Genomic DNA, 55,956 nt, shown 5'->3' with positions numbered 1-55,956 from the left:
GCTGATCTGGCGGGCGAAATAATCGCCCGGCTTGCCATAATCGCCCAGGCCGATGGCGGTGTAATCCACCTTATGCAAAGCGGCTATCGTGCGGTTCATGGCATCGAAGATGCCGGCGCGTTCCTCGCGGTTCATGCCGGGCAGGCGCTGGTCCCAGAAGATGCGGCCCTCGACGCAGTCCATCACATAGAAGGCCGTGCCGATCACACTGTCGTCTTCGCACAGGCCGTAGGTCTTGGCGACCGGCACTTCGGTCTGGCCCAGCGCGGTGATCACCCGGTATTCGCGGTCGACGGCATGGGCCGATGGCAGCAGCTTGCCCGGCGGTTTGCGCCGCAGCACGTATTTGCGATCGGGAGTGACCAGCATGAAGGTTGGGTTCGACTGGCCGCCCTTGAACTGCTGGACGGTCAGCGGGCCGCGGTAATCTGCAACATTCTGCTTGAGCCAGTGTTCCAGCGCGGCTTCATCGAATTTATGGCGCTCCTGCACCGGCATGGTGCCAACGAAGCGGTCCTGGTCGCTCATGCTATCGTTTCCTCGTCTCATTGGGACGCGGCAACTGAGCGTCCGGGGCTACGATAGCCATGCGGCAGCACCCGGCGCAACCGCCGATCCGCGATCCAGCCTTTCGTCCTATGGCCGCGGGGCCGATGCCCTTGTTATTGTTGGTCTGCGATCAGTTTTCTGTTCGCGGGCCCGGGACTCACGCGCAATGGCCCGCCAGCCCCATTATTGCTGTTCGCGGGCGATAGCCCGCCAGCCAATGTCGCGACGGCAGAAGCCCTCGGGCCAGCGGATCTTGTCCACAGCCGCATAGGCACGGGCCTGTGCCGCGCCGATGGTCTTGCCCAGACCGCAGACGCCCAGCACGCGGCCGCCATTGGCCAGGATCGCGCCATCAGGGCCTGCCTGGGTGCCGGCATGGAACACAATCGTATCAGGCTCGGCCGCAGCGGCATCAAGGCCTTCGATCCGCGTGCCCTTGCGCGGTTCGCCGGGATAGCCCTCGCCAGCCATCACGACGCAGAGTGCTGCCTCGTCCTTCCAGCGCAGGTCGAAATCCTTCAGCACGCCATCGCGCGCTGCCATCAGCGCCGGCAGCAGGTCGGATTTCAGACGCAGCATCAGCACCTGACACTCCGGATCCCCGAAGCGGACATTGTACTCGTAGAGTTTGGGGCCGGACTTGGTCAGCATAATGCCGGCGAACAGGACACCCTTAAACGGCATGCCTTCAGTAACCATGGCATCCACGGTGGGCTGGATGATGGTATCGACGATCGCACGCTCCAGCGCTGGGCTGAGTGCCGGCACCGGCGAATAAGTGCCCATGCCGCCAGTGTTCGGCCCGATATCGCCATCGCCCACGCGCTTGTGATCCTGCGCGGCGGCCAGCGGCAGGATGTGCTTGCCGTCGACCAGAGCGAAATAACTGACCTCCTCGCCTTCGAGAAATTCCTCAATCACCACTTCGGCGCCTGCTTCGGTGAACAGTGCGGCATTGGCGGCCAATGCTTCATCCAGTGTCATCGCCACGGTGACGCCCTTGCCGGCGGCCAGGCCGTCGGCCTTCACCACGATGGGGGCGCCCTGCTGGCGGATATAAGCGTCGGAGCTGGCCTTGTCTTTAAAGCGGCCATAGGCGCCGGTTGGGATGCCGTATTTGGTGGCGAGGTCTTTCACAAAACCCTTGGAACCTTCCAACTGCGCGGCCACCTTGGTCGGGCCGAAGCAGGCAAAGCCGGCCGCTTCCAGATGGTCAACCAGGCCAGCCACCAGCGGTACTTCCGGGCCAACCACGACAAAATCGATATGCTCGTCACGGCACAGCTTGAGTATGCCGTCAAAGTCGAGCGGATCGACCGGCGCCAGTTTGGCCACCTGGGCGATGCCGACATTGCCCGGTGCACAGACCAGCTTGTTGACCAGCGGCGAGGCGCTCAGCGCCCAGCACAGGGCATGCTCGCGCCCGCCCGATCCGATGACGAGAAGATTCATGTCTGCTGACCCGTTTCAGGATTGGCGACTGGAGGAATGGCGGCAATGTTTGTATCATGGGCCCAGCAGACGCAAGGCTTCCCGAATGAGCGATTTCGAGCCCTCCGCAGGCCCCCAAGGCGCCCCCCCGGCCGCCCCGGGAAACGTGCCGGAATATACGGTTACCGAGCTTTCCCTGCGCCTGAAACGCAGCATCGAGGAGAGCTTCGGCTGGGTGCGGGTGCGGGGCGAGATTTCCGGCTTCAAGCGGGCCGCCTCGGGCCATCTGTATTTCTCCCTGAAGGACGCCGATTCGGTGCTGGATGGCGTGTGCTGGAAGGGCAGTGCCGCCCGCCTGGGCGTGAAGCCCGAGGACGGCATGGAGGTGATCTGCTCGGGCAAGCTGACCAGCTATCCCGGCCGCTCCAAGTATCAGATGGTGGTCGAGCGCATGGAGCTGGCGGGCCTTGGCGCCCTGATGGCCCTGCTGGAACAGCGCAAGCAGAAACTGGCCGCCGAAGGCCTGTTCGCACCTGAGCGCAAGCGTCCGCTGCCCTATCTGCCGCGCGTGATCGGCGTGGTGACCTCGCCCACGGGTGCGGTGATCCGCGACATCCTGCATCGTCTGGCCGACCGTTTCCCCACCCATGTGCTGGTCTGGCCGGTGCTGGTGCAGGGCGAGGGTGCGGCCGAGCAGGTGGCCAAGGCGATCCGTGGCTTCAATGCGCTTCCCGAGGATGGCGCGGTGCCGCGGCCCGATCTGCTGATCGTGGCGCGTGGCGGCGGCAGCCTGGAAGATCTGATGGCCTTCAATGAGGAGGTGGTGGTGCGCGCCGCCGCCGCGTCCGATATTCCGCTGATCTCTGCGGTGGGCCATGAAACCGATACCACGCTGATCGATTTCGCCTCCGACCGCCGCGCGCCGACGCCGACGGCGGCAGCCGAAATGGCCGTGCCGGTGCGGCTCGATCTGGTCACCGATGTGGCCGGCCTGGACGAGCGCCTGCGTCGCGGCATGACGCGTCTGGCGCAGGAAAAGCGCCGCCATCTCGACAGCCTGGGGCGTGGTCTGCGCGGTCCGCGTGAGCAGCTCGACATGGCACGCCAGCGGTTTGACGATCTGTCCGATCGCCTGCGGCATGCCCTGCGGGTTGGCGTATCGGCACAGCGCGCCCGTATGGAAACCGCCATGGCCAAGCTGCGGCCGGCCTTGCTGAAACGCGAGGTGGCCGACTATGGCCGCCGCCTGAAGGATGCCGATGCGCGGCTGCTGCGGGCGATCCGCCAGCGCCAGGCCGATGCGATGCAGCGCCTGACCCAACCGGCCAAGCTGCTGGAGAGCCTGTCCTATCGCAATGTACTGGCCCGCGGTTTCGCCGTGGTCTATGGCGCCGATGGTCGTGCGCTGAATTCTGCCGCGGCCATGGCGCCGGGCGCGATGGTTGCCATCGAGATGCAGGATGGCCGTCGCGATGCGCAGATTGTCGGCGGCACAACACCGTCGCCAAAGCGGCCCGCCCCGGCGGCGGCTAAACCGGTCAAGCAGGAAAGTCTGTTCTGATGCAAAGCCCGCCGCTGCCGCGCGAGATCGAGGCCCGGGTGCATTACCGGCATGGCACTTTTGACATCGTTTTTCCCGGCTCCTATGTCACCTGCTCGGTGACCGGCGTGCGCATCCCGCTTGAGCGGCTGCGTTACTGGAGCGTGGACCGCCAGGAGGCCTATGCCGATGCAGTGGTGGCGACGCGCGGTATGGTCAGCGATCCGGTGAAGCGCGCATGATGCGCTGGCTGGCTGTTTTACTGATGCTGTTGAGCGGCGCGGCGCTCGCGCAGTCCAATCAGCCGCCAGCCGGCGTGAACTGGCAGGGTGATTTCAGCCAGGGCGGCCTGGTGATCGGCATGGCGCAGCCGGGCATCACGCTGAAACTGGGCGAGCGCCCTGTGCCGGTGGCCAAAGATGGCCGTTTCGTCTTCGGCTTCGGCCGCGACGAGCCGGCAACCGTGACATTGGCGGTCAGTCACAGCGGTGGCCAGAGCGAGGCGCGCGTGCTGCAGATCGCGCCGCAGAAATATGACATCCAGCGCATCGATGGCCTGCCGCCGGCGCAGGTGACGCCGCCGCCTGCCGTGCTGGAGCGTATCAAGCGCGAGAATGCGCAGATCGCCGCCGCGCGCCAGCGCAACACGCCGCGCCAGGATTTCCTGCAGACCTGGATCTGGCCGGCAAAAGGCCCGGTCTCGGGTGTCTATGGCAGCCAGCGGATCCTGAATGGCGAGCCGCGCACGCCGCATTTTGGCCTCGATATCGCAGCCCCTACTGGCAGCCCGGTGGTGGCGCCGGTGGATGGCGAGGTGACGCTGGCCGAGAAGGATATCTATTTCACCGGCGGCACCATCATCATCGACCATGGTATGGGCATCAATTCGGCCTACTCGCATCTGCACAGCGTGAGCGTGAAGGTGGGGCAGCGCGTGAAACAGGGCGAGCAGATCGGTACTGTGGGCGCCACCGGGCGCGCCACCGGCCCGCATCTGGACTGGCGGCTCAACTGGTTCGACGTGCGGCTCGACCCGCAGCGCCTGCTGCCCAAAGAATAAAGCTCAGTCTTTCGGCCAGCGCCTGTGGACCCAGAACCAGTGGTCGGGGCGGGCGCGGATCCAGCCTTCAATCGTCTGGTTGATGCGCAGCATGGCATTGTAGACATCGCGCTCGCGCTCGCCGGTATCTTCCAGCCGGATCGCTGCTTGGACGGTGACGCGGAAACGCGCGCCATTCAGGCGTTCGACATAGGCCGGCACCACCAGGCAGCCGGCGCGCAGCGCCAGTTCGGCGATGGCCGGTGCCGTCATGGCATCGCGACCGAAAAACGGCACGGCGATGCCGGTGCTGAGCTTCTGGTCGACCAGCATGGCCAGTGATTCATTCTGTTTCAGCGCCTTGATCAGTTCGCGCGCCGCCTGCATGCCCTTGGGCACCAGCCGGCCGCCCACGGCGCTGCGCAGGCCCTGCAGCAATTCTTCGGTCAGGGGATTGTTGGCTGCACGATAGACCTGCACCAGCGGCAGGCCATAGCGGGTTGCGACAAGGCCAAGCAGCTCCCAGTTTCCGTAATGGGCGGAGAAAAAGATTGTTGGCCGGCCGGCGGCCAGGATGGCATCCACATGTTCGGTGCCGATCACCTCGACACGGTCAGTGCGGGCTGCAATCTCGGCGCCGAGATCATCGAGATGGGCGTATTCTGCCATTACCCGGCCGAGATTGTCCCACATGCCGTTCAGCACGGCTTGCTGCTGTGCGGGTGTCAGGTCCGGCAGGGCACGGGCGAGATTGCGGGCCGCGTGCTTGTGTACGCCCAGCCGCGGACCCAGCCTGCGCGCGAGCCAGCCGCCAACAGCGGAGGCCTGATCCAGCGACAGGGCGCTGAACAGCGCCAGCGCCAGCCGGGCACCCCAGGCGGCAACATACTCATGTGGCTCGGCACGCGGGAACAGGATTTTACGCACGGGGATGAGCCTGCTTCTGCACCGGTGGCAGCTGTTTCTGCAGATAGGTATCGAAGGCCTGCGGCTCGGCAAAGGCCAGCGATACGCGCAGCACATCGACCATGGCATGGGCATTGGCCGGCAGCCGCACCTGGTCCTTCGCGGTGGTCACCGGAATGGCATTCAGGCTATGGGCAGTTTCAACAAGCCGCATCACGGTATCGGGGGTATAGGGCGCGTGGTCGGGGAAGGTGGCGGTCTGCACCACCGTCGCACCCAGCTGTTGCAGGGATGTGAAAAACTTCTCCGGGCGGCCAATGCCGGCAAAGGCCAGCACGCGGCGACCGCGCAGGCGTACCGCATCGGCAGCATTGGGTTCCAGGGTGGCATTGAACACCGGGCGACGGCCGAAATCGGGCAGTGTCACGCTGCGCGGGCCGATTACCACCAGGGCATTGCAGCGCGCCAGGCCATCCTCGACCGACTCGCGCAGTGGCCCCGCCGGCAGTTGCAGCCCGTTGCCGAAGCCATAGCCGCCATCGACCACCAGCAGGTTAAGTCGGCGTGCGAGGGCGTAGGTCTGGTGCGCATCGTCGGCAATGATGCAATCGGCGCCGGCAGCCACGGCGGCACGGGCAGCGGCCGGGCGGTTACTGCCGATCCAGGTGGGGGCGGCCAGTGCCAGCAGCAGGGCCTCGTCGCCCACATCGGCAGCATGATGGCGGTTCAGGTCTACCCGCACCGGGCTGCTCAGGCGACCGCCATAGCCGCGGCTGACGATGTGCGGATGGCGGCCAAGCGCGACCAGCCGCTGGGCAATGGCGATGGCTGTGGGCGTCTTGCCAGCGCCACCAGCCACCAGATTGCCGACCGATAGCACCGGTACCCCGATGTCCTGGGCGGCGGTCATGCGCTGGTTCAGGCGATTGCCAAGGCTGTAGACAGCTGCCAGGGGACGCAACAGGCCCGGCAGCCGGGACGCCGTGCCAGCCTGCCAGAAGCGCGGCGCGGCCCTAGGCATGGCTCCCAGAGGGTGCGGGCGAGGAGGCCGGCTGGTCGGCTGGCGGAATCGGGGTATGGCCGCACAGCCGGTCGGCCTGTTCGCACAGGGCATTCATGGCGATTTCGACGCGCAAGGCCGCCTGCTCCAAGCTTTCGGTAGTATCGGTAAACACATCGATCGGCTCGCCCCAGATGAAAACCCCCCGGTTGAACGGCCAGGGCAGGATGAAGCGGTCCCATGAGTTTATCACACGGCGGCGCACTACGGCATAGGTCGCCGGCACGATCGGCACCCGGCCCAGGCGGGCGGCAGCCACAATGCCGGGGCCGGCCCGCATGCGCGGTCCGCGTGGACCATCCGGGGTGAAGGTGACGTATTCGCCTTGTCGCAGGGCTTCAAGAATGCTGCGCAGGGCGGCACGGCCGCCCTTGTCCTTCTTGCCGGCCTTGGCGGATGACCCCCGGATGGTACCGATACCGAAGGGGTCCATGGTACGGGCGATCATTTCGCCATCGCGATGCTGCGAGATCAGAACATGCATGGGTTTCTTGACGGTCCATGCCGGCGGCATCAGCAGCAGGCGCCCGTGCCAGAAGGCAGCGATGAAGGGTTGCTCGGCATTCCAGAATTGCCTGGGATGTTCGAGTCCGAGCGTCTGCCAGCGCGAGGTGGCATGGACCAACCGGATATAGAGGGCAATGGTATTTGACACGACCCGCACGAAGGGCGCGCTCCGCAGCAGCCGCTTGACCGACGGATGCATGCTCAGGCGGGGGTCTCGACGGCGAACTGGGTCGCATATAGCCGGGCATAGGCGCCGTTGCGCGCCAGCAGCTCGGCATGGCTGCCCTGTTCGACCAGTTGGCCATGATCGAGCACGAAGATCACATCGGCATCGATCACGGTTGACAGGCGATGCGCGATCACCAGCGTGGTACGACCGCGCATCAGTTCGCTCAACGCCGTCTGGATCAGGCGTTCGGATTCAGAGTCTAGTGCGCTGGTTGCTTCATCCAGCAGCAAGATCGGCGCATCGCGCAGCATGGCGCGCGCAATCGCGACGCGCTGGCGCTGGCCACCCGACAGTTTCACGCCATTCTCGCCTACCGCTGTGTCGTAGCCCTGTGGCAGCTCCATGATGAAGTCATGAGCTGCGGCATGGCGCGCGGCGGCTTCGATCTCGGCCTGACTCGCTTCGGGCCGGCCGTAGGCGATGTTGGCGCGAATGGTGTCGTCGAACAGCGTCAGTTCCTGGCTGACCAGCGCGACATTGCGGCGCAACGATGCAAGTGTCACGTCGCGCACATCCTGGCCATCGATCAGCACGCTGCCTGCGCTGGCATCGTAAAAACGGGGCACCAGATTGAGCAGGGTGGACTTTCCTGCTCCCGAGGCCCCGACCAGGGCGGCTTTCTTGCCAGGCGGGACCAGCAGACTGACATTGCTCAGTGCGGTCTTATCGGCAGCATAGCGGAAACTGACATTGTCCAGGCGGATTTCGCCACCGGCGACCTGCAGCGGTTTGGCACCGCCACGTTCCGCGATGGTCGGCTTGATGTCGAGAATGGTGAAGATGCGGTCGGCGGCGGCCAGGCCTTCCTGCATCGCGGTCTGGAAATTGGCCAGGGATTTGAGTGGCTGGTAAGCCGTGAGCGCGGCATAAATGAAGGCGGTGAGCGTACCGAGCGTCAGTGTTTCGCTATTGCCGCCGATATAGATGACCACGGCCACCGCGACGCCGCCGAGTGCCTCGGTAGTTGGGCTGGCAGCGGCGCGGGCACGCACCACTTTCATCAGATGGCTCAGGCGCGTATCGACTGAAGCGCGGGCACGATCGATTTCGCGCTGCTCCATGCCATAGGCTTTGACCATGCGCGCACCTTCAAAGGTTTCGCTCAAGATCGTCGTCAATTTGCCGGTTTCCTGCTGGCCGCGTGCGGAGTTCTTGCGGGCCCTCTTGCCCAGGCGGCGCGTGCTCAGGCCGACGAAGGGGAAAATCACGCAGACGATCAGCGCGAATTGCCAGTTCATGCTGAACATCACGCCGGTCAGAAAAACCAGGCTTAAGGAATCCTTGACCATGCCGGTCAGCGCCTTGGTGACGGCTTCGCGCAGCAGCGTGGCGTCGAACAGAAAGCTGGAAATCAGCTTGCCAGAATGCATGTTGTGCAGCCAGGCAAGGTCGGCATGGATCAGGTGGCTATAGAGCCGGATCTGAGTGTCGGCGATGACCTTTTCGCCGAAACTGGTCATCAGCGTGCCTTCGAAATAGGTTGCTACACCCTTCACCACCACCACGATCACCACGGCGATCGGGATCATCAGCGTCCAGTAGGGGTCACGCTGGGTGAAGACCTGGTCGATGGCAGGTTTGAGCAGCCAGGCAGTGGCGGCCGTCATGGCAGCCACCACGATCATGGCGGTTAGTGCCAGGGTGAGAGAGCCCAGATGCGGTCGCACCTGCTCTGCCAGCAAACGTCGCAGCAGTTTGGTGCTGCTGGCATGGGCTGGCTGGCGGTCCTCGGAAGAGGCAGGTGAAGTCACCGGAAATCCGTCCCGATCAAGGAGTTACGCCGGCTGCTATAGCATGCAGCCACTGCTCCGGCCAATATGGCCGGGTAGGAAAACGCTGCTGCTGCGCCTTTCTGGCGTTAAAGACGCTGTTTGGCGGCTGCGGCCACGGCTTCCGGGGTGATGCCGAAATGCTTGTAGAGCTGCTCATAGGGGCCCGAGGCCCCAAAGCTGCTCATGCCGACGAAACCGCCTTTGATACCCAGATAGCGGTCCCAGCCCTGGCGCACGCCAGCCTCGACGGCGATGCGCACCGTGCCCGGGCCAAGCGTCTTTTCCTGATAGGCCTCGTCCTGGCCGTTGAACAGTTCAAAGCTCGGCATCGAGACCACCCGGGTCGGCACGCCGTCCTTCTGCAGCAGATCGCGGGCTGTCACCGCGATGGCAATTTCCGAGCCGGTGGCCAGCAGCGTCACCTTGGCGGCGCCACCTTCGGCAGCCAGCAGTTCGTAGCCGCCCTTGGCGACCAGATTTTCTTCTGTATGCGTGACGCGCACCGCCGGCAGATCCTGGCGGGTAAGGGCCAGCACGCTGGGGCGATGGCTCTGGGTCAGGGCCACCTGCCAGGCTTCTGCGGTTTCCACCGCATCGGCCGGGCGCAGCACCAGCAGATTGGGGATGGAGCGCAGCGCGGCCAGATGCTCGACCGGCTGATGCGTCGGGCCGTCTTCGCCCAGGCCGATCGAGTCATGCGTCATCACGTAGATGACGCGCTGTTCCATCAGCGCAGAGAGGCGGATCGAGGGCCGGCAGTAGTCGGTGAAGACCAGGAAGGTGCCGCCATAAGGGATCAGGCCGCCATGCAGGGCGATACCGTTCATGGCAGCCGCCATGCCGTGTTCACGTACGCCATAATAAATGTAGCGACCGCTGTAGTCGCCGGGCTTCACCGGATTGAGGCCGGCAGTTTTGGTGTTGTTCGAGCCGGTGAGATCGGCCGAACCGCCGAGGGTTTCCGGCACCACCGGGTTGATGATTTCCAGCGCCATCTGCGACGACTTGCGGGTCGCCCATTTCGGCTTGTCGGCGGCGAGTTTCTGCTTGTAGGCAGAGATCGTCTTGGCGAAATCGGCCGGCAGGTCGCCCTTGATGCGGCGGCCCCATTCGGCGCGCTGGGCGGCCGGCAGGGCGTCGTGCAGCTTGCTCCAGGCGGCCGACTTGGCAGCACCGGCGGCGCCGACATCGCGCCAGGCCTTCAGGATCGCATCGGGAATCTCGAAGGGGGCGTGCGGCCAGCCGAGTTTTTCACGCGTGCCCTTGATTTCTTCCGCGCCGAGCGGCGAGCCATGGGTGGCCGAGGTGCCGGCCTTGGTTGGCGCGCCATAGCCGATCACGGTGCGGCAGGCGATCAGGCTCGGCTTGTCGCTCTTCTGGGCGGCGGCAATCGCGCCGGCAACCGCTTCCGCGTCATGGCCATCGACGGCGATGGTGGCCCAGCCGCTGGCCTGGAAGCGCTTCAGCTGGTCGTCTGACACCGACAGGCTGGTCGGGCCGTCGATGGAAATCTGGTTGTCGTCCCACAGCACGATCAGCTTGTTCAGCTTCAAATGGCCGGCCATCGAGATGGCTTCATGGCTGATGCCTTCCATCAGGCAGCCGTCGCCCGCAATCACATAGGTGTAGTGGTCAACCAGCTTGCCGTCGAACTGCGCCGCCATGGCGCGTTCGGCCAGCGCCATGCCCACCGCCGTGGCGATGCCCTGGCCGAGCGGGCCGGTGGTGGTTTCGATGCCGCCGGCATGGCCGAATTCCGGATGGCCGGCAGTGCGCGCGCCGATCTGGCGGAAGCGCTTCAACTCGTCCAGCGTCATATCCTTGTACCCGGTCAGGTACAGCAGCGCATAGATCAGCATCGAGCCATGGCCGGCCGACAGCACGAAACGGTCACGGTCGGGCCAGGTCGGGCTCTGCGGATCGAATTTCAGGAAACGGCTGAACAGCACGGTGGCGACATCGGCCATGCCCATCGGCATGCCGGGATGGCCGGAATTGGCGGCCTGGACCGCGTCCATGGCGAGCGCCCGGATGGCATTGGCCATATCGGCATGGCTGACCGGGGCGGAATGGCGAGGGGCGGCGGCAGGCTGCAGCATTGGGGGAATCCGGCATCAGAGGCGGCAAAAGCGGGCGGACCTTGCCGGGCAAAGCGGGGTCCGTCAACCCATGCTGGCCTGCAGCCGGAAGTCATTGAAAAGGGTGCACGATTCCCGCTCGCCTGCCGTCTGCCAGGCGCGGCGGACGGGCGGGGTGAAACGCAGCCTCAGAGTCGGTCCGGACCGCGGCGGGTCCGGGGGCTTTCTAGAGTTTGAAGAAGCCGACCAGGCCGGCCAGTTCGTTGGCCTGTCCGGCCAGGCTTTGCGCGGCGGCGGTGGTCTCCTCCACCAGGGCGGCATTGCGCTGGGTCATCTCGTCCATGCTGCCGACGGCGGTATTGATCTGCTCCAGACCGGTGGCCTGCTCGCGGCTGGCGGCGGCGATCTCGGCCACGATATCCGACACCTTCTTGATGGCGCCGACGATCTCGGTGAGCGAGCCGCCGGTCTGGTTCACCAGGGTCGCGCCGGTTTTCACCTGCGCATTGGATTCCGCGATCAGCGCCTTGATGTCCTTCGAGGCATTGGCCGAGCGCTGGGCCAGCGCACGCACCTCCTGCGCCACCACGGCAAAGCCCTTGCCGGCTTCGCCCGCGCGGGCAGCTTCCACGCTGGCATTCAGCGCCAGCAGGTTGGTCTGGAAGGCGATCTCGTCGATCAGGCCGACGATGTCGGAAATCTTCTGTGCGCTCGCCTCGATCTTGGTGACGGCGGTAACGGCATCGCTGACCACCGCGCCGCCCTTCTGCGCCGTATCGCGCGCCGCCACCGCTAGTTGGTTGGCGGCCTGCGCATTGTCGGCATTCTGCTTCACCGTTGCGGTGATCTCGTGCATCGAGGCGGCAGTTTCCTCAATCGAAGCGGCCTGGCTTTCCGTGCGGCTGGCCAGATCCTGGCTGCCGGTGGAGATTTCATCGGAGGCCACCTTCACCGATTGCGCCGTCATGGTCAGGCGCCCGGCGAAATCGCGCATGCGTTCAGACATGCCGTTGACGCCGCCCTTGATCTGCCCGAAGACGCCCTGATAGTCACCGCGCACGATCTTGCTGAGATCGCCGCCGGCCATGGCATTCATGGCGGTGGCCAGTTCTTCGGTCATCGCCTGCAGCGTGGCGGCCAGGCGGTTCAGTTCCTGGCTGGTGGAGAGGAAGAAGCCGCTCTTGCCGGCCTCGTCGATGCGGGTGGAGAGATCGCCCTGTGCCACCTTGTTGACCAGCGCGGCGATTTCCTCGCCGGCGGCTTTCTCGCGCTCTTCGCGTTCCTGGCGCCGGCTTTCCGATTCCTCGCGCTGCCGCGCGACATCCTCTTCAGCCTGCTCGCGGGCGATCATGCTGTCCTTGAACACCTGTACGGCCTGTGCCATCTGGCCGATCTCGGCGCCGCGATCGACAAAGGGAATCTCGACCTGGAGGTCGCGATTGGCCAGGCGTTGCATGGCCGTGGTCATACGCTGGATCGGGCCGCTGACACGCCATTGCACGATCAGGAAGCCGAAGGCGGTGAAACCGATGGCTGCGAGCAGCACTGCGCCGCTGATGATCACGCTTTGCTGCGTCTGGGCCATCTGCGTATTGGCTCGCTTGATCAGCTCGTCCAGCGCCGTGTTGGCGATGGCGTTCAGCATGTTGAGGCTCTCGGTCACGGTCGGCTGGTATTTCGACTGTTCGATCGGCGAGGGCTGCCCCGCGCTGAAGGCCTTGACGATGGCTTGGCGTTCCGTGCCGAGAGGGCCGGTGAAGAAGCTCTTGGCGGTATTGACCACCTCGCGCAGGGCGGGAGGGGTCTCGCTACGGGAGGCGATATCGGAGACGATGCCCCAGGCGGTGGCAACGCGACCATCATCCTCCGCATGCGCCATCGCTTCGGCAACAGTCCAGCTCTGGCCGGCAGACATCGTCGACAGGATGCGCAGCACCAGCGAACCGACATAATTGCGCATCGTCCAGGCATTCTGTTTCACGCTCAGCAACTGATCGACACCGGGGTCAACCAGTTGCAGCGACACTTCCAGGAAATCTGACGCTTCCTGCACGGCGTTAAGATAGCCCTGGGTGACTCGCGGCCAGTCCTGCATGACCTGCGCGTCGCGCTGGGCCCTGGGCTGGCCGATCAGGGTCATTGCCCTGGGGCGCATGGCATTGACCGCATCATGCGCTGTTTTCAGCTTGGCCAGCACCGGCGCCGACCCGGGCAGGTCGGTGAGCGCGGCAAGGCTGGCATACCCGGCATTGAAGCCTTCAATCGCGCCGTCGCGCTGGGTGGTGATGCTGTCCACGGTGTCTTTCACCGCGGGCGCCTCGGCGCGGAACACGATCATGATATTGCCACGTTCCAGGCGATGCTGCTGCAGACTGCGGAAGAAGGACTGGCTGATCGGGGCCAGCGTCGCCACCTTCTGCGCGGCGCGATTGTGCTGGATCGCCTCATTCAGCGAGATGACGCTGAGTGCGACCAGCATGATACCCAGAACGCCAATGACCAGGCCCAGCGTGGTGCGGATCGAAAAGCTCGGCATGAGAAATATCCCCCAAAGCGCGCTGCAATTTTTGCAACGCTGTCAGCCACGCAAGGTTAGCTGGACTTTGGGGGTGGGCGCTGCCGTAAAAGTCTTACGTTATCAATATTTAACCCCAGAGCGGGTAAGGCGGCGTTAGCGAGTCGCGCCTAAAATCCTTGCAAATGCAAATCTACAACTAGGATGCGATGGCCACCGTGGATTGCTCCTGCTGATCCGCGATTTGCTGCATCTGCTCCGCGGTGCTCTGGTTGACCAGGCGGTCGAGATCCAGGATCGACACCATGCGCTCCTCGCGTGCCACCAGCGCACTGAGGAACTGGTGCTCGTCTGCCATGCCGGTATTCGGCACGGTCTGCAGGTCGCGCTGGTCGATGGACAGGATGTCAGACACGGAATCGACCAGCAGGCCGAAGGTGCCGTTTGCCGCGACCACGACAATGACGACATGCATGCGGGTCGGTGTGGTACGACCGCCGCCGAAGCGCACACGCAGATCATAGATCGGCACAATGGTGCCGCGCAGGTTAATGATGCCGCGCACGAAGTCTGGCGTGTTCGGCAGGTTGGTCACCTCGGTCCAGGCGCGAATCTCGCGCACACTGAGAATGTCGATGCCGTATTGCTGGCTGTCGATAGCGAAGGTGAGATACTCGTTGCTGCTCAAGAGATCGGCTCCCTGGGTCGTGGGTAGTTGAGCCATGACAACCTCCTTGCCGCTGAAGTTCCGATCCGGTCGGAACGGTCTGTTCCTATTCGGCGTTTTTAGCACAGATACCCCTTGTGCCGCCGCGTTTTATTGATTGTTGTATCTCCGTCCGTCTAAGGATTTTAGGGGAGGAAGGCCAAATCATGCAATTGCCCGCCAATATGTTCAAGCGCGCGCTCAAGGAGCGGCGGCCGCAGATCGGACTGTGGTGCTCACTGTGCAGCAATATTGTCGCCGAGATTTTGGCCACGGCCGGCTTCGACTGGATCGTGCTGGACACCGAACATTCTCCGAACGAACTGCCGATGGTGATGCAGCAACTGCAGGCCATGCAGATCGATGCGAATACCGCCAGCCCTGTCGTGCGTCCGCCGTGGAATGACGCGGTGATGATCAAGCGTTTCCTTGATATCGGCACGCCCAACCTGCTGCTGCCGTTTGTGCAGAATGTGGAAGAAGCCAGGAAGGCCGTGGCTGCAACGCGCTATCCGCCCAAAGGCATCCGCGGTGTTTCCGGCAACCAGCGCGCCAACCGCTATGGTCTGGTGGCCGACTATCATGCCAAAGCAGACACTGAGATCGGTGTGATCCTGCAGGCCGAGACCCGGGATGCGGTCGATCGCATCCCGCAGATGGCGGCTGTAGAGGGCGTGGACGGCATCTTCATCGGTCCTGCCGACCTGTCGGCCAGCATCGGCCATCTTGGCAATGCCGCCCATCCCGAGGCGCAGGCCGAGATCATGCGGGCGCTGAAGCTGTGCAGGGAGGCCAACATGCCGGCCGGCATTCTGGCGCCGGATGAGGATGATGCACGGCGTTATCTCGATGCCGGCTTCACCTTCGTCGCCGTCGGTGTCGATCAGGGGCTGCTCACCAAGTCCACCCGCGACCTGGCCAAGCGTTTCCGTGCCCATATCGGGCGTAGCTGATCGACAGCACTGCGGTCAGGCCTTGTGCCTGACCCAGAAGCGGTAGCAGTTGCTGAACAGGCCCGGATTCTCCAGTTCCACCGTCGCCCAGTTGTCAAGATTGGCGGCGGTGAGATCCTGGGGGAACCGGGCCCGATAGCCGGTCAGCGGCTTCGGCGAGTTGAATTCAAAGCCCAGAAACTCCAGGCCCGCCTCGTCGATCAGCAGGCGCAGCTGGGCGGGGGTATAGCGATGCTCCTGGCGATGGAACACCAGGTCGCGCAGGTCGCTCAGCGTGTGGAAGGCGCTGGACTGCATCAGGCGCATGGCCAGATCGGGCGCCAGCCGCAGCACATCGTGGCGGAAGCGCCGCACATCATCGGGACTGTCGCTGTAGCCGTGTTTGGCGATCAGTTCGCGTGCCGCCACCACATCGCGGCGGCCGATCTCGCTATACAGCCCCAGCATCATATAGCCGTCAGGCCTGAGCAGTTTCACCAGCTGCGCCAGGCCGGCAGCCGGATCGCGCAGATGGTGCAGCACGCCAAAGCTTTCGATCACATCGAAGCGGCGGTCGATGGCGCCGATCTGCAGGATATCGGCCTGGGCGAATTCCACATTGGCCACGCCGATCTCATCGGCCTTGCGTTTGGCATAGGCGAGGCTGGTGCGGCTGAGGTCGATGGCCAGGACTTTGGCATCGAGATAGCTGGTGGCGGCCAGAATGGCATGCAGCCCGGTGCCGCAACCGGCCACCAGCACATCAGGCTTGGCGACGCGACTGGCGGGAATGGTCTGCATCGGCAGAGCGGTGCGCAGGCGCACCGGCACACTGAGCGGTGTGCCCAGGATGGGCTGATGCCAGCGTGGGAAGGGACTTTCCTCGTACATTTCCTGCACGAAGCGGCTGGTCGCATCCTCGATCGGCATCAGTGCCGGCATGCTGGCCGCGATCTGGCGCTCAGCCAGAGGCTCATCGAGCTGGCTGCGCTTGAGATCGGCATAGTCGAACGGCCAGGTGATGGCGACCAGACGTTCGGCATCGCTGCGCCGGTATAGCGGCTGATAGATGGCAAAGACGGCAAACCGGTCGGCGGCGGCATCGGCTTCCAGAGTCGCCAATGCGGCATCAAGTTGCTGCAGCAAGGCCTGCTCGTCTGGCGCAACACGATCGATATATTCCGACTGGAAGGCCCGGATCGCCAGCAGGGCGATGAAGCGTCGGTGGCGTTCAAGCTGATACGGTTGATGCACGGCCAGATGCAGCAGGCCGCGCCGCAGGGCCATCAGGCGATTGGCGATTCCCGGATGGCTGACCAGGCCATGGGCCAGCCAGGCCGCCAGGGGCTCGATGGCGGCCAGATCCGGTGCATCGGGCCTGGACAGCACAGCAGCCACGGCTGCGGGCGGCAGGGGATCGACAGCGGACAGGGCGATGAACATCGGGTCCAGGCGGATGGCACTTTCGATCAGCGGTTCGAGGTCGCGCGGTTCGATGCCCGGGCTGCCAAGCAGCGGCAGGGCCATGGCGATCAGGCCGGGATCGGGCTTCTTCAGCCGCAGGTCGCGCAGCGAACGCGCGAAACCCACCTTGTAACGCACCACATCAGGTGCGGCCTGCAGCGCGCGGCCGAAATACATCATCGCGTTCTTGGCATCGCCCTTGGCCATCAGGGCAAAGCCGAGCATGTAGTTCACTTCCGGATGCTTCTGGTTGCCCAGCGGGCGCGCGGTTTGCAGCGCGCCGATCGCCGCATCCAGCGCACCCTCGCCGATGAACAGATGCGCCAGTCCGATATAGGGATCTGGCATCTTCTGGTTCAGCACGATGGCGCTGCCGAAACTGGTCTGAGCCGCCTGGCGGTCGCCGGCAGCGAGCAGGATATGGCCGAGCGTGAGGTGATAGTTCTCGAAGTGGAAATCGATGGCGATGGCGCGCTCGACCAGGCTGCGGGCCAGATCGAGGTTGCCGCGCTGGAGCGCGATATAGCCTTTCAGGTGGATGGCATCGGCGAAGTCGGGTTCCTGCTGCAGCAGGCTGTCCAGGAAGCCCTCGGCCTGCTCGAATTGCCCGCCCTCGATAGCACGCATCGCAGCCCGCAGAATGGGCAGCAGATGGGCTTTTTCGGCGATGGCTTTGGAATCGGGAAGCGACATTTCGCTTTGCAGCAGGGGACGGAAGGTGATTACTCTAGCAGATTAGTAGGGGAAGCGCCCAGTTGGAGCAAAAAGAATGAAGACGACGTCCGTCACCGCGGCCGATCTGGCCGCATCCGTGTTCGCCGTGCCCCCGCTGGCACGCTATTCCGACCTGACCCTGAATGAAGACGCGAATCGCCAGCTGATCGGCTATCTCGAGGCCGGCGGCGTGCGCAGCCTGATGTATGGCGGCAACGCCAATTTCTACAATATTGCCGTCGGTGAATATGCCGAGGTACTGGATTTCCTGGTCGACGCGGCCGGTCCCGACACCTGGTTGATTCCCTCCTTCGGCCCCGATTACGGCAAGTTGATCGACCAGGCCCGCATCCTGCGCGGTTCCAAGGTGCCGACCGCCATGGCGCTGCCGATGACCTTCCCCGCCACCTCGGAGGGAATCGAGACCGGCCTGCGCCGGGCCGCCGTGACCATGGGCAAGCCGATCATCCTGTATATCAAGTCCGACAACTATATCGCGCCGGAGGCCGCTGGCCGGCTGGTGACCGAGGGCATGGTCTGTGCCGTCAAATACGGCACCGTCCGCCCCGACCCGGCCCAGGACGACTATCTGAAAAAACTGCTCGACCATGTCGATGCCAAGCTGGTGATCAGCGGCATCGGCGAGCGGCCGGCGATCACGCATCTGCGCCAGTTTGGCCTGGGCGGTTTCACCTCGGGCTCGGTCTGCGTGGCGCCGCGCGGTTCGATGGCCCTGCTGCAGGCGATCAAGCGCGGCGACTGGGCCGCGGCTGAACGGTTGCGTGAGGCCTATCTGCCGCTGGAGGACCTGCGCGATGGCATCAGCCCGATCCGCACCCTGCATGATGCCGTGACGCTGGCCGGCATTGCCGATATGGGGCCGATGCTGCCGCTGATGACCGGGCTGAATGCGGCCGAGCGCCAGCGGGTCGCGCCGACGGCGCAGGCGCTGAGAGCCTGGGATGCCGGCCTCGCGGATGCGCGGGCGGCCGAGTAGGGCGGTCAGGTGATGTAAAAAAAGCCCCGGCATGCCGGGGCTTTTCCTTTCTCCGATGTGGCCGGCTCAGCCGCCGCCGCCGGCCTTCTTCTTTTCTTCCTCGACCAGTTCCTTCTTCGACAGTTTGCCGATCAGGGTCTTGGGCAGCGCGTCGCGGAATTCGATGGCCGCCGGCATTTCATGCTTGCCCAGCTTGTCGCTCAGGAAGGCTTTCGCTTCTTCGTAGGTGAAGGGTTTGGCATCGGGCTTCAGCTTGATGAAGGCCTTGGCCGACTGGCCGCGATACTGGTCCGGGATGCCGATCACGGTGCATTCCTCGACGCTGGGATGCTCGTAGATCGCTTCCTCGATATTGCGCGGATAGACGTTGAAGCCGCCCGACAGGATCATGTCCTTCTTGCGGTCGACAATGAAGATATAACCATCCTCGTCGATATAGCCGACATCGCCGGTGTGGAAACGGCCGCCGGCAAAGGCTTCTGCCGTGGCTTCCGGCTTGTTCCAGTAGCCCTTCATAACGTTGGGCCCGGTGATGCAGATCTCGCCGGTTTCGTTGATGCCCTTCACCTTCAGTGGGTCATCCACATCGACGATCTCGATGGTCACGCCCGGCAGCGGCAGGCCGCAGGAGCCGCGCTTGCGCTTGCCGCCATAGACGGTTTGTGTGCCGGCCGGCGAGGTCTCGGTCATGCCCCAGCCTTCAATCATCTTGTGGCCGGTCACCTGCTCGAACTTGTCCTGCACTTCCACCGGCAGCGGCGCGCCGCCCGAGGCGCAGAATTTCAGCGCCGAAAGATCGTAATCCTTCAGGTTGGGCAGGTTGACGATGGCGGCATACATGGTCGGCACACCGGGGAAGATGCTGATCTTCTTCTTGTGCAGGTCTTCCACCACGGCCTTCAGCTCGAAGCGGGGATGCAGGAAGAACTGCGCGCCGATGGTCAGCATGCGCAGCAGCACGGCACTCAGGCCATAGATGTGGAACATCGGCAGCACCATGAGCACGCGCTCTTTGCCGTCGTCCAGGTTGAGCAGCTGGTTGCCTTCGGTCCAGCTGCCATACATATGGACGGCGGCGGTGATGTTGCCATGCGTCAGCATGGCGCCCTTGGGCTGGCCGGTGGTGCCGCCGGTATATTGCAGGATCGCCACTTCCTCGGCGGGGTCCTTCACCGGATGCGGCGTGTAGCGGCCGTCATTGGCGATCAGGTCGGCAAATCGGATATGCTTGTCGTCCGTGGGGACGGCGGCGATTTCCTTGCCCTTGGCCAGCGGGAACAGCAGGTTCTTGGGGAAAGGCAACACATCGGGCAGGCGGCAGACCACCACCTTTTTCAGGCGCGTGGTGCCGATCATCTTGGCGATATTGGGATACAGCGCCTTGAGATCGAGGGTGACGATGATGTCGGTCTGGCTATCCTCGATCTTGTAGCGCAGCTCGCGTTCGGCATCGAGCGGGCTGTAATTCACCACCCGGCCGCCGGCCTTGAGGATGGCGAAGAAGCAGATCACGTAATGCGGCGTGTTGGGCAGGAACAGGCCGACATGCACGCCGGGACCGACGCCGAGCTGCTGGAAGCCCTTGGCGGCGCGATCGACCAGATCGGAGACCGCGGCATAGGTGTAGCCCTTGCCCATGAAATCGAGACAGGGGTTCGGCGCGAAGCGGGCCACCGCATCGTCGAGCAGGGTCCAGATCGGTTTTGCCTGGAAATTCTGCGCCCAGGTCACACCGGCCGGATAGGATTTTTCCCAGAACGGAGCGGTCATTATTTATCCCCCTAGACTTAGTCAGGGTCCGGCCGGCTGCACCGGCCCGGACCGGCCCATTCTAGGAACCGGCCGGCATCAAAGCAACGTGGCGCAGCGTCAAGCCAATTCGGCTCATCCGGGCGGCGGCAGACCCTGTGTATAACCCGGGCGCCGGGTTGCGCCGTCCGGCGGCGGCTGGCACACTCCGGGCCGAATTTTCATGTTTCCACACGAGGCCAGAATGGGCGCCAAGGATATGCGGGCGGAGCGCGACCGTTTTGTCGCCTTCGCCTTCTCCGCGGCCGACCTGATGCTGGAAGTATCCGGCGAGGGCCTGATCACTTTCGCCTCCGGCGCTGCCCGGCTGATTGCCGGCGCCGAGGCCGAAGCGCTGCTTGGCAGCAAATTCGCCGAACTGATCGACGACGCTGACCGCCATTTCGTGCTCAACCTGCTGGCCGGCCTGCCGGTCGGTGGCCGGATCGAGCCGGTCACCGTGCGCCTGCTGCAGGCGGATGGCAGCCCCGGCGCCATCTGCGTGCTGGGTGGCTGTTGCCTGCCGCGGCAGGACGGCCGCTATTACCTGACGCTGTCCAATGCCCGGCTGCCGCAGGCGGAAACCGCGCTGCTCAACAAGCGGGATTACCAGACCGGCCTGCTCGGCTCTGACGATTTCGAGGCCCTGGCCGGCGACCGACTGAAGCTGGCGCGCGAGCTGGGCTCGGAAGTGAAGCTGACCCTGATCGAGATCGTCGGCCTGAAGGAACTGGTCGAATCGCTGCGGCCCGATGAAAGCCAGAGCCTGATGGGCGATGTCGGCGCGCTGATCCGCGCCAAGTCGATTGGCGGCGACACGGCGGGCCAGATCGATTCCGAGAAATACAGCATCCTGCATGCCAGCACGATCGACCAGGACGCGGTGGCCGAACAGGTGCGCAGCCTGATCAAGAAGAGCGGCGGCGCCGCCGTTGCCGAGGTGGTGGAGACGCTGGGCGTGCGCGGCGCCACGCTGGACCTGCATCTGAAGGCGATGAGCGACGAGGATGCCGCCAGTGCCATGGCCTTCGCCGTTGACCGGTTTGCCAGCGAAGGTGCCGCTGCCTTTGCCCTGCATTCCACCGAAGAGAGCCTGAAGGCCCTGCTGCAGAAGACGGTGTCGCGCGTGCGCGCGCTGCGCTCTGCGGTGGCCAGCCGGCAGTTCCAACTGGTGTTCCAGCCGATCGTGCGGCTGGATACCCGCACGCTGCATCATTACGAGGCGCTGTCGCGTTTCGAGGATGGCGGTTCGCCGTTCGAGACCATCCGGCTGGCTGAAGGCGTGCACATGATCGGCGAATTCGATCTCGCCGTGGTGCATCGCGTGGTTGAGATGCTGGCTGAGCGGCGCCGCCAGGGCGAGATCATCGATGTCGCCGTCAACCTGTCGGGCCACAGCCTGGAAAGTGCGGTCTTCATGGCCGCCCTGCGCGAGATCATGGCCGACGATCCGGGCCTGCGCCGGCAGCTGATCTTTGAAATCACGGAATCGACCCAGATCACCAACCTGGTGCATGCCGCCAATGCGGTGCGCCAGCTGCGCGAGGACGGCCATTCCGTCTGTCTCGACGACTTCGGCGCCGGCGCGGCCTCTTTCCCCTATCTGCAGGCGCTGGAGGTCGATTACGTCAAGATCGACGGTGCCTATGTGAAGGCGTTGCAGACCCAGGGCCAGATGCGCGACCAGGCCATCCTCAAGGGCATGGTCTGGCTGTGCAAGGAGCTGAAGATCGGCACCGTGGCCGAGATGGTGGAGACCGAGGACCAGGCCCGCCTGCTGCTCGATTTCGGCATCGATTACGGCCAGGGCTATCTGTTTGGTTATCCCGAAGCCGTGCCGCAGATGGAGCCGCTGCGGCTGGATGATGCACCCGGCAACCACCGCAGCCCCAACGAGTTCAAACTGAACCGGCGCTAGCCGCGCAGCTCCACCCGCCCGTGATCCAGCACCACCACGTCGCGCTCCACCGCCCGGGCGCGGAATGACACGATATTCTCATCGCGCCAAAGCTCTGTGTGGATGGTCTCGCCGGGAAACACCGGCGCGGTGAAGCGCGCGTTGATATCGGCGATCCTGGACGGATCGTGGCCGCAGGCCGCTTTCACCACGGCGCGCACGGCAATGCCATAGGTGCACAGGCCATGCAGGATCGGCCGCGGGAAACCGGCCGCCGTGGCAAAGGCCGGCTCGGCATGCAGCGGATTGCGGTCGCCGCATAAACGATAGAACAGCGCCTGGTTGGGCTGCGTCTTCAGCGTCACGCCCGCATCGGCGGCGCGGTCGGGGATGACATGCGGCTTGGGCGGCAGCTCTTCAGGCTTGCGCAGCGGGCCGCCGAAACCGCCGTCTCCTCTGGCAAAGGTGGTGGACAGCAGCGTGACCAGCGTGTCGCCGCTGGTGGCATCGCTGATGGTGTTTTCCACCAGCATGATGGCGCCCTTGCCGGCGCCCTTATCGAACACGTCCTTGATGCGGATTTTCGACTTCACCCGGCCGGTGGCTGGCATCGGCTTGTGAAGGGTGATGCGCTGTTCGCCATGCACCACCATCACGTAGTTGATGCCGGTGCGCGGTGTCCAGCTGTCGTCCCAGCAGATCACGGTGGACAGGCTGGGCAGGGCCATCAGGTTTTTCTCGAACACGAAGGGCAGTTCGTCGAGGTCCATCGGGTCCTGGCCCATGCCGACGCTCAGGGCGTAGAGCATGGTTTCGCGGTCGGTGTAGCTCACCTCGCGGGCCGGGATATCGAGCGCGATCAGTTCGTCATAGACAATCGCCATGGTTCCTCCCTTAATTCGTCCTGTATTCTTTTCGCGACTCTAGCGGCGCAGACCGCCGGTCGCCAGCCTTGACGTAGCGTCAGGGTGACGTGTGGAGGAAGCCATGACCTACAAGACCTTCGATTTCAGCATCGCCGATCATGTGGCGCAGATCGTATTCAATCGCCCGGACAAGGCGAATGCGATGATCCTGCCGTTCTGGCAGGAGATGGCCGATGTCTTTGCCGAGATCGAGGACCGCCCCGAGATTCGCGCCGTGGTGATCTCCTCCACCGGCAAGCATTTCACCGGCGGCCTCGATCTTTCGGCCTTTGCCAATATTGCCGGTGACATGATGGGCGGCGACCGCGGCCGCGCCGGCGAACAGATGCGCCGCGCCGTGGCCGAGATGCAGGAAAGCTTCGCTGTCATCGACCGCTGCCGCGTGCCGGTGCTGGTGGCGATTCAGGGCGGCTGTGTCGGTGGCGGCGTCGACCTGATCTCGGCCTGCGACATGCGTTACTGTACGGCGGATGCCTGGTTCTGCATCCAGGAAATCAACATCGGCATGACCGCCGATGTCGGCACGCTGCAGCGCCTTCCGCATCTGATGCCCGAAGGACTGGTGCGTGAACTGGCCTATACCGGCCGCCGCATGCCGGCCGCTGAGGCCTTTCGTGCCGGTCTGGTCAACCAGGTGTTCGACAGCCAGGACGACATGCTGGCTTTCGCGCAGGATGTTGCCCGCACGGTTGCGTCGAAATCGCCGCTGGCCATCCATGGCACCAAGGAAATGCTGAACTACACCCGCGACCACAGTGTGGCTGATGCGCTGAATTACATGCAGGTCTGGCAGGCCGGCATGTTCCTGACCGGCGACCTGATGGAAGCCATGCAGGCCAACCAGGAAAAGCGCCCGGCGAAATTCCCGGATCTGCTGCCGGCCAAGAAGCTGGTGCAGAGACGTCGCTGACTAGCTGACACCCAGCACCTTCCAGATGCCTTCCGAGGTCAGCACCGGCTTGTCGCCCACAGTGGCGGTGCCATGGATGAAGATCAGGCTGCGGGTCTGGCGCACGATGCGGCCGCGCATCTCCAGGAAATCGCCCGGCTTCACGGCGGCGATGAACTGGTTGTTCAGCGAAACGGTGGCGCAGGCGGCCCGCTCCACGGCATCCCAGACCATCCAGCCCAGCACATGGTCGGCCAGCGTCATCAGCATGCCGCCATGCACCACGCCGCGCGAATTGGTATGGCGCTCTTCCGCCAGCAGGCCATAGGCAGAACCGGCCGGGCCTTCGGCTTCGCGCCTGACCCAGATCGGGCCGACCTGCTGGGTGAAGGGGCCCTGGCCGGAACGTTGCTTCCAGCCGGCTGACATTGGGTCGAAAGTCATCAGATTGTCCTTAGGTTACAGATCGAATTGAGCAACTGAATCGCCCCAATGCAAGGCCTTCCGCAGCGTCACGCGCTTGCCTGTCGCAGCCGGGAGACTTAACCTTCCCGCAGTTACAGGGAGAAACGCCATGGATCTCGAATTCACGGCCGAGGAACGCGCCTTCCGCGACGAGGTACGCGCATTCATCCGCGGCAACCTGCCGCCGGCACTGGCCGAGAAAACGCGGCAGCGTATCCATCTCGACAAGGCCGACTTCGTCGCCTGGCACAAGATTTTGCATGCGCGCGGCTGGGGTGCGCCGAACTGGCCGAAACAGTATGGCGGTCCGGGCTGGAGCCCGGTGCAGCGCTATATCTTCGATGAGGAATGCGCCACCGCCGATGCGCCGCCGCTGGTGCCCTTCGGCATCAGCATGGTGGGCCCGGTGATCTACACCTTCGGCACCGACGCGCAGAAGGCGAAATACCTGCCGCGCATTGTCAGCATGGAAGACTGGTGGTGCCAGGGTTATTCCGAGCCCGGCTCCGGCTCCGATCTCGCCTCGCTGCGGACGCGGGCCGAGAGTGACGGCGATCATTACCTGGTCAACGGCCACAAGATCTGGACCACCCAGGCGCAGCACGCGAACATGATGTTCTGCCTGGTGCGCACGGATCCGGCCGCCAAGCCGCAGGAGGGCATTTCCTTCCTGCTGATCGACATGACCGATCCCGGCATCCAGGTGCGGCCGATCATCTCGATCGACGAGGGCCACAGCGTCAACGAGGTGTTCCTCGACAATGTCCGCGTCCCCAAGGCCAATCTCATAGGGCAAGAGGGCAAGGGCTGGACCTATGCCAAATTCCTGCTTGGCAACGAACGCACCGGCATCGCCGAGGTCGCCACCTCCAAGCAGCGTCTCAAGCGCCTGAAGCAGATCGCCCGTGCCGAACAGTCCTGCGGCCGGCCGCTGCTGCAGGATCCCGACTTCCGCGCCAAGGTGGCGGCCATCGAAATCGACCTGCTGGCGCTGGAATACACCAACCTGCGCATGCTGGCGGCCGAGAATGCCGGCAAGGGTGTGGGACCGGAAGCCAGCATGCTGAAAATCCGTGGTTCGGAAATCCAGCAGAACCTGACCGAACTGGCCTGCGAGGCGCTGGGCTATTACGCCGCGCCCTACGAGCATCGCCCCGATGGCTCCAACCAGCCGCCGGTCGGCCCTGACTATGCCCAGGGTCGCATGGAATCGTATCTGTATTACCGCGCCACCACGATCTATGGCGGCTCGAATGAAATTCAGCGCAACATCATCGCCAAGATGGTGCTGGGCCTCTGAACACTGCGACACGCAAGACAGGAAAGAGCGAGAGATGGATTTCCAATTGTCTGAGGAACAGACCCTGCTGGCCGACAGCGTCGAAAGCTGGCTGCAGGACAAGTATGATTTCGATCGCTGGCGCAAGCTGGTGAAGACCGACCTCGGCTATGCGCAGGAAAACTGGAAGACCATGGCCGAACTGGGCTGGCTGGGTATCTCGCTGCCCGAAGAGGCCGGCGGGCTGGGCGGTTCTGCGGTCGATACCATGCTGCTGGCCGAGCGCTTTGGCCGCCACATGGTGGCTGAACCGTATTTCTCCACCGTGATCCTGGGCGGCGGGCTGATCCAGGCTGCCGGCGATGCCAAGCAGCAGGCCGAATGGCTGCCGGCGATTGCCGAAGGCAAGGCGAAATGGGCCTTCGCCCATGCCGAGCATGGATCGCGTTTTGCCCTGAACGAAACCCGCACTAAGGCGACGAAAAACGGCGCCGGCGGCTGGACGCTGAGCGGCAAGAAGATCGTGGTCTGGGATGCGGCCAGCGCCGACCGGCTGATCGTGCTGGCGCGCTCGGCGGGCAACGACACCGACGAGACAGGCCTTGGTCTTTTCGTGGTCGATGCTGCCGGTGCCGGTGTGGTGCGGCAGGACTACCGCACGGTGGACAACCGCCGCGCCAGCGACATCCAGTTCAACGATGCACCGGTGCTGGCCGTTCTGGGCGATCCGGCCCATGCACTGCCGGCGGTGGAGACCGTGGTGGATCAGGCGATTGCTTTTATGGCCTCTGAAGCCGTGGGCGCCATGGCGGCCCTGCATGAAACCACGCTGGCCTATGCCAAGACGCGCAAGCAGTTCGGTCGTGCCATCGGTGAGTTCCAGGTGATCCAGCATCGCCTGGTCGACATGATGATGCAGGTGGAGCAGGCGCGCTCGCTGGCGCTGCTCGCCAGCCTCAAGGCGTCAGCCGAGCCGAAGGAGCGCGCCAAGGCGGCGGCGGCGGCCAAGGTGCAGATCGGCCGTTCGGGGCGCTTCGTCGGCCAGCAGGCGGTGCAGGTGCATGGCGGCATGGGCATGACGGATGAGCTGAATGTCGGTCATTACATGAAGCGCCTGATGATGATCGACACCACCTTCGGCAATGCCGATCACCATCAGCGGCGGTTTGCCGCGCTCAGCGACTAGAGAGGCGGAGGCCCGGCATGGAAAAGATGGTCGTCAAGGATGTCAGCCAGTATTTCCGTGCCGAGCTTGCCCGCAAATACCGCTCTACCGCCGGCAGCCAGGACCGGGTCGATCCAGCCCTGGTCGATGCCCTGATGGCAGAGATCGAGCGCGACGGCTATGTGATCCTGGAGAACCTGTTCTCGGCGGAGGAGGCCGCAGCCATGCGTGCCACGCTGGCGCCGCATTACCACGACCATCTCGGCCGCAACAGTTTCGAGGGATTCGGCACCAAGCGGCTGTATGCCGTGATCGAGAAGACGCTGGCCTGCAATCCGCTGGTTGAGCACCCGGTGATCCTGGCGCTGCTGGATCGCATCTTCGAGCCGAACTACCTGCTGTCGCAACTGCAGGCCATCGACATCCTGCCCGGTGAGGCGGCGCAGCCGCTGCATCACGACGATGCCTTCTATCCGGTGCCGCGGCCGCGTGCGGCATTGGGTGCCGCCACCATCATGGCGATTGACGACTTCACCGCCGAGAATGGCGCCACGGTGCTGATTCCCGGCAGCCACAAATGGGACGGCCGCATGCCGACGGCGGAAGATGCCGCCCGCGCGGTACCGGCAGTGATGCCCAGCGGTTCTGTGCTGTTTTTCATCGGTACGCTTTGGCATGGCGGCGGCGCCAATGTCAGCAACCGAAGCCGGCTCTGCGTCACCGCCCAGTATTGTGCGCCCTGGTGCCGCCAGCAGGAGAATTTCAGCCTGTCGGTCTCGCGCGAGCGGGTGAAGCAATGCAGCGAGCATGTGCGCCGCATGCTGGGCTACAGCATCCATCCGCCCTTCATGGGCTTTGTGAACGGCCTGCACCCCAAGCGGCTGCTGGAAGACTGACTTTGGCCACTTGGCCCGGCTATACTGGCCGGGCATGCTGATCGCGCAGATTTCCGATCCCCATATCCGGCCGCAGGGCCAGCTCTATCAGGACGTTGTCGATTCCAACGCGATGTTCGCTGCCGCCGTGCAGCATCTGAACGGCCTCGATCCGCGTCCCGAGCTGGTGCTGCTGACCGGCGATATCGTCGATCATGGCGATCCGGCCGAATATGCCATGGCCCGCGCTCTGCTGGCCGAGCTTCAGCTTCCCTATCTGGTGATCCCCGGCAATCACGACGAGCGCGCGGCCTTCCGTGCGGCCTTTGCCGACCAGCCCTATCTGCCGCGCGCCGACGGTCCGCTGCATTATGTGGTCGATGATCGTGGCCCGGTGCGGATTGTCGCGCTCGATGTCACCATTCCTGGCAAGCACCATGGCCTGGTCGATGCGGCTGCGCTGGCTTGGCTGGACGCCGCCCTCTCAGCCGCGCCGGAGCAGCCGACCCTGCTGATGCTGCACCAGCCGCCGTTTGCCACCGGCATTCCCTATATGGATCCCTACTGGTGCGAGGGCGGCGAGGGGCTGGCCGCAGTGCTGCGCCGCCACAGCCAGGTCGAGCGCATCACCTGCGGGCATGTGCATCGCTTCATGCAGCTGCGTTTCGGCGGCACCAGCCTGTGCACCGCGCCCAGCACCACCACCACGATTGCACTGCAGCTGCAGCCCGATGCGAAACCGGCGTCGTATATCGAGCCGCCGGCCTTCCTGCTGCATCACTGGCTGGCCGGGACCGGCCTGATCACGCATCTCTGCCCGATCGGCCAGTTCCCGGGGCCCTATCCGTTCGCTTAGGCGCTCACCAGCGTCTTGAACCCGCCATAGCACATGCGCTTCACATCGAAGGGCATGTCCTTGGGGTCCGGGCACATCGCCTGGATACGCGGATCTTTCATCACCTTGGCATTCACGGTGTCGCGATGCTTGCGCGACTTGAACATGATCCAGGAGAATACCGGCACCTCGCCTTTCTTCAGCTTCATCAGTTTCGGGTAAGGCATCCCGAAAGCGGTCTTCATGTCATCGGCGACACATTCGCGATAATCCAGCGCACCATGTTCACGCCAGATCTTGCCGGCCTTGGCCGCCATTTTCTTGTAGGCGGCGAGGTTCTTCTTCGGCACCGGCAGCAGGAAGCCATCCACATAACTCATCGCAGTCTTTCCTTCTCTCTGATTGATTTTTCTCTCTGGTTAATCCTGGCAACAGCTTGCCGCAGCATGCGGCGCCCCGTCGTATTTGTCATGATGGCGCAGCCAGAAGTCCTTGCTCTTGGGCCAGCCGGCTGGCGAGTCCTCCCACTCTTCCTGACGGCCATAGGGTGTCAGGTCGAGGATATTATAGGTGTTGAGCAGCCCATCCAGGCCGCGGCCGAAGGTGGAATAGCTGTGATAAATCTTCTCGCCGTCGCGCAGGAACACGCTGAGGCCCGGCAGTTCGCCCTGCACATGCTCCAGCCGCCCTTTGGCCTGCAGCGTCGCGGCATCCTGGTAGTTGTAGTGCGGCGGCGCGACGGCGGGGTCGATGGTGACGTCGAAATCGTAGTTGAAGTCGCTGCCATGGGACGACACCCAGGGCAGGGTCCAGCCCATGCGCCGCTTGAACGGCATGATCTTGGCCAGCGGGGCGCGTGACACCAGCACCAGCGAGGTATCGCGCGCATGCAGATGCGCCAGATGCGGCATGTTGTCGGCCACATGCGAACAGCCGGGGCAGCCTTCGCTGTAGGGATGGGTCCGGCCCGGCGGCGGATCGTCGGGATCGAACATGAAGTGATAGACCACCAGCTGGTGCCGGTCTTCGAACAGCGCGAGCAGGCTTCTGCGGCCCTCCGGCGTCTCGAAGCTGTAGTCCTTGTCGATGGCGACCATCGGCAGGCGGCGGCGTTCGGCGGCCAGGGCGTCGCGCTGTCGGGTCAGCGCCTTTTCCTTCAGCAGCAGGGCGCGGCGGGCGGCAAGCCATGTGCTGCGCGATACGATGTCTGGCTGGGCGGTCATCGGATGCTCCTTCAGATCAGTCGACCTGCATGCCGCAGGTCAGGTTGACGATGGCACCGGTGATGGCGCCAGCGCGGTCAGAGGCGAGGAAGGCGGCGGTCTCGGCGATCTGCTCCAGCGTCGGCAGGCAACCCAGCAGCGTGGACTGCGCCGCGCCGCTCAGCATGCTGTCGACATCGGTGCCCATGCCTGCTGCCACCGCAGCGAAGACCCCGGCGCTGTGTGAGCCGGCTTTCGCAGCCTCGGGAATCGCGTGGCTTTTCAGGCACAGCACGCGGATGCCGCTGCTGCCCAGTTCGCCGGCCAGATGCCGTGTCATACCCTCGATGGCGGCGCAGGCGGAGTTATGCCCCATGAAGCCGGGACCAGGCATCTGCGCCGCAGGGGTGGCAAGCAGAAACATTGCGCCGCCGCGCCGCATGTGGCGTGCGGTTGCCTTGGCGGTGATGAAGTTGGTGCGGGTATAGACCGAGACCGGAAGGAAATAGTCCTCCAGTTTCAGTTCGGCGAGCGGCACGCCCTGCACATGCGCGACCCCGACAGCGTTCATCGTGATGTCGATGCCGCCCGTGCGCGCGGCTACATCATTCGCATGAGCGGTCACGGCGGTTTCGTCCAAGGCATCCACCTCTGCGGCTTCCGCCGTGCCGCCGGTACGATGGATATCAGTGACCACGGCTGTCAGCTTTGCCGGGTTGCGGCCGGCGAGAAAAATCTGTGCGCCCTGTCGGGCGAAGGCCCGGGCCACCGCACCACCAATGGCGCCGCCACCGTAAATCACCGCCGTTCTGTCCCTGAGCACCCGGCTTCTCCCGTCTTGCTTTGTAAATTCCTTGACGGTTATATACCTAAAGGGTTATATACGGCTTATCGCCATTGCGATCAAGCTGAATTCACCGCCAGCGGTCTGGCCTGGATTTCATCCCGAGGAGGAGCACAGCGTGCAAGTAAATCCCTATCTGATGTTCAACGGTACATGCGAGGCTGCGTTCCGCTATTACGAGACGCATCTCGGCGGCAAGATCGAGGCGATGATGAAGTACGGTGACGCGCCGCCGATGCCGGAAGGCCATGCACCGCCAGAGGGCGGCTGCATGCCGGAGATGCCGGCCGGCGTCGAAAACCTGATCATGCATGCCTGCATGCAGCTCGGGAATGTATCGCTGATGGCCTCTGACTCGCCGCCCGGCATGTTCGAGAAGATGCAGGGCATGTCGGTGACGCTGAATGTTACCAGCGTGCCCGAGGCCGAACGGATCTTTGCTGCACTGTCCAAGGGCGGCACGGTCACCAGCCCGTTGCAGCAGACCTTCTGGGCCGCGGCATTCGGCACGGTCACCGACCAGTTCGGCACGCCCTGGATGATCAACTGCGTGGACGCCGCGCAGATGAAAGCCGCGTCCTGAGCGCAGCGACAGCCTGAAACGAAAAAGCCCGGCAGGAAAACCTGCCGGGCTTTTTGCGGAAACCGGACCTATCGAAACATTCAGGCGGCGTTGATCGCCTTGACCGCCTCGACGGCGCTCTCCGGGTTCCAGTTCGTGTAAGCCGCCGCGCAATGCTGGGCGCAGTAGGGTTTGCCCGGCAGCGCAACCTGGCTGCAGAAATCGAATTCAGCGCTCTTGGGGTCGCCAATCGGCCATTTGCAACGCGGGCCGGTCGAGGGCGTCAGGGCCGCCAGCATGGCGGCCGTCAGCTGGGCCTGCGAGGTGTGATGATGATGGCCTGTGGCCGGGGTGGCTGCGTCTTCGCGCACCTGCACGGGGGCTCGGGCAGGGGCGGGCGCTGCAGCCGTATGTCCGCCCCCACCGCTGGAGCTGCCACCGCCATGGCTGGTCGCCGGGCGCGGCTGGGCCGGTTTTTCGCTCCGCATGATCGGCGAGGCCCGCTTGGCCAGGCCGATCCGGTGCGCCTTGCCGACCACCGCATTGCGGGTCATGCCAAGCTGCTTGCCGATCTGCGTGATCGACTGGCCGGATTCCCAGTATTGCACCAGGAGTTTCACTTTCTCGTCAGTCCACACCATATCTAGCCCCCATATTGGCTTTAGCCGCTAAATGGAGTAAAGGCGCCAAAATCGGGGCCCGGTCAATCGGACTCTTCCATTATCCACAAGAATCTCTGGAATCAGCCATGCTAAGCCCTTAGGTCTGCGAGGCCGAATCGGAGTTATCCACAGATGTCCGCGTCTTCTGCCGCTGTTTCAGCCGTCCCAACGCAGCCTGACCATGGCTGGGAAGCGCGGTTACCCGCGCCCGACCTGCTGTGCCAGGCCTATGCGCGGGATGGCTATGCGATCATCCGGGGACTGTTTTCCCCGGCCGAGGTGGCCGCCATGGCCGGGGCCTTCGACCGCCTGCAGGCTACCGGCCTGGCGCTGGGCCGCAGCTTCCGCCATGGCAATCTGCTGTTCCGGCTGGGCGATGACCCGCATCTGGGCCGCATCCTGCGCATGGTGCAGTGGCCGTCCTGGCGCGATGCTCTGCTGGACCGCGTGCGGCTCGATCCCCGTTTCGTAGCCGTGCTGAAACCCCTGATCGGCGACAACCTCAAGCAGATCATCAACCAGATGCACTGGAAGCCGCCCGGCGCGGCGAAAGTGGAATTTGCCTATCACCAGGACAGCCGCTTCCGCCGCCCGGCCGAGGCCTTCCGCGATCTGGCCGGCTCTTATGTGCAGACCGGCATCGCCATCGACGCGCATACAAGGGCCAGCGGCGCCATGAAGGTGATTCCGGGCAGTCATCTGCTCGGCAACCTCGATCTCGGCGGCGATGGTCCGATCCTGCAGCAGACGATGCAGGATGCAGCCCTGCAGGCGGTTGGCCTCGACCCGGCCGAGGCCATCGACCTGGAACTCGCGCCCGGCGATCTGGCGCTGTGGTCGCCCTTCCTGGTGCATGGATCCGGGATCAACAGTACAACTGATGACCGTCGCCTCTATATCAACGGCTATGTCACAGCCCAGAACTGTGATCGCGGTGAATGGGCTTTTCGGGCCGGCCAGCCGCAACGGCTCGGTGTCGAACCGGTTCTGGTGCATTACGAAGCCCTGCACGAAAAGCCAGAACCGCATTTCGTTGAGTGATGCGGGGCATCAGTGGTTGATCGCCCGGGCCGAGTTTGTCACGCTCACCCCATGACACATCCCAGCGGCAGCTTTTCCTTCGATCTCGTCATTTTCGGCGCCACCGGCGACCTGTCGCTGCGCAAGCTGGTGCCGGCGCTGTACCACCGCGATGTGGCCGGCCAGCTCAATGACGATGTCCGGCTGTATGCCGTCGCCCGTGGCGAGATGCCGGACGAGGAATTCCGCACCCTCGCGCGCGCCGCACTGGATCGCCATCTCGATGCGAAGGATTTCAGCGAGGCCGCTGTCGAACGTTTCGTTTCCCGCTTCCGCTATCTCAGCCTCGATGCGGAAACCCCTGCCGACTATGCCGCGCTGGCCAAGGCCCTGAATGGTGGCACGGAGCGCGTGCTGGTGTTCTATCTCGCCGTGGCGCCGCGTTTCTTCGGCCCGATCTGCACCCAGCTGGCGGCCGCCGGCCTGAACCGGCCGCAGGCCCGCGTCGTGCTGGAAAAACCGATCGGCCACGATCTCGCCTCGGCCCGCGCGGTCAACGGTGCGGTGGCGGCAGCCTTCTCCGAGGATCGCGTCTTCCGCATCGATCATTATCTCGGCAAGGAAACCGTGCAGAACCTGATGGCGCTGCGCTTTGCCAATGCGCTGTTCGAACCGGTCTGGCATCGCGGTGTGATCGACCATGTGCAGGTGACGGTGGCCGAGAAGATCGGCGTCGAGGGCCGTGCCGGCTATTACGACCATGCGGGTGCCTTGCGCGACATGGTGCAGAATCATCTGCTGCAGCTGCTCTGCCTGGTGGCGATGGAGCCGCCGAATGCTTTTGCCGCCGATGCGGTGCGCGATGAAAAGCTGAAAGTGCTGGAAGCCCTGCGCCCGCTCACCGATGGCACCATCGGTGAAAAGACCGTGCGCGGCCAATATGCGGCCGGTGCTGTCGATGGCGGCGCCGTGCCCGGCTATGGCGAGGAAATCGAACGCGACGACAGTGCCACGGAAACCTTTGTCGTGGTCAAGGCCGAGGTCGAAACCTGGCGCTGGGCCGGTGTGCCGTTTTACCTGCGCACCGGCAAGCGGCTGCCGGTGCGGCGCTCGGAGATCGTCGTGCAGTTCCGCCCGGTGCCGCATCTGATTTTCCCGGCGGCGGCGCGCGACGTGGTGCCGAACCGCCTGGTCATCCGCCTGCAGCCCGACGAGGGCATCTCGCTGCATATGATGAGCAAGGTGCCGGGACCCGGCGGCATGCGGTTGCGCACCGCGCCACTCAACCTCAGTTTTGCCGAAACCTTCCAGGGCCGGCAGCCCGATGCCTATGAGCGCCTGCTGATGGATGTGGTGCGCGGCAACCCGATGCTGTTCATGCGTAGCGACGAGGTCGATGCGGCTTGGCGCTGGATCGAACCGATCCTGGCCGGCTGGCAGTCGCAAAGCGATCGGCCCAAGCCCTATACGGCCGGCAGCTGGGGGCCATCGGCGGCAATTGGCCTGATCGAACGCGATGGCCGCACCTGGCACGAAGACATGCGGTAATGGCCGCCCTGCTGGATCGTCTGCGCGACCGTCTCGGTCCGCATCTGAGCGCGGCCGACGATCCGGCCGGCCGCGTGCGCCTGCAGACCCTGGTGCTGCTGCGCTGGATCGCCATCATCGGCCAGCTGCTGGCCATCCTGTTCGTGCATTTCGGCCTGAATTTCAAGCTGCCACTGCTGCCGGCGCTGGCGGTGGTCGGCATTTCGGCACTGCTCAACATTGTTCTCTTCATTGTCTACCCCACCGCCAAGCGACTGAGCGAGAAGGGGGCGGCGGGTTATCTCGCCTTCGACCAGATTCAGCTCTGCATCCTGCTGTTCCTCACCGGCGGCATCGACAATCCCTTCACCGTGCTGGTGCTGGTGCCGGTCACGGTCTCGGCCACCATTCTCACCCTGCGCTCGACGGTGGTGCTGGGTCTGCTGGCTTTCGTGCTCACCACGCTGATGACGATCTACCACCTGCCGCTGCCCTGGGGCGATCATGCCGAAGTGCTGCAGCCACCGCTGCTGCAATGGGGCAATCTGATCGCACTGGTGCTGGGCACGCTGTTCATCGCGGCCTATGCCTGGCAGGTGGCGGAAGAAGCCCGGCGCATGTCGGATGCGCTGGCGGCCACGCAGATGGCGCTGGCACGGGAGCAGCAGGTTTCCGCACTGGGTGGCCTGGCCGCGGCGGCGGCCCATGAGCTGGGCTCGCCGCTGGGCACCATCGCTGTCGTGGTGAAGGAAATCGGACGTGAACTGCCGGCCGACAATCCGCTGGCGGAAGACATCGCGTTGCTCCAAAGCCAGGTCGAACGCTGCCGCGACATTCTGGCGCGTCTGTCGCGGCGTCCCTCTGCCACCTCGGACCAGGAAGCCTTCTCCGATCTCGGTATAGCCAACATGCTGGAGATGGTGGCGCAGCCCTGGCGCCGCGAAGGCATTGCCTTTGCCGTGCGGCTGATCGGCACCGGCACGCCACCGGTTTTGCCGCGCCGGCCCGAAATCCTGCATGGACTGGGCAACCTGCTGCAGAATGCCATGGAGTTCGCCCGCGCCAGCGTCGATATCGAGGTGGACTGGGACGACAAAACCATCCGTCTGCGTATTCTCGACGATGGCCCCGGCCTGAACGTGGATATTCTCTCGGCCTTGGGCGAGCCCTATGTGACCAGCCGGCCCGACAGTGGCGGCATGGGCCTGGGTGTCTTCATCGCCATGAACCTGCTGCGCCGCAGCGGAGCATCGGTCGCCTTTGCCAACCGCCCGGGTGCCAGCGGCACCCAGGTGGCGGTCAGCTGGCCGCGCGATCTGACAGCAAAATAGGCCGGAAACCGTGCGGGGGTTGCGCAGTGCCCCCGCTGCGGTACATTCTGCCGCCATGACCGATATGTCTCTGCTGATCGTCGATGACGATGAACCGCTGCGCCTGCGTCTGGCGCGTGCGATGGAAAAGCGTGGTTACGTGGTGCAGACCGCTGAATCGGTCGCGATGGGCATCCAGATGGCGCGGGCCAAGCCGCCGGCCTATGCGGTCGTCGACCTCAAACTGGGCGATGGAAACGGTCTGGATGTTGTCACCGCGATCCGCCAGGTGCGCCAGGATGCGCGCGTGGTGATGCTAACCGGCTATGGCAACATCGCCACTGCGGTTGCCGCTGTGAAGGCCGGTGCGGCTGACTATCTGCCCAAGCCGGCCGATGCCGACGATGTCGATCGCGCGCTGCGCGTTGGCAATGCCGCGCATCCGGCGCCGCCAGATGAACCGATGTCGGCCGAGCGCGTGCGCTGGGAACACATCCAGCGCGTCTTCGAACTCTGCGACCGCAATGTGTCGGAGACGGCCCGCCGATTGAAGATGCATCGCCGCACCCTGCAGCGCATCCTCGCCAAGCGTTCGCCGCAGTAAGCGTCATGCTGACCGGGCCATGCTGATCGAGGAGGCCAGGCTGCCGCCGGGGCTTCGCGTTTATGCCATTGGCGATATCCATGGCCGGGTCGATCTGCTCGACCAGCTGCACGGCCTGATCGAAGCCGATCTTGCCCCTGCTTCGGAATATGGCGCTCCGGAAAAAACCGTCATCGTCTATCTGGGTGACTATATCGACCGCGGGCCGGACTCCCATGCGGTGATCGAGCGGCTGACTCGCCCGCGCTTTCCCGGCGTTGAGACCGTCACGCTCTTGGGCAACCACGAGGCGATGCTGCTGGAATTTCTCGAGGCGCCCTATGGTGCGGCGCTGTGGCTGGCCAATGGCGGCGATGCCACGCTGCGCAGCTACAAGGTCAAGATTCCCGGTTCCTTCGATGAGTTCCTGCTGACCCAGCGCACCCTGCTGGGCGTGCTGCCGCGCCATCACAAGCAGTTCCTGCTCGGCCTGCCGGTGCAGGTGCAGTATGGCGACTATCTGTTCGTGCATGCCGGTATCAAGCCGGGCCTGCCGCTGGACCGCCAGAGCCGCGAACATATGATCTGGATTCGTGGCGCCTTCCTCGATTCGGAAAGCGATCACGGCATGATCGTCGTGCATGGCCATACCATCGTCCATGAGGTGGAGTGGCGGCCCAATCGCATCGGCGTCGATACCGGGGCCTATACCACGGGCCGGCTGACCGCCCTGGTGCTGGACGGGGCCGAGCGGCGCCTGCTGCACACCTGAAACGCCGGGGGAGCAACAGGGCAGGGCTGGCATTTGGGCCCTCGCCGGTGTATCGAAAGCCATGTCCGATTTCGCCACCGATCCTGCCGATTTCGCTGCTGCCCGCGTCCTGGTGGTGGGCGATGTGATGCTCGACCGCTTCGTCTATGGCGGCGTCGAGCGCATCTCCCCGGAAGCGCCGATTCCGGTGATGCAGATCGAGCGCGAAATCGCCATGCCCGGTGGCGCCGGCAACGTGGCGCGCAATCTGGCCGCACTGGGCGCCAAGGTTGCCCTGTTCGGCCTGGTTGGTGATGACGTGGCGGCCGACCAGTTGAATGAGGCGCTGGCGCTGGAGCCCGGCATTGAGGCGCAGCTGGTGGTCGACGAGACCTGGCACACCATCGAGAAGACCCGTTTCATCGGCAGCCGGCAGCAGTTGCTGCGCGTCGATCGCGAAAGCCGCGGAAAGCCCTCTGACGATGCTGTTGATGCCCTGATCAAGGCCGCGCTTGAGGCGCTGGCCGACAATGCCGTGCTGGTGCTGTCGGATTATGCCAAGGGCGCCGTCGGCGACCGCGTGATCGCCAAGCTGATCAAGGCCGCCACCAAGGCCGGCAAGCCGGTGCTGGTCGATCCCAAGGGCAGCGATTACCGCCGCTACAAGGGCGCCACGCTGGTGACGCCCAATCGTGCCGAGGCCGCCTTGGCCACCGGCGAAAGCTGCGCCGACGATGCCAGCGCCGTTGCCGCCGCCCGCAAGCTGGTGGCCGAAGCCGGGATCGCCAATGTGCTGGTGACGCGCGGCTCCGCCGGCATGACGCTGGTGCAGGGGCAGGAAGCGCCGCTGCATTTGCAGGCTGAGGCGCGCGAAGTCTTCGATGTTTCCGGCGCCGGCGATACCGTGGTGGCAACGATTGCCGCCGCCCTGGCCGTCGGCCGTTCGCTGCCGCAGGCGGCGCGGCTCGCCAATGCCGCTGCCGGCATTGTCGTCGCCAAGATCGGTACTGCCGTGGTGCATCCAGCCGAACTGCGTCTGGCCCTGCATATGCCTGATCCGCATGGCATCGAGATCAAGATCGCCACGCCGCAGCAGGCGGTCGAGCGCGTTGCCCTGTGGCGCAGCCACGGCGAGCGCGTCGGTTTCACCAATGGCGTGTTCGACCTGCTGCATCCCGGCCACCTGGCGCTGCTGTCGGAAGTGCGCGCGCAATGCGACCGCCTGATCGTTGCGATCAATTCCGATGCCTCGGTCAAGAAGCTCAAGGGCGACAGCCGCCCGGTGCAGGATGAACGCCATCGCGCCCAGGTTCTGGCGGCGCTGACCCTGGTGGATATGGTGATCGTGTTTGCCGACGATACGCCGATCCCGCTGCTCGGCCTGTTGAAGCCCGACCTGCTGGTCAAGGGTGGCGACTATTCGGTGGATCAGGTGGTGGGTGCCGATGTGGTGCGGGCTTATGGTGGCGAGGTGAAGGTCTCGCGCCATGTCGCCGGCCAGAGCACCACGGCAACCATCAAGAAGCTGCAAAGCTGAGGCGATGACCAGCCAGCCTGATGTCGACGTCGCGATCCTCGGCGGCGGCATTGCCGGCCTCTGGCTGTTGGCGCGCCTGAAACGCGCTGGTTACAGCGCTCTGCTGCTGGAAAGTCAGGCGCTCGGCGCCGGGCAGACCCTCGCCTCGCAGGGCATTATCCATGGCGGCCTGAAATACGCCATCGACCTCAGGCTGAATGCCGACAGCGCCGCGCTGGCCGATATGCCGGCACGCTGGCGTACCTGCCTGGATGGGCGCGGCGAGATCGACCTGCGCGCGGCCAAACTGGCCGCCGCGCGGCACCTGTTCTGGGCGCGCCGCACGCTGACCAGCCGCATCGCCGGATTCTTCGGCAGCAAGCTGGTGCGCGGCCGCGTCGATGCGCTGCCGCAGAACCAGTGGCCGGGCGTGCTGCAGGATGCCGATCATGTCGGCGCCGTCTATGCGCTGGATGAATGTGTGCTCGATGTGCCTTCGTTGCTGGGCGCGCTGGCGGCACTGGGCGAAGGCTGTATCAAGGCCGGGCAGGCAGCAGTCGAACAGCAGGATGATCATGTGCTGCTGCAGGTCGCTGGCCGTTCTCTCACCGCCGGCACACTGGTCTCCACTGCAGGCGCCGGCAACGAGGTGCTGCTGCCGCAGCTTGGCCTGGCCCCGCAGGTGGCCCAGCGCCGGCCGTTGCAGATGCTGCTGATCGAGAGTGCCCCGGGCCCGCTCTGGGCCCATTGCTTCGACACCAGCGACAAGCCGCGCGTCACTATCACCACGCATAAAAAAAACGATGGCACGCTGGTCTGGTATGTCGGCGGTTTGCTGGCTGAAAACGGCGTGACCCAGAGCGAGGCCGCGCTGATCGCCACCGCGCGTCAGGAGTTCACCACCCTGCTGCCGCAGCTCGATTTCTCGCGCAGCCGCTTCGCCGGTTGCCGCGTCGATCGCGCCGAGGGCGCCACTGAAGACGGCCGCAAGCCGGAAGGTCCGGTGCTCAAGCGGGTCGGCAATATCATGCTGGCCTGGCCGACCAAACTGGCGCTGGCGCCGCAGCTTGCCGATCTGGTGCTGGCCGCCCTGCCGCCGGCATCGGGCCGTGTGCAGCCGGTCTTCGCGGACTGGTCCGCACCGCCGATTGCGCCGGCGCCCTGGGAGGTTGCGGCATGGAAATGAGAGCGCTTGGCACGACCGGCATCCAGGTCAGCCTGCTCGGGCTTGGCACCGTGAAGCTCGGCCGCAATGAAGGCGTGAAATATCCGCAGGGTTTCGACCTGCCCGATGATGCGGCTGTGATCACTTTGCTGGAAACCGCGCGCGACCTTGGCATCACTCTGGTCGACACCGCGCCGGCCTATGGCCTGAGCGAGCAGCGGCTGGGCCAGTTGCTGCCGGGCCCGCGCAGCGACTGGGTGATTGTCAGCAAGGCTGGCGAATATTTCGAGCAGGGTGCCTCGCGCTTCGATTTCTCGGCCCAGGCCATCCGTGCCTCGGTGGAAAACAGCCTGCGGCTGCTGCGCACGGATTACCTCGACGCCGTGCTGCTGCATTCCGATGGCATCGACGAAGCCGGTGACCGCTTCCTGCCGGCGGCCGAGATGCTGGCCGGGCTGAAGGCCAGGGGCCTGATCCGCGCCGGCGGTTTTTCCGGCAAGACCGTCGCCGGCGGGAACCGGATGCTGCCTTACGTCGATGTGCTGATGGCGACCTACAATCCGGGCTATACCGCCGAGGTGCCGTTGATCGCGGCAGCGGCGGGGCAGGGCAAGGGCGTGCTGGTGAAAAAGGCGCTGGCCAGCGGCCATGCCGCCGACCCGGCCACCGCGCTGAAGGCAGCCGCGACTTTGCCCGGCGTTTGCAGTATCGTGGTGGGCACGCTGTCGCCGGCGAATTTGCGCGCCAATGCTGCAGCCGTGGGGAGCCGAGCGTGAGCGATACAGACCAGCCGTCACCGCAGGATATGGCCGCCGCTGCCGAAGGGGAATTCCTCGCCTTTGGCTGGGACGCCGCCCAGATCGAACTGCCCGGCGCCGAACCTGGCACGCCGGCGCGGGCGGGCTTCCGGCATGGCGATTTCGCCGCTGTTGCCGTGGAAACCGGCTGGCTGGTGATCGCGCTGCCGGCCAGGCTTGTGCTCGGCACATTGCCCTCGGCCTCGGCGGTGCGGCGCTTTGTGTCGAAATGCGTCAGCTTCCCGGCCCATCCCAACGGCGCCATCATCGGCGCCGCGCGTCAGGCCATGCTGCAGGCGGTGGAAGAGGAGCTCAGCCTGGCGCGCCAGGCGGCCGATCTGCTGGAAGCCAAGATCGAAGACCTGATGGGCAGCATCGACGATATCCGCGCCAAGTCGATCCTGTTCGGCCGCGACGATTAAGCGCGGTGCCTAAGAGCGCGGCGGCGGCCGCAGCGGCACTTCCTGCAGCGAGCGCACATAAACGCCCACCACCTGCGGTCCCTGCAGCTGGCGATTGATCTGATAGACTAGGCGGCGCTTCAGCTGCTCGATATCCTGGTCAAACAGCCGGCCGTCTTTTCCCAGCGGTTCGCGGTTCAGCTCGATGATCACGGCGTTATAGACGCGCGGCATCAGGTCATCGACCTTGCGGGCATTCTCCACCGAGCCGCAGTCGATATTCAGGGTCATGATGACCTTGGAACCCGGCGGGCCGGCGATCGGTGCGGTCACCGCATCGACCACCAGGACCGGACTGTTGATCGGCGGCTTCTCGACCGGGGTGTCGCTTTTCTTTTTCTTCTCTTTGTCCTGCGCATAGGCCGCCACAGGCAGCAGCAGGCTTGCCGCCAGCAGGATCAGCAGACGGCGGCGCTCGATATGGTTAATGGCGTTCCCGCGTGGCATGGAACCGAATCTTATCCCATTTCTTCTCGATATAGGAGAGTTCCCATGCGTTGCGAGCCATGAAGACCGGGCTGCCCTCGCGGTCGTCGGCGATGGTGCCGCGATTCTGCTCGACGAACAGCTCGAGGTCGCGCTTGTCCTCGGCATCGACCCAGCGGGCGGTTTCGTAGGGCGCCTGCTCGAACCCGACCTCAAGGTTGTATTCCTCGCCCAATCGGGCGGCGAGCACATCCAGCTGCAGCGGCCCGACCAGGCCGACGATCCAGTCGGCGCCGATCCGCGGACGGAACACCTGGGTAACGCCCTCTTCGGCCAGATCTTCCAGCGCGCGCTGCAGATGCTTGGCCTTCATCGGATCGCTCAAGCGAACCCGGCGCAGGATTTCCGGCGCGAAATTGGGGATGCCGGTGAAGCGCAGGTCTTCGCTTTCGGTCAGCGTATCGCCGACCCGCAGCACGCCATGATTGGGGATGCCGATGATGTCGCCCGGCCAGGCCTCGTCGGCCAGCGAGCGGTCGCGGGCAAAGAACAGCGTCGGGTTGCTTACCGTGATCGGCTTGCCGGTGCTGACCTGCTTCAGCTTCATGCCACGCTTGAAATGACCCGAGCAGAGTCGCAGGAAAGCGATACGGTCGCGATGGTTCTTGTCCATGTTGGCCTGGACCTTGAACACGAAACCGGTGACGGCCTTTTCGGTTGGCGCGATGATGCGCTTGTCGGTCGGCTGCGGGCGCGGCGAGGGGGCGAATTCGCCCAGGCCCTTCAGCAACTCGTCGACGCCGAAATTCTTCAGTGCCGAACCGAAATACACCGGCGTCATATGGCCCTGGCGATAGGCCTCGGGATCGAAGGGCGGGCAGGCGCCCTCGATCAGCGCGATGTCTTCCAGCAGCTTGGCGCGCTGCGCTTCGGGCACATACTCGGCCACGCGCGGATCGTCCAGGCTGTCGAGGATGATGACTTCGGGTTCGAGATTCTTGTTTTCCTTGCCAACAAGCAGCAGCCGCTTGCCGAACAAGTCGTAGCAGCCGCGGAAATCATGGCCCATGCCGATCGGCCAGTTCGCCGGCACGCATTCCAGCGCCAGTGTGGAGGCGACCTCGTCCAGCAGCGCAAACGGGTCCTGCGACTCACGGTCGATCTTGTTGACGAAAGTGGCGATCGGCACGTCGCGCAGGCGGCAGACCTCGAACAGCTTGCGCGTCTGGGTTTCGATACCCTTGGCGGCATCCAGCACCATGACGGCAGAGTCCACCGCCGTCAGCGTGCGGTAGGTATCCTCGCTGAAGTCTTCATGGCCCGGCGTGTCCAGCAGGTTGAAGGTCCAGCCCTGGTATTCGAAATTCATCACCGAGGTGGAGACCGAGATGCCGCGCTGCTGTTCGATCTTCAGGAAGTCCGAGCGTGCGCGGCGGTTCTCGCCACGCGCCTTCACGGCGCCGGCCAGATGGATGGCGCCGCCGAACAGCAGCAGCTTTTCGGTCAGGGTCGTCTTGCCCGCGTCGGGATGCGCGATGATGGCAAAGGTGCGCCGGGCGCCGATGGGATCAGCGGCGCCCGGAATGGAAACGGCAGCGGGTTCGGACATCGTACTCTAACGCACCCTCTGAAAAGGAGTTCAGGCCCTCAGCGGCCGCTCCACCCCTGGCCGGCCTCGGCCCGTTCGACCAGCAGCTTGGCCGGTTCCCAGAACTTGCCGTGGATCTTGTGGAAGCCGCGGATCGTGGCGAGCACCTTGTCGAGGCCGATCTGCTCGGCCCAGAACATCGGCCCGCCCCGATAAACGGGGAAGCCATAACCGAAAAGGTAGGTGATGTCGATATCGCCGGACCGGATGGCGATGCCTTCCTCCAGGATCTTGGCGCCTTCGTTGACCAGCGGATACATGCAGCGCTGGACGATTTCCTCGTCGGAAATCGCCCGCCGTTCAATGCCTTGCTCCCTGGATGCGGCCAGGATGATGTCCTTGACCACCGGATCGGGCACCGCATCGCGGCCCTCGTACTTGTAGAAACCGGCGCCGGTCTTCTGGCCGAAGCGGCCCAGTTCGCAGAGCTGGTCGGCCACCTTGGAATAGCGCTCGTCCTTGGGGCGCAGATGCGCCTTGCCCTTGCGGATGCGCCAGCCGACATCCAGGCCGGCAAGATCACTCATCCTGAACGGACCCATGGCGAGGCCGAAGTCTTCCAGCGCGCGGTCGATCTGCTCAGGCATGCAGCCTTCCTCCAGCAGGAAGTTGGCCTCGCGCAGATAACCATGCAACATGCGGTTGCCGATGAAGCCGTCGCAGTTGCCGGCCAGCACCGCCACCTTCTTCAGCGTCTTGCCCAGCGCCATCACGGTGGCGATGGTCTCGGGCGAGGATTTCGCGCCACGCACGTTTTCCAGCAGCTTCATCACATTCGCCGGGCTGAAGAAATGCGTGCCGATCACATCCTGCGGCCGCTTGGTGCTGGCTGCGATCTCGTCGATATCCAGGGTCGAGGTGTTGGTGGCGAGGATGGCGCCCTGTTTCATCACCTTGTCGAGCTTGCCGAACACCTCTTTCTTGACGCCCATCTCCTCGAACACCGCTTCCACCACGATATCGGCGTCGCCGATATCCTCGAAGCGCTGGGTGCCGGTGATCAGCTTCATCGCGCGGTCCATTGCCGCCTGGGTCATGCTGCCGCGCGCCACGGACGTGGCATAGTTCTTCTCGATCACGCCCAGGCCACGGCTCAGCGCTTCCTGCGACACGTCCAGCAGCTTCACCGGAATGCCGGCATTGGCGAAGTTCATCGCGATCCCGCCGCCCATGGTGCCCGCACCCAGCACGGCGGCCGACTTGATCGGCTTGGCCTGCACAGCCTCCGGCAGATCGGGAATCTTGGCGGCTTCACGTTCGGCGAAGAACGCATGGATCTGTGCCGCGCGCTGCGGGCTGCCCATGCATTCAAAGAAATATTCCCGCTCCTTCAGCAGGCCCTCGTCGATTGGCAGTTTCGTGGCGGCTTCCACCGCATCAATGCAGCGCCACGGGCCCAGGAAGCCCTTGGCCTTGCGCTCGATGCTCTTGCGGTAGTCGCTGAACACGGCAGGGTCGACATTGCTGACCTTGTCGTTCATGTCGCGCACCAGCCGCAGCGGGCGCTGCTCGGCCACCACCCGTTTGGCATAGGCGAGCCCGCCCTCCAGCAGATCGCCGGTCACGATTTCGTCAATCGCGCCAAGCTCGGCGGCCTTCTTTGCCGGGATCGGATTGCCCGAGACGATCATGTCGAGTGCCAGTTTCGGGCCAATCAGGCGCGGCAGGCGCTGGGTGCCGCCGGAACCGGGCAGCAGGCCTAGCTTCACTTCCGGCAGGCCGACCTGGCCGCTTTCCAGCGCCACGCGCCAGTGGCAGGTCAGCGCTACCTCGAAACCACCGCCCAGTGCCGTGCCATGCAGGGCAGCCACCACTGGCTTCTTCATGGCCTCGATGCGCTTGAGCACATCGGGCAGATAGGGCTGCAGCGGGGTTTTGCCGAATTCCTTGATATCGGCGCCGGCAATGAAAGTGCGGCCGCCGCCGATGATCACCGCGGCGCTGACGCCGGCATCGGCATCGGCCTTGTCCAGCCCGGCAATGATGCCGGCCCGCACGCCCTGGCTCAGCGCGTTGACGGGGGGATTCTCGATGGTGAGGATGGCAATGCCGTCCCGGACGGCATAGGCAACGGGTTCGGTCACGTTTCTCTCCGGTGTCTTCTCGATTGTCGGACAATCGGTTATAGCCGAGGCATTCAGCCCGGGCAAAAGCCTTGGCCTGCCGCTACGTCAGCGCTAAGTGTTTGTGATGGCCACCTTTTTGGAATATCGCGCACAGGACTGGGATAATCGCCGCCTTTGGCTGGGTGTTGCGATGTCGCTGCTGCTGCATGGCCTGATCGTGCTGCTGCTTCTGCTCGAACCCTGGACCTGGCGAATCCAGCCCGAGCCACCGCCGATCCTGGCCGAATTCGTGATGCCAGAGCCGCCCAAGCCGACTCCGACTCCGGCACCGCCGCCGACACCGCAACCGGCTCCCGCCCAGGCGCCGGCCCCGCCGGCACAGCAGCAGACCATGACGCCCGAGCCATCGCGCCCGGTGCCGCCGCCCAGTATCCCGCAATTGCAGCGCGCGCCCGTCACCGAGGCGCCCTCCCGGGCGCCACCCAGTGCCGGCGAGCGTGCCCGGCCACAGGCGGCCGAGAAGCCACAGCCGGCCCCTGTGCCCGATCGCGCCGGCCCCTCGACCGTGACGGCACCGCCGGCACAGCGTCAGCAGCAGTCACCGCCGCGTCCCACCGGCAATCGCGACGCCGGCGCGCCCGGTGCTGCGGGCGCGACCGGCGAAACCATGACGCAGTCGGAAAGCGACTACTTCCTCAGCCAGGTGGTGAGCGCCTGGGTGATTGATTTCGACGCGCCGCAGTTTGCCGACATCCGGATTTTCGGTCGTTATCGCGTGCTGCCCAACGGCATGCTGGCGCCACCGTTTGGCAAGAACGATCCGTGGGACATGCGGGCGATGGTGGAAAACTGGGACCAGATCGCTGTCGATCGCCGGCCGCAGGCTGCCGCCTTCCGCACGGCAATCGAAACCTTCCTGCGCGCCATGCGGCTGGCACAGCCGATGCGAATGCCGCCCAATCCGGAAGGCTACCCCAAGGTGCTGGAGCTGAATTTCCGCATCGGCGATCTGTAGGCGTCGGAATGACGCCCATAGCGCGTCAGCGCGCCGGAATGCCACGACGCGCGATCACCATGCACAGCGCACCGATCAGGGTGACAAAGGCCATCAGCAGATAGCCATCGGCGTAGCTCAGGCCCAGCGCGTCATGCATGAAGGCGAAGCTGGATGGGCCGATCACCACGCCGGCAAAAGTGATGCTGAGCGTGGCGCCGGTGGCCAGGCCGATGCTTTGCGGTGGCGCCTGACGGGCGATCACCGCCATGAACACACCGTTCCAGCCGATGGCGCAGAAGCCGAACAGCATCACGGTGGCACCGGTCAGGCTGAGCGGCCAGCTTGCATCAATCAATGCCGTGAGAATCGCAGCCAGCATCGCCACCACGCCATTCAGGATCAGCACCTTCGATCCGGATTTCAGGCGGTCGGCGAGCCAGCCCCAGGCGAGGCGGCCGAATGCGCCGGCGGTCTGCGCCAGCGCCAGCAAGGTGCCGGCCAGCACCAGATGCAGTCCCACTTCGGTCACCAGATAGGTGACCAGCAGGCCGGTCAGGCTGAGCTGCACGGCGGAATAGGCAAACGAACACAAGGCCAGCCAGCGCAGGATCGGATGCCGCCATACCACGTGCAGGCCCGCCAGCGGCGAGAGCAGCAGCGGCGCATCAGGCAGCCGGTCGACATCCCATGCCTGTCGCGCGCGCTGCAGCAGCAGGCTGAGGCCAAAGCCGAGCAGGGCACAGAAGGCCAGTCCCATCTGCCAGTTGAACGCCAGCGTGATCGGCGGGATCAGCAGGCCGGCCAGCATGCCGCCAATCGGCACGCCGCATTGCTTGATCGAGAAGATCAGGTTCATATGCGCGCCGCTGCGCGTGCGCGACAGCAGATGCGACGCCGCTGGATTGGTGCAGCCATAGCCCAGGCCGATCACCAGGGCACCCAGGACCAGGGTCTGCAGTGTGCCCCAGGCCGAGATCAGGCAGCCGAAAGCGGCGAGCCACAGCGCCATCTGGCTGGTGCGCCCGGCACCAAGACGACGCACAAAGCCGCCACCGATCAGTGAGGTGACGACGGCGCCGGCGTATACGAGGCTCACCTGATAGCCGGCGAGGCCGGGTCCGGTGCCCAGTTCGGCAGCGGCTTTCGGCGCCACGGCCGATAATGCCAGCGCGCATAATGTGGTGACCGACTGCGTACCGGTGGTGGCTGCCAGCACCGGCCAGACCGGCAGGGTCGGCGGGCTGGCCGGATCGCTCACTGCGTCGCCTGGAGTTTCTGCTGGTAGGACCGCCAGCTGGTGCGGACTTCATCCAGCACCGGGGCTGCAACCGGATGCGCCTTGATGCGCTGCCAGTAGGCGCTGAGCATCGGTCGTTTTTCCAGCAGGGTCTGACCGATCAGGCCGGGCAGCACCTCATCGACGTAGAACAGCATGGGGCTGAGCGCGCAATCGGCCTGGCTGAACCGCGCTTCGGCGGCGCAGCCATCCTTCGCCACATAGATGTCGAGGAATTTCAGCCCGCGCGCGAAAGCCGGGGTCAGGGCCTCAAGCGCCTCGCGATTGCCCGGATCGGTGAACAGCAGCACGAAGAAATCATGCAGCGGCGGTGCCAGATAGAGATCGGACAGCCGCACCATCAGGGTGACCCGGGCGCGCGCTTGCGGCGTGTCGAGATACAGCGACGGGCCGCCCAGCACGGTATCGAGATAGCCGCAGATCACTTCCGATTCCGGCAGCAGCGTGCCGTCATCCAGTAACAGGGCCGGGATCTTGCCGATCGGCGCGATGCTGCGGAAATCCTTCGGCGGCTTCACCAGTTCGATCTGCGCGCCGCCTTTGGCACGCAGCAGCATGCGCACCCGGGCAGCGAAAGGCGATCCGTCGTTGTTGTAGAGCTTCATGCTAGCGATGCTTCCGCAGGTCTTCCCAGGCGGCCAGTTTGGCACGCGGGCTGCCCGGTGTCGCGGCGGTTGTTTCCGCCGCCTCGATACGCTTCCAGCAGGCCCAGTCCATCACGTTGACGCCACGGCTTTGCAGCCAGGCATCCAGCGCGGCCGAGCCCTCCTTGGCCGGCGTGGTGTCGGTGGCGTAATCGGCGAGCAGCAGATCGGCCACGGTTTTGGCTTCTGCGCGGTTGGTCGGGATGGTGCCTGACGGGCCGCGCTTGGCCCAGCCGACCACATAGAGGCCCGGTGCGATGCGGCCATCGGTATTGGCGATCACGCCGCGTTCATCGCTCTGCGGCAGGTCGCCATCGGCCGCCGTGCGATAACCAATGGCGCTGATGACGGTGCCGACATCGAGCGTCGGGCCGTTCTTGATCTTCAGGCCTTCAACGCGGCTGCTGCCGGTGATGGCTTCGGGGATGGCGTTGAACAGGAAATGCAGCCGGATCGGCTTGTCATCTTCGCGTGCGGCGAACTCATGCAGGATCGACAGGTTCTTGTCCTTCACCCGCGCCTCGTTGGGGTCGAGACCCGCCGGCAGAGTGTCAGGCAGGTCGGCCTTGTGAACGATCGGGCGCACGCGCTCCAGCCGGCCCAGCTCGGCCAGTTCGGCACTGGTGAAACTCGCCTCCACCGGGCCGCGGCGACCGAGAATGTAGAGATCGGTCAGCGGTGCGGCGGCGATCATGGCGGCGGCATGGGCGGTGAGATCGCTGCTCGCCATTTCGGCCTTGGTCTTGCCCAGCACGCGCACGATGTCGATAGCGACATTGCCCATGCCGATCACGGCGGCGCCCGGCCTGTCGAGCAAAGGCTCCAGATTGCGGAAATCCGGATGGCCGTTGTACCAGCCGACAAAGGCCATCGAGCCATAGCGGCCGGGCAGGTTCTCACCGGGAATGCCCAGCGGCCGGTCGGCATGGGCACCCAGCGCCAGCACCACGGCATCGTAATGATTGCGCAGGTCGGCCAGCGGCAGGTCGGTGCCGACCTGGACATGGCCGAGGAAGCGCACATTGCCGCCGGCGAACAGGCGGTCGAACTGCCGGGTCACCGCCTTGGTGCCCTGGTGGTCGGGCGCGACGCCAAAGCGCACCAGCCCGTAGGGCGTCGGCAGGCGGTCGAAGACATCGATTTTCAGCTCCGGCTTCTGGCGGAGCAGGGCATCGGCGCAGAACAGCCCGGAAGGACCGCTGCCAACAATGGCGATATGGTGCAGCACGGCTTCGTTTCGGTTATGATTGGTCAAAATGTCGCCGCAACCTTAGTGCAGCCTGCCTTGGTTATGCAAACCTGCCACCCCGATTTCCGCACCGGTTCCGCCGGCTGTTTCATATCCGAACCCGCCGATTCATGACCGAAGCCGCCGAACCCCCGAGTTTCCGTGTCCTCAATCCGCAGGGCCGCGCGCCGGCGGTGCTGATCTGCGACCATGCCAGCCGCATCGTGCCGCCGGCCCTGCGCAATCTCGGCCTGCCCGACGACGAACTGCTGCGCCATATCGGCTGGGACCCCGGCACCGCGGCGATCACCGAGCGGCTGGCGCGCGCACTGGATGCGCCGGCGGTGCTGTCGGGCGTGTCGCGGCTGGTGATCGACTGCAACCGCCGGCCCGACGATCCGACGCTCATCTGCGAGGTCAGCGACGGCACGGTAGTGCCGGGCAACCGCGACCTGAGCGACGAGGAGCGCGAACGCCGCATGGCACGCTATTTCCGGCCCTATCATGCCGCCATCGCCGACACGCTGGATACCGCGCGCCAGCGCAGCGCGCAGCCGGCCTTGCTCTCCATCCACAGTTTCACGCCGCGTTTGCGTGCCCGCGAGGAGCCGCGGCCCTGGCATATCGGCGTGGTCTGGGACCGCGACGGCCGGCTGGCCCAGCCGCTGCTGCAGGCCCTGCGCGACGAGGGCGACCTGCTGGTGGGCGACAACCTGCCCTATAGCGGCCGCGACCATTCCGGCTATTCGATCTTCGAGCATGGCCAGAACAGGGGCCTGCATCATGTGATGATCGAGGTGCGGCAGGATCTGGTCGCCACCGAGGCCGGCATCGCGCAATGGGCCGAACGGCTGGAACGCTGCTTCCGCCGCATGCTCACCGAGGCCGGCATTCTGGCCCCCAGCGCCAGCGCCGCGTGATGCATGGCTGAAGATTTCACCATCGGTATCGAGGAAGAGCATCTGCTGGTCGAGCGCGGCAGCGGCGTGCTGGCGGTCGAACCGCCGGCGGCCCTGCTGGAGGAATGCGAGGCACTGGCCGGCGGCCAGATCAATCCCGAATTCCTCAAATGCCAGATCGAGATCGTCACCAAGGTCTGCCGCGACATGGGCGAGGCGCGCGCCGATCTGGTGCGCCTGCGGTCTGCCATCGCGGAAGTGGCGGCTAAGCACAATCTGGCGCCGATTGCCGCGTCCACACATCCATTTGCCAAATGGAGCGAGCAGAAACACACCGACCGTGCGCGGTATGACCGCCTGGCCCATGACCTGGCCGGCGTGGCGCGGCGGCTGATCATCTGCGGCCTGCATGTGCATGTCGGCATTGCCGATGAAGACCTGCGCATCGACCTGATGAATCAGGTCAGCTATTTCCTGCCGCATCTGCTGGCGCTGTCGGCCTCCTCGCCCTTCTGGCAGGGCGAGGAAACCGGCCTGCAATCCTATCGCCTCTCGGTATTCGACAGCCTGCCGCGCACCGGATTGCCCGAGCGCCTGGAAACCTGGGGCGAATACCAGCGGCTGGTGAACCGCCTGATGCAGGCCGGCCTGATCGAGGATGCGACCAAGCTGTGGTGGGACATCCGCCCGTCGGCGCGCTATCCCACGCTGGAGCTGCGCATCACCGATGTCTGCACCCGGCTGGATGACGGCATCAGCATCGCCGCCTTGTTCCGCTGCCTGCTCGCAGCACTCCTGCGCCTGAAACAGAAGAACCAGCGCTGGCGCATCTATGCCAACACGCTGATCGACGAGAACCGCTGGCTGGCCCAGCGCTATGGCGTCGCGGGCAATCTGGTCGATTTCGGCAAGGGCCAGGCGGTGCCCTATGGCGCCCTGCTGGACGAGTTGATCGACCTGGTGCGCGAGGAGGCGGTGGCGCTCGGCTGCCTGGCCGAGGTGGAGCGGGCGCGCGGCATCCTTTCGCGCGGCACTTCGGCGCAACGGCAGTTGCAAGTCTACCGCGACGCGCTACATGCTGGCATGGACAAGGCGGCGGCATTGCGCGCCGTGGTCGACTGGCTGATCGCCGAGACCGTGAATTTCCAGATCCCAGACTAGGAGGCAGAGATGGCCGACCCGATCGACGACAAGACGCAGGTAGAGCTCGAGGCCGCCGCCTTCCGCCGGCTGCTCGAGCATCTGCGCACGCGCACCGATGTGCAGAATATCGACCTGATGAATCTGGCCGGCTTCTGCCGCAACTGCCTGTCGAACTGGTACCAGGATGCGGCGAAGGACAAGGGCATCGCCATCGAGAAGATGGCGGCGCGCGAGATCGTCTATGGCATGCCCTATGCCGACTGGCAGGCGAAATACCAGAAGGAAGCCTCGCCCGAGCAGCAGAAGGCCTTCGCCGAGTCGCAGAAAACCCACAAACACTAGATTTCCACAGCAGGCGCATTCCTGTGGATAAGTGTGGACGAGGGGAGCTTGGGGCATAGGCGCGCCGGCCGTGCTGGCTATAATCCGCGCCAACCCCAGTCTTTCATTCTGTTTTGCAAAGGTCGCCGCCCATGGCCAAACTCAAGTCCGGCAATTTCTCGACCGATCAGCTCAACCAGCTGGTCGCCCGCATCGAGCGTCTGGAAGAAGAGAAGAAGGCGCTGGCCGACGACATCAAGGAAGTCTATGCCGAGGCCAAGGCGCATGGTTTCGACGTGAAGATCCTTCGCCAGGTGATCCGTCTGCGCAAGATGGACAAGGCCGAGCTGGACGAGCAGGAGACGCTGCTGCAGGTCTATATGGATGCGCTGGGCATGACCGACAGCCGCGGCGCCGACGAAGCGGCGGCGGAGTAAGCATGCGCAGCGGCCTTGCCGGCGGTATCGCAGGCCTGGCCGCGCTGCTTCTGATCGCTGACGCAGCGGCGCAGCCGCAGCGCCCGGTCACCGATGATGCGCAGGCCTGCGTTTCGATCGCCAACCTCACCGAATACAACTGGCCGATCGGCATTCGTCGCGAAGGCCGCGTCAATTCCACCGTGATCGCCAAGCCCCGCGAGGTGAACCGCTATTGCGCGCCCGACCGGCTGGGCCCGAACGAGTTCATCATCGTGCAGGTGAAATCCAGCTGGTTTCCGGTCGGCGAATGCCGCCTGAAGAATCGCGGCACTATGGAAATCTACCGCGAGAAAAGCACCGAGACCGACAGCGGCGAAGTCACACGTGTGAAGTGTTACGAGGGGCGGTGATGGTGGCTGCCGTGTCCTGTATCGCTTCGACAATGCGGCTGTTGTGGCGATTTCGCGGGGGCTTTGTGCTTGGTGGTGTTGCTGCCACGCTCTTTTCCGCAGTCATGCTTGGCAGCGTTTTTAGCTTCATTGAAGCATACAGCCTGTATGGCCTGACCGGTGAGGTCATTGTACGGGCTCAAGGGCTCATGCTGTTTTACGCCATCTTCACCCTGCCACTCGGCATTTTGCTGACGATCGTTCTTGGTGCCCCCGTGTTTATTCTGCTCGAGCGCTACAGGATAAGATCGCTGATGGCATATGCAGCTTCGGGGTATGCGCTGCTGGCGATCATATTGACTATCTCAGCGTGGGATCTGGGGCTTGAGACCCTTCTACTTCCATTAACCGGTTCTGTCGCCGCCGCCGTGTTTTACCTGAAGTCGGCGCAGGAACTTTTCGACATGGATTTCGAAGGCCGCCCGCAGTAACCACTGCGCAACTGGCCGAGCCACCGCTTCACGGTCGCGCCAGCGCCCAGCGCCAGATCAGACCATCCTCCGGATCGTCCACCGCCTCAATCAGTGCAAAGCCCCGGCTGCGCAGGATCGCCGTCGAGGCGTTTTCCTCCGGCAGGGTATGCGCCAGCACGGCCTGAATCTCGTATTCGTTGAAGGCGATCTTCAGCAGTTCGCGCGCCATCACGCTGGCAACGCCCTGGCCCTCGTTCCCCGGGAAGGTGAAAAAAGCGATTTCGATCAGGCCCTGCACCGGCGGCGACTTGAAGCTGCAGATGCCGAGCAGGGCATTGTCGGTTTCGCGCAGCGCGAAATAACTCAGCCAGGGATCGGTGGCGCCGGTCTGCGCATAGAGATCGAGCGTGGCGGTCGCCACCTCGGCCGCGAGGTCCATCACCGCAGCATGGTTCGGATGCTCGGCCAGAACCGCCGCCGGATTGGCGGCCAGGCTTTCCAGATACGGGGTGTAGAGCGGTTTCAGCGTCAGCATGAGCACGGTTCTGGCTGATCCACGCCCGCCCCGCAAGCCTTCACCGGCGTTTCAGCCAGTCCAGCACGGTGGGCAGCACCACCTGCGGTTTGCGGACCCAGCGGAAATGATCGATGCCCTCGAAGCCCAACGCCTTCGGGTCGAGATGATGGCGGGAGACGTCCGCCCTGGGGAAGCGCCGCACGATGTCGTTCAGCGCATGTTTGGGCGCGAAGAAATCGCCCTGCAGCGAGATCGCCAGCACCGGCAGGGTCATGGTCGCCAGCACGGCATCGTGATCCACCTTGTGCGGCTTGCCGAAATAGAAGCGCCCGGTACGCGCCTGCCGGCCCCAGTCGGCGATCACGCTGCGCGCCTCGCGGCCGGCGAATTTGAATGTCTCGCCCGGGAAATGCCCCAGCAGCTTGGCGGCCAGCACCGCCGCCTGGCTGTAGGGCCAGAAGGGCAGCGGCCAGAGTTTCCAGTGCACCGAGCTGACGGCCGTGAGGATCAGGCCGTCCAGCTGGTCGGGATGATGGGCGGCATAGATGCTGCTGACCTGGCCGCCGAGCGAATGGCCGTAGAGATAGAAGGGCGTGCCGGGAAACCGTGCCTTCACCGCGGTAATCGCCTGCGGCCAGTCTTCGGTCAGCATCTCGTGATAGCCGAAATCGTAATCGCGGCCCGGCCGGCGCCCGCCGCTTTCTTCATGGCCGCGCAGTTCGGCGACGGCCACGTTATGCCCGGCGTCGCGAAGCGCCGTGGCGAGCGGGGTGTAATAGCCGGCCTGCACGCCCATCGCCGGCTGGATCAGGATCGTGGCAGCCGCGCCATCGGTGGCGGGATAGAGCTGCAGCGCGAAGCTGGTGCCTTCACTGCGCTGTAAACGGATTGTTTCAGGCGTCGTCATGGCGCGATCAAGCCATGCCGCGCGCCATCCTGCAATTACCAAACAGGTCGTAACGTCGCGGCATGCCGCTGCGGCATTGTGACGGCGACTACTCCGCTGCCGTGGCCAAAGGTGCCGGGTTGCGGAAGCTGGCGAGCAGCTTCGCTTCCTTGGCCTTGGCATCCTTCAGATGCTTCACCTTCACATGGCCATAGCCGCGGATGTCTTCCGGAATCTTCGCCAGCTGCACGGCAAGGCCATGATTGTCCGGCGTCATCCTGGCGCAGAGTTCCTCGACCAACGCAACGTAATCGGCAATCAGCTGGCGCTCGGTCTGGCGCTCATGGGTGTAGCCGAACACGTCCAGCTTGGTGCCGCGCAGGCCCTTCAGCTTGGCCAGCAGTTTGAAGGCGCGCATCATCCAGGGGCCGAACTGCTGCTTCTGCGCCACGCCGGTTTCCGGATCGGGCGGATTGAGCAGCGGCGGCGACAGATGGAAGGAGAGCGAGAAGTCGCCCTCGAACTGCGCATTCAGCTTCTTGAGGAACTCGCCATCGGTGTAGAGGCGGGCGACCTCGTATTCGTCCTTGTAGGCCATCAGCTTGTAGCCATAGCGGGCGACGGCCTCGGCAAAGCCGGTCATGCCCTTGGCCTTGGTGGCCTCGGCAGTGCGGGCTTTTTCTACCAGCGCCTTGTACCGCTGCGCATAGGCCTCATTCTGATAGGCCACTAGGCGCGGCATGCGGTCGGCCAGCAGTTCGTCCACCGTCTTGGCAAAGGCTTTCGGCTCCATTGCCATCACGGTGGGGCGGGCGATCTCGTCCACCACCTTGGCATCCTGGGCATAGAGCCGGCCCCAGTTCAGGGCACGCTTGTTGGCGTCGATTGCCGTGCCGTTCAGCTCGATGGCCTGCAGCAGGGCCTCCAGCGACACCGGCAGCAGGCCGCGCTGCACGGCATAGCCCAGCATGAACATGTTGGTGGCGATGGCATCGCCCATCAGCGCCGTGGCGATGCGGGTGGCCTCGACGAATTCCGACAGGTTCTCGCCGGCGGCATTGCGGATCGCCTGGGCCATCTGCTGGTCGTCCAGCACTAGGTTCGGATTGAGCTGGAAGGCCGCCGTGGGCGTCAGATGCGTATTGATCAGCGCCCGTGTGGCGCCGCGCTGCATCTTTTCCAGTGCAGCGTCGCCCGCGGCCACCACCATGTCGCAGCCCAGCACCAGATTGGCGCCACCCGCCGCCACGCGCACGGCGTGGATATCTTCCGGCGTTTTGGCGATGCGCACATGGCTGAGTACGGCGCCGTTCTTCTGCGCCAGGCCGGTGAAGTCCAGCACGCTGGTGCCATAGCCCTGGATATGGGCGGCCATGCCGAGAATCTGGCCGATCGTCACCACGCCGGTGCCACCGATGCCGGTGATCAGGATGTTGTAGGGCTGGTCCAGCGGCGCCACTTCAGGCGTCTTCAGGTTGCCGAACAGGTCATCGGCCAGGCCATCGGGATTCTTCTTCACCTGCACCTTGGCGCGTTTCACCTTGCCGCCATGCACGGTGACGAAGCTGGGGCAGAAGCCCTTCACGCAGGAGAAATCCTTGTTGCAGGACGACTGGTTGATCTTGCGCTTGCGCCCCAGTTCGGT

General features: G+C 64.6%; 54 protein-coding genes (2 of these 54 running past the window's edge). 28 read left to right on the top strand and 26 right to left on the bottom strand.

Features of this window, described 5'->3' with window-relative positions:
• On the bottom strand, positions 1-528 hold the start of the coding sequence (locus AAG821_RS05645) for a phosphotransferase (RefSeq protein WP_341911600.1). 540 nt of this gene lie to the left of the window's left edge; 528 of the gene's 1,068 nt are visible here — the first part of the coding sequence; the start codon lies at positions 526-528; its stop codon lies beyond the left edge, outside the window.
• Positions 529-732: 204 nt separating this feature from the next.
• A complete protein-coding gene (gene purD / locus AAG821_RS05640) occupies positions 733-2,001 on the bottom strand; it encodes a phosphoribosylamine--glycine ligase (protein WP_341911598.1) in 1,269 nt (422 codons plus the stop codon).
• 85 nt (positions 2,002-2,086) lie between these two features.
• Between purD and xseA the strand changes: the two genes are divergently transcribed.
• From xseA to AAG821_RS05625, 3 genes are read left to right on the top strand one after another with little or no spacing between them, the layout of a single operon-like run.
• Positions 2,087-3,541, top strand: a complete 1,455-nt coding sequence (gene xseA / locus AAG821_RS05635) for an exodeoxyribonuclease VII large subunit (protein WP_341911596.1) — start codon at positions 2,087-2,089, stop codon at positions 3,539-3,541.
• Positions 3,541-3,762 (top strand): DUF2093 domain-containing protein, encoded by a 222-nt coding sequence (locus AAG821_RS05630; RefSeq protein ID WP_341911594.1) that lies wholly within the window; start codon positions 3,541-3,543, stop codon positions 3,760-3,762. The genes xseA and AAG821_RS05630 overlap by 1 nt, the downstream gene beginning before the upstream one ends.
• Positions 3,759-4,580, top strand: coding sequence for a M23 family metallopeptidase (locus AAG821_RS05625; protein ID WP_341911593.1), 822 nt, complete (start codon positions 3,759-3,761; stop codon positions 4,578-4,580). Before AAG821_RS05630 ends, AAG821_RS05625 begins: the two co-directional genes overlap by 4 nt.
• Before the next feature lie 3 nt (positions 4,581-4,583).
• Here the strand turns inward: AAG821_RS05625 and AAG821_RS05620 are convergent, their stop codons facing one another.
• The 7 genes from AAG821_RS05620 to AAG821_RS05590 all read right to left on the bottom strand — a co-directional run bounded on the left by AAG821_RS05620 (position 4,584) and on the right by AAG821_RS05590 (position 14,350).
• Positions 4,584-5,486, bottom strand: a complete 903-nt coding sequence (locus AAG821_RS05620) for a lauroyl acyltransferase (protein ID WP_341911592.1) — start codon at positions 5,484-5,486, stop codon at positions 4,584-4,586.
• On the bottom strand, positions 5,479-6,486 hold the full coding sequence (gene lpxK / locus AAG821_RS05615) for a tetraacyldisaccharide 4'-kinase (protein ID WP_341911590.1): 1,008 nt from the start codon (positions 6,484-6,486) through the stop codon (positions 5,479-5,481). The genes AAG821_RS05620 and lpxK overlap by 8 nt, the downstream gene beginning before the upstream one ends.
• Positions 6,479-7,189 carry a lysophospholipid acyltransferase family protein gene (locus AAG821_RS05610; protein WP_341911588.1) on the bottom strand — a complete coding sequence of 237 codons (711 nt, stop codon included), beginning with the start codon at positions 7,187-7,189 and terminating at the stop codon, positions 6,479-6,481. Before AAG821_RS05610 ends, lpxK begins: the two co-directional genes overlap by 8 nt.
• A gap of 44 nt (positions 7,190-7,233) precedes the next feature.
• Positions 7,234-9,012, bottom strand: a complete 1,779-nt coding sequence (gene msbA / locus AAG821_RS05605) for a lipid A export permease/ATP-binding protein MsbA (protein WP_341911586.1) — start codon at positions 9,010-9,012, stop codon at positions 7,234-7,236.
• 107 nt (positions 9,013-9,119) lie between these two features.
• A complete protein-coding gene (gene tkt / locus AAG821_RS05600) occupies positions 9,120-11,132 on the bottom strand; it encodes a transketolase (RefSeq protein ID WP_341911584.1) in 2,013 nt (670 codons plus the stop codon).
• Positions 11,133-11,337: 205 nt separating this feature from the next.
• Positions 11,338-13,647, bottom strand: coding sequence for a methyl-accepting chemotaxis protein (locus tag AAG821_RS05595; RefSeq protein ID WP_341911582.1), 2,310 nt, complete (start codon positions 13,645-13,647; stop codon positions 11,338-11,340).
• A gap of 178 nt (positions 13,648-13,825) precedes the next feature.
• Positions 13,826-14,350 (bottom strand): chemotaxis protein CheW, encoded by a 525-nt coding sequence (locus AAG821_RS05590; RefSeq protein WP_341911580.1) that lies wholly within the window; start codon positions 14,348-14,350, stop codon positions 13,826-13,828.
• A 149-nt stretch (positions 14,351-14,499) separates the two neighbouring features.
• On the opposite strand from AAG821_RS05590, the gene AAG821_RS05585 reads away from it, so the two are divergent.
• Positions 14,500-15,285 (top strand): aldolase/citrate lyase family protein, encoded by a 786-nt coding sequence (locus AAG821_RS05585; protein WP_341911578.1) that lies wholly within the window; start codon positions 14,500-14,502, stop codon positions 15,283-15,285.
• A gap of 15 nt (positions 15,286-15,300) precedes the next feature.
• Here AAG821_RS05585 and AAG821_RS05580 read toward each other — a convergent pair whose 3' ends face one another.
• Complete coding sequence (locus AAG821_RS05580; RefSeq protein ID WP_341911577.1) at positions 15,301-17,421, bottom strand: methyltransferase domain-containing protein; 2,121 nt, start codon at positions 17,419-17,421, stop codon at positions 15,301-15,303.
• 76 nt (positions 17,422-17,497) lie between these two features.
• Between AAG821_RS05580 and AAG821_RS05575 the strand changes: the two genes are divergently transcribed.
• Positions 17,498-18,439 carry a dihydrodipicolinate synthase family protein gene (locus AAG821_RS05575; protein ID WP_341911574.1) on the top strand — a complete coding sequence of 314 codons (942 nt, stop codon included), beginning with the start codon at positions 17,498-17,500 and terminating at the stop codon, positions 18,437-18,439.
• Positions 18,440-18,505: 66 nt separating this feature from the next.
• Here AAG821_RS05575 and AAG821_RS05570 read toward each other — a convergent pair whose 3' ends face one another.
• Positions 18,506-20,209, bottom strand: coding sequence for an AMP-binding protein (locus AAG821_RS05570; protein ID WP_341911572.1), 1,704 nt, complete (start codon positions 20,207-20,209; stop codon positions 18,506-18,508).
• A 223-nt stretch (positions 20,210-20,432) separates the two neighbouring features.
• Between AAG821_RS05570 and AAG821_RS05565 the strand changes: the two genes are divergently transcribed.
• Positions 20,433-22,145 (top strand): EAL domain-containing protein, encoded by a 1,713-nt coding sequence (locus AAG821_RS05565; protein ID WP_341911571.1) that lies wholly within the window; start codon positions 20,433-20,435, stop codon positions 22,143-22,145.
• On the opposite strand, the gene AAG821_RS05560 is transcribed toward AAG821_RS05565, so the two are convergent.
• Entirely contained in the window at positions 22,142-23,008 is an 867-nt protein-coding gene (locus AAG821_RS05560; RefSeq protein WP_341911568.1) for a MaoC/PaaZ C-terminal domain-containing protein, read from the bottom strand. The genes AAG821_RS05565 and AAG821_RS05560 overlap by 4 nt on opposite strands.
• 103 nt (positions 23,009-23,111) lie before the next feature.
• Between AAG821_RS05560 and AAG821_RS05555 the strand changes: the two genes are divergently transcribed.
• Positions 23,112-23,960 carry a crotonase/enoyl-CoA hydratase family protein gene (locus tag AAG821_RS05555; protein WP_341911566.1) on the top strand — a complete coding sequence of 283 codons (849 nt, stop codon included), beginning with the start codon at positions 23,112-23,114 and terminating at the stop codon, positions 23,958-23,960.
• On the opposite strand, the gene AAG821_RS05550 is transcribed toward AAG821_RS05555, so the two are convergent.
• A complete protein-coding gene (locus AAG821_RS05550; RefSeq protein WP_341911564.1) occupies positions 23,961-24,383 on the bottom strand; it encodes a PaaI family thioesterase in 423 nt (140 codons plus the stop codon).
• 130 nt (positions 24,384-24,513) lie between these two features.
• Between AAG821_RS05550 and AAG821_RS05545 the strand changes: the two genes are divergently transcribed.
• From AAG821_RS05545 to AAG821_RS05530, 4 genes are read left to right on the top strand one after another with little or no spacing between them, the layout of a single operon-like run.
• Positions 24,514-25,704, top strand: coding sequence for an acyl-CoA dehydrogenase family protein (locus AAG821_RS05545; protein WP_341911563.1), 1,191 nt, complete (start codon positions 24,514-24,516; stop codon positions 25,702-25,704).
• 34 nt (positions 25,705-25,738) lie between these two features.
• Entirely contained in the window at positions 25,739-26,869 is a 1,131-nt protein-coding gene (locus AAG821_RS05540; RefSeq protein ID WP_341911561.1) for an acyl-CoA dehydrogenase family protein, read from the top strand.
• Between the two features lie 17 nt (positions 26,870-26,886).
• Positions 26,887-27,744 (top strand): phytanoyl-CoA dioxygenase family protein, encoded by an 858-nt coding sequence (locus tag AAG821_RS05535; protein WP_341911559.1) that lies wholly within the window; start codon positions 26,887-26,889, stop codon positions 27,742-27,744.
• Positions 27,745-27,778: 34 nt separating this feature from the next.
• Positions 27,779-28,579 (top strand): phosphodiesterase, encoded by an 801-nt coding sequence (locus tag AAG821_RS05530; protein WP_341911557.1) that lies wholly within the window; start codon positions 27,779-27,781, stop codon positions 28,577-28,579.
• On the opposite strand, the gene AAG821_RS05525 is transcribed toward AAG821_RS05530, so the two are convergent.
• From AAG821_RS05525 to AAG821_RS05515, 3 genes are read right to left on the bottom strand one after another with little or no spacing between them, the layout of a single operon-like run.
• Entirely contained in the window at positions 28,576-28,938 is a 363-nt protein-coding gene (locus AAG821_RS05525) for a DUF1428 domain-containing protein (protein ID WP_341911555.1), read from the bottom strand. The two genes, AAG821_RS05530 and AAG821_RS05525, sit on opposite strands and share 4 nt — an antisense overlap.
• 39 nt (positions 28,939-28,977) lie before the next feature.
• Positions 28,978-29,781: a DUF899 domain-containing protein gene (locus tag AAG821_RS05520; protein WP_341911553.1), complete on the bottom strand. Its 804-nt coding sequence runs from the start codon at positions 29,779-29,781 to the stop codon at positions 28,978-28,980.
• 16 nt (positions 29,782-29,797) lie between these two features.
• Complete coding sequence (locus AAG821_RS05515) at positions 29,798-30,583, bottom strand: SDR family oxidoreductase (RefSeq protein WP_341911551.1); 786 nt, start codon at positions 30,581-30,583, stop codon at positions 29,798-29,800.
• A 139-nt stretch (positions 30,584-30,722) separates the two neighbouring features.
• Between AAG821_RS05515 and AAG821_RS05510 the strand changes: the two genes are divergently transcribed.
• On the top strand, positions 30,723-31,187 hold the full coding sequence (locus tag AAG821_RS05510; protein WP_341911549.1) for a VOC family protein: 465 nt from the start codon (positions 30,723-30,725) through the stop codon (positions 31,185-31,187).
• An 80-nt stretch (positions 31,188-31,267) separates the two neighbouring features.
• Here AAG821_RS05510 and AAG821_RS05505 read toward each other — a convergent pair whose 3' ends face one another.
• Entirely contained in the window at positions 31,268-31,807 is a 540-nt protein-coding gene (locus tag AAG821_RS05505; protein WP_341911547.1) for a GcrA family cell cycle regulator, read from the bottom strand.
• 153 nt (positions 31,808-31,960) lie between these two features.
• On the opposite strand from AAG821_RS05505, the gene AAG821_RS05500 reads away from it, so the two are divergent.
• The 9 genes from AAG821_RS05500 (at position 31,961) to AAG821_RS05460 (ending at position 40,919) form a co-directional block, all read left to right on the top strand.
• On the top strand, positions 31,961-32,869 hold the full coding sequence (locus AAG821_RS05500) for a phytanoyl-CoA dioxygenase family protein (protein ID WP_341911546.1): 909 nt from the start codon (positions 31,961-31,963) through the stop codon (positions 32,867-32,869).
• 51 nt (positions 32,870-32,920) lie between these two features.
• Positions 32,921-34,396, top strand: a complete 1,476-nt coding sequence (zwf, locus tag AAG821_RS05495) for a glucose-6-phosphate dehydrogenase (protein ID WP_341911544.1) — start codon at positions 32,921-32,923, stop codon at positions 34,394-34,396.
• Entirely contained in the window at positions 34,396-35,706 is a 1,311-nt protein-coding gene (locus AAG821_RS05490; RefSeq protein WP_341911542.1) for an ActS/PrrB/RegB family redox-sensitive histidine kinase, read from the top strand. The genes zwf and AAG821_RS05490 overlap by 1 nt, the downstream gene beginning before the upstream one ends.
• Positions 35,707-35,761: 55 nt before the next feature.
• A complete protein-coding gene (locus tag AAG821_RS05485; protein WP_341911540.1) occupies positions 35,762-36,289 on the top strand; it encodes an ActR/PrrA/RegA family redox response regulator transcription factor in 528 nt (175 codons plus the stop codon).
• A 19-nt stretch (positions 36,290-36,308) separates the two neighbouring features.
• The gene (locus tag AAG821_RS05480; protein WP_341911537.1) at positions 36,309-37,040 is read left to right on the top strand and encodes a metallophosphoesterase family protein; all 732 of its coding nucleotides are present in this window, start codon (positions 36,309-36,311) and stop codon (positions 37,038-37,040) included.
• A 61-nt stretch (positions 37,041-37,101) separates the two neighbouring features.
• Positions 37,102-38,556: a bifunctional D-glycero-beta-D-manno-heptose-7-phosphate kinase/D-glycero-beta-D-manno-heptose 1-phosphate adenylyltransferase HldE gene (gene hldE, locus AAG821_RS05475; protein ID WP_341911535.1), complete on the top strand. Its 1,455-nt coding sequence runs from the start codon at positions 37,102-37,104 to the stop codon at positions 38,554-38,556.
• Between the two features lie 4 nt (positions 38,557-38,560).
• Positions 38,561-39,721, top strand: coding sequence for an FAD-dependent oxidoreductase (locus AAG821_RS05470; protein WP_341911534.1), 1,161 nt, complete (start codon positions 38,561-38,563; stop codon positions 39,719-39,721).
• Positions 39,712-40,476 carry an aldo/keto reductase gene (locus AAG821_RS05465; protein WP_341911532.1) on the top strand — a complete coding sequence of 255 codons (765 nt, stop codon included), beginning with the start codon at positions 39,712-39,714 and terminating at the stop codon, positions 40,474-40,476. The genes AAG821_RS05470 and AAG821_RS05465 overlap by 10 nt, the downstream gene beginning before the upstream one ends.
• Complete coding sequence (locus AAG821_RS05460) at positions 40,473-40,919, top strand: hypothetical protein (RefSeq protein WP_341911530.1); 447 nt, start codon at positions 40,473-40,475, stop codon at positions 40,917-40,919. The genes AAG821_RS05465 and AAG821_RS05460 overlap by 4 nt, the downstream gene beginning before the upstream one ends.
• Before the next feature lie 9 nt (positions 40,920-40,928).
• Here AAG821_RS05460 and AAG821_RS05455 read toward each other — a convergent pair whose 3' ends face one another.
• The 3 genes from AAG821_RS05455 to AAG821_RS05445 are packed head-to-tail and all read right to left on the bottom strand — an operon-like array spanning position 40,929 to position 45,116.
• On the bottom strand, positions 40,929-41,405 hold the full coding sequence (locus AAG821_RS05455) for a hypothetical protein (protein WP_341911528.1): 477 nt from the start codon (positions 41,403-41,405) through the stop codon (positions 40,929-40,931).
• Entirely contained in the window at positions 41,383-42,993 is a 1,611-nt protein-coding gene (locus tag AAG821_RS05450) for a peptide chain release factor 3 (protein ID WP_341911526.1), read from the bottom strand. The genes AAG821_RS05455 and AAG821_RS05450 overlap by 23 nt, the downstream gene beginning before the upstream one ends.
• A 38-nt stretch (positions 42,994-43,031) precedes the next feature.
• Positions 43,032-45,116: a 3-hydroxyacyl-CoA dehydrogenase NAD-binding domain-containing protein gene (locus AAG821_RS05445; protein WP_341911525.1), complete on the bottom strand. Its 2,085-nt coding sequence runs from the start codon at positions 45,114-45,116 to the stop codon at positions 43,032-43,034.
• 106 nt (positions 45,117-45,222) lie between these two features.
• Here AAG821_RS05445 and AAG821_RS05440 point away from each other — a divergent pair, with 106 nt between their 5' ends.
• A complete protein-coding gene (locus AAG821_RS05440; RefSeq protein ID WP_341911523.1) occupies positions 45,223-46,113 on the top strand; it encodes a hypothetical protein in 891 nt (296 codons plus the stop codon).
• Between the two features lie 25 nt (positions 46,114-46,138).
• Here AAG821_RS05440 and AAG821_RS05435 read toward each other — a convergent pair whose 3' ends face one another.
• The 3 genes from AAG821_RS05435 to AAG821_RS05425 are packed head-to-tail and all read right to left on the bottom strand — an operon-like array spanning position 46,139 to position 49,291.
• Positions 46,139-47,353, bottom strand: coding sequence for an MFS transporter (locus AAG821_RS05435; protein ID WP_341911521.1), 1,215 nt, complete (start codon positions 47,351-47,353; stop codon positions 46,139-46,141).
• Positions 47,350-47,997 (bottom strand): glutathione S-transferase family protein, encoded by a 648-nt coding sequence (locus AAG821_RS05430; RefSeq protein ID WP_341911520.1) that lies wholly within the window; start codon positions 47,995-47,997, stop codon positions 47,350-47,352. Before AAG821_RS05430 ends, AAG821_RS05435 begins: the two co-directional genes overlap by 4 nt.
• 1 nt (position 47,998) lies before the next feature.
• The gene (locus AAG821_RS05425; protein ID WP_341911518.1) at positions 47,999-49,291 is read right to left on the bottom strand and encodes a ferredoxin-NADP reductase; all 1,293 of its coding nucleotides are present in this window, start codon (positions 49,289-49,291) and stop codon (positions 47,999-48,001) included.
• Positions 49,292-49,395: 104 nt separating this feature from the next.
• Here AAG821_RS05425 and AAG821_RS05420 point away from each other — a divergent pair, with 104 nt between their 5' ends.
• The 6 genes from AAG821_RS05420 to AAG821_RS05395 all read left to right on the top strand — a co-directional run bounded on the left by AAG821_RS05420 (position 49,396) and on the right by AAG821_RS05395 (position 52,926).
• On the top strand, positions 49,396-50,184 hold the full coding sequence (locus AAG821_RS05420; RefSeq protein WP_341911516.1) for an N-formylglutamate amidohydrolase: 789 nt from the start codon (positions 49,396-49,398) through the stop codon (positions 50,182-50,184).
• 3 nt (positions 50,185-50,187) lie between these two features.
• A complete protein-coding gene (locus AAG821_RS05415; protein ID WP_341911514.1) occupies positions 50,188-51,324 on the top strand; it encodes a carboxylate-amine ligase in 1,137 nt (378 codons plus the stop codon).
• Positions 51,325-51,333: 9 nt separating this feature from the next.
• Positions 51,334-51,648 carry a DUF1244 domain-containing protein gene (locus tag AAG821_RS05410; RefSeq protein ID WP_341911512.1) on the top strand — a complete coding sequence of 105 codons (315 nt, stop codon included), beginning with the start codon at positions 51,334-51,336 and terminating at the stop codon, positions 51,646-51,648.
• A gap of 131 nt (positions 51,649-51,779) precedes the next feature.
• Positions 51,780-52,064: a DUF2312 domain-containing protein gene (locus AAG821_RS05405; RefSeq protein ID WP_341893923.1), complete on the top strand. Its 285-nt coding sequence runs from the start codon at positions 51,780-51,782 to the stop codon at positions 52,062-52,064.
• Between the two features lie 2 nt (positions 52,065-52,066).
• Entirely contained in the window at positions 52,067-52,456 is a 390-nt protein-coding gene (locus tag AAG821_RS05400) for a hypothetical protein (RefSeq protein WP_341911509.1), read from the top strand.
• Positions 52,456-52,926: a hypothetical protein gene (locus tag AAG821_RS05395; protein WP_341911507.1), complete on the top strand. Its 471-nt coding sequence runs from the start codon at positions 52,456-52,458 to the stop codon at positions 52,924-52,926. The genes AAG821_RS05400 and AAG821_RS05395 overlap by 1 nt, the downstream gene beginning before the upstream one ends.
• Positions 52,927-52,954: 28 nt before the next feature.
• Here the strand turns inward: AAG821_RS05395 and AAG821_RS05390 are convergent, their stop codons facing one another.
• From AAG821_RS05390 to AAG821_RS05380, 3 genes are all read right to left on the bottom strand, one after another.
• Complete coding sequence (locus tag AAG821_RS05390; RefSeq protein WP_341911505.1) at positions 52,955-53,443, bottom strand: GNAT family N-acetyltransferase; 489 nt, start codon at positions 53,441-53,443, stop codon at positions 52,955-52,957.
• Positions 53,444-53,483: 40 nt separating this feature from the next.
• Entirely contained in the window at positions 53,484-54,332 is an 849-nt protein-coding gene (locus AAG821_RS05385; RefSeq protein ID WP_341911504.1) for an alpha/beta fold hydrolase, read from the bottom strand.
• 88 nt (positions 54,333-54,420) lie between these two features.
• Positions 54,421-55,956: the end of an indolepyruvate ferredoxin oxidoreductase family protein gene (locus tag AAG821_RS05380; protein ID WP_341911502.1), read on the bottom strand. Its footprint extends 1,959 nt past the window's final position; only the last 1,536 of its 3,495 coding nucleotides appear in the window; its start codon lies beyond the right edge, outside the window; the stop codon is at positions 54,421-54,423.

This window comes from Ferrovibrio terrae (assembly GCF_943372915.1).
GTDB lineage: Bacteria > Pseudomonadota > Alphaproteobacteria > Ferrovibrionales > Ferrovibrionaceae > Ferrovibrio > Ferrovibrio terrae_A.
This window is presented reverse-complemented; position numbering and strand designations above follow the sequence as displayed.

Excerpts from the sequence above, each read along its gene's own strand:
- xseA (WP_341911596.1), top strand. The coding sequence starts at position 2,087 with ATGAGCGATTTCGAGCCCTCCGCAGGCCCCCAAGGCGCCCCCCCGGCC.
- AAG821_RS05530 (WP_341911557.1), top strand. The coding sequence starts at position 27,779 with ATGCTGATCGCGCAGATTTCCGATCCCCATATCCGGCCGCAGGGCCAG.
- hldE (WP_341911535.1), top strand. The coding sequence starts at position 37,102 with ATGTCCGATTTCGCCACCGATCCTGCCGATTTCGCTGCTGCCCGCGTC.
- AAG821_RS05535 (WP_341911559.1), top strand. The coding sequence starts at position 26,887 with ATGGAAAAGATGGTCGTCAAGGATGTCAGCCAGTATTTCCGTGCCGAG.
- AAG821_RS05410 (WP_341911512.1), top strand. The coding sequence starts at position 51,334 with ATGGCCGACCCGATCGACGACAAGACGCAGGTAGAGCTCGAGGCCGCC.
- AAG821_RS05490 (WP_341911542.1), top strand. The coding sequence starts at position 34,396 with ATGGCCGCCCTGCTGGATCGTCTGCGCGACCGTCTCGGTCCGCATCTG.
- AAG821_RS05440 (WP_341911523.1), top strand. The coding sequence starts at position 45,223 with ATGGCCACCTTTTTGGAATATCGCGCACAGGACTGGGATAATCGCCGC.
- AAG821_RS05390 (WP_341911505.1), bottom strand. The coding sequence starts at position 53,443 with ATGCTGACGCTGAAACCGCTCTACACCCCGTATCTGGAAAGCCTGGCC.
- lpxK (WP_341911590.1), bottom strand. The coding sequence starts at position 6,486 with ATGCCTAGGGCCGCGCCGCGCTTCTGGCAGGCTGGCACGGCGTCCCGG.
- AAG821_RS05550 (WP_341911564.1), bottom strand. The coding sequence starts at position 24,383 with ATGACTTTCGACCCAATGTCAGCCGGCTGGAAGCAACGTTCCGGCCAG.
- AAG821_RS05415 (WP_341911514.1), top strand. The coding sequence starts at position 50,188 with ATGGCTGAAGATTTCACCATCGGTATCGAGGAAGAGCATCTGCTGGTC.
- AAG821_RS05625 (WP_341911593.1), top strand. The coding sequence starts at position 3,759 with ATGATGCGCTGGCTGGCTGTTTTACTGATGCTGTTGAGCGGCGCGGCG.
- AAG821_RS05485 (WP_341911540.1), top strand. The coding sequence starts at position 35,762 with ATGACCGATATGTCTCTGCTGATCGTCGATGACGATGAACCGCTGCGC.
- AAG821_RS05585 (WP_341911578.1), top strand. The coding sequence starts at position 14,500 with ATGCAATTGCCCGCCAATATGTTCAAGCGCGCGCTCAAGGAGCGGCGG.
- AAG821_RS05405 (WP_341893923.1), top strand. The coding sequence starts at position 51,780 with ATGGCCAAACTCAAGTCCGGCAATTTCTCGACCGATCAGCTCAACCAG.
- AAG821_RS05395 (WP_341911507.1), top strand. The coding sequence starts at position 52,456 with ATGGTGGCTGCCGTGTCCTGTATCGCTTCGACAATGCGGCTGTTGTGG.
- AAG821_RS05540 (WP_341911561.1), top strand. The coding sequence starts at position 25,739 with ATGGATTTCCAATTGTCTGAGGAACAGACCCTGCTGGCCGACAGCGTC.
- AAG821_RS05400 (WP_341911509.1), top strand. The coding sequence starts at position 52,067 with ATGCGCAGCGGCCTTGCCGGCGGTATCGCAGGCCTGGCCGCGCTGCTT.
- AAG821_RS05500 (WP_341911546.1), top strand. The coding sequence starts at position 31,961 with ATGTCCGCGTCTTCTGCCGCTGTTTCAGCCGTCCCAACGCAGCCTGAC.
- AAG821_RS05580 (WP_341911577.1), bottom strand. The coding sequence starts at position 17,421 with ATGTCGCTTCCCGATTCCAAAGCCATCGCCGAAAAAGCCCATCTGCTG.
- AAG821_RS05480 (WP_341911537.1), top strand. The coding sequence starts at position 36,309 with ATGCTGATCGAGGAGGCCAGGCTGCCGCCGGGGCTTCGCGTTTATGCC.
- tkt (WP_341911584.1), bottom strand. The coding sequence starts at position 11,132 with ATGCTGCAGCCTGCCGCCGCCCCTCGCCATTCCGCCCCGGTCAGCCAT.
- AAG821_RS05560 (WP_341911568.1), bottom strand. The coding sequence starts at position 23,008 with ATGGCGATTGTCTATGACGAACTGATCGCGCTCGATATCCCGGCCCGC.
- AAG821_RS05595 (WP_341911582.1), bottom strand. The coding sequence starts at position 13,647 with ATGCCGAGCTTTTCGATCCGCACCACGCTGGGCCTGGTCATTGGCGTT.
- AAG821_RS05385 (WP_341911504.1), bottom strand. The coding sequence starts at position 54,332 with ATGACGACGCCTGAAACAATCCGTTTACAGCGCAGTGAAGGCACCAGC.
- zwf (WP_341911544.1), top strand. The coding sequence starts at position 32,921 with ATGACACATCCCAGCGGCAGCTTTTCCTTCGATCTCGTCATTTTCGGC.
- AAG821_RS05545 (WP_341911563.1), top strand. The coding sequence starts at position 24,514 with ATGGATCTCGAATTCACGGCCGAGGAACGCGCCTTCCGCGACGAGGTA.
- AAG821_RS05565 (WP_341911571.1), top strand. The coding sequence starts at position 20,433 with ATGGGCGCCAAGGATATGCGGGCGGAGCGCGACCGTTTTGTCGCCTTC.
- AAG821_RS05525 (WP_341911555.1), bottom strand. The coding sequence starts at position 28,938 with ATGAGTTATGTGGATGGCTTCCTGCTGCCGGTGCCGAAGAAGAACCTC.
- purD (WP_341911598.1), bottom strand. The coding sequence starts at position 2,001 with ATGAATCTTCTCGTCATCGGATCGGGCGGGCGCGAGCATGCCCTGTGC.
- AAG821_RS05630 (WP_341911594.1), top strand. The coding sequence starts at position 3,541 with ATGCAAAGCCCGCCGCTGCCGCGCGAGATCGAGGCCCGGGTGCATTAC.
- AAG821_RS05520 (WP_341911553.1), bottom strand. The coding sequence starts at position 29,781 with ATGACCGCCCAGCCAGACATCGTATCGCGCAGCACATGGCTTGCCGCC.
- AAG821_RS05465 (WP_341911532.1), top strand. The coding sequence starts at position 39,712 with ATGGAAATGAGAGCGCTTGGCACGACCGGCATCCAGGTCAGCCTGCTC.
- AAG821_RS05575 (WP_341911574.1), top strand. The coding sequence starts at position 17,498 with ATGAAGACGACGTCCGTCACCGCGGCCGATCTGGCCGCATCCGTGTTC.
- AAG821_RS05420 (WP_341911516.1), top strand. The coding sequence starts at position 49,396 with ATGACCGAAGCCGCCGAACCCCCGAGTTTCCGTGTCCTCAATCCGCAG.
- AAG821_RS05455 (WP_341911528.1), bottom strand. The coding sequence starts at position 41,405 with ATGCCACGCGGGAACGCCATTAACCATATCGAGCGCCGCCGTCTGCTG.
- AAG821_RS05430 (WP_341911520.1), bottom strand. The coding sequence starts at position 47,997 with ATGAAGCTCTACAACAACGACGGATCGCCTTTCGCTGCCCGGGTGCGC.
- AAG821_RS05555 (WP_341911566.1), top strand. The coding sequence starts at position 23,112 with ATGACCTACAAGACCTTCGATTTCAGCATCGCCGATCATGTGGCGCAG.
- AAG821_RS05450 (WP_341911526.1), bottom strand. The coding sequence starts at position 42,993 with ATGTCCGAACCCGCTGCCGTTTCCATTCCGGGCGCCGCTGATCCCATC.
- AAG821_RS05470 (WP_341911534.1), top strand. The coding sequence starts at position 38,561 with ATGACCAGCCAGCCTGATGTCGACGTCGCGATCCTCGGCGGCGGCATT.
- AAG821_RS05505 (WP_341911547.1), bottom strand. The coding sequence starts at position 31,807 with ATGGTGTGGACTGACGAGAAAGTGAAACTCCTGGTGCAATACTGGGAA.
- AAG821_RS05590 (WP_341911580.1), bottom strand. The coding sequence starts at position 14,350 with ATGGCTCAACTACCCACGACCCAGGGAGCCGATCTCTTGAGCAGCAAC.
- AAG821_RS05570 (WP_341911572.1), bottom strand. The coding sequence starts at position 20,209 with ATGACCGCTCCGTTCTGGGAAAAATCCTATCCGGCCGGTGTGACCTGG.